The organism is Isoptericola sp. NPDC056134, from assembly GCF_042264825.1.
Taxonomy (GTDB): domain Bacteria; phylum Actinomycetota; class Actinomycetes; order Actinomycetales; family Cellulomonadaceae; genus Isoptericola; species Isoptericola nanjingensis.
In genome coordinates this window covers 1-44,839 of the sequence record NZ_JBHJVM010000027.1, presented here as the reverse complement: position 1 = coordinate 44,839, position 44,839 = coordinate 1, and the positions used below count along the sequence as shown (strand labels likewise).

Sequence of the window (44,839 nt, the reverse complement as noted above, 5' to 3'; positions counted from 1 at the left end):
TTTTTGTTGTTGTGTTGTGTTGGGTGTGGGGGGTGGGGGGGTGGGGTATTTGTTCTTCCTCCCCCCCCCCCCCCCCCTGGCCTGGCCCGGCCCTCGATGGGCCGGGCCAGGCCATCACGCGACCGCGACCCGAGAGGTGGGCCGGTGCCTGTTCGGCCCCGGCCCACCTCTACCGGTCAGAGACCGGCGCGGTGCTTGCGGACCCAGCCCGGCGGGATGCCCTGGGCCAGGGCCTGCCGCAGCAGTTCCGCGAGCCGGTAGCCCTGGCCCGCGTGGTCCAGGGCGTCCTGGGCCGCGAGACCGTTGCCGGTCCACCAGGCCAGCAGCGCCCACAGGGTCCACGCGGGCGCGTTGTCGGGGACGTGCGCGACGATCTGGGCCAGGGCGTCGGCCCCGTCGTGGGCCGCGTGGCCCGGCTCGTGGGCCCGGTCCGGGTCCACGATTGCGGCGATGGCCCGGGCCACGGCGGCGCCGTCCTCGCGGCCCTCGGCGGTCGCGTTCACGACCTCGGGCGTGACCTCCGGGACCATCGACAGCAGCACCGCGTCACGCACGCGGGTGTTGGTGAGGCGGGCGGCCATCTCGCCGTAGATCTCCGGCCCGTCGAGCATCCCGGCCAGGATGAGCCGCCAGGTGGCGACGGCGTGGGCCGTCTGGTCCGCCTCGGTGGCCTGGTCCGCGTAGGCGTTGCTGGCCTCGGCCCGCGCGGCCCGCGCGGCGGGCCGGGGCAGCAGGTCGGCCCGGGTCGCGTTGAGGTTGCGGCCCATCGCGACGGCGTGGGCCGCGACCGCGCTCGTCTCGATGTCGGCCAGGGGCCGGGCCGGTGCGTCGTCGACCAGCAGGTCCCGGTAGGTGGTCTGGTCGACGTGCGCGGCCTGCGCGACATCGACGGCCTGTCCGTGCAGCGCGCACGTCATTGCGCCGACGACGTCGGCGGCGAGGGCCTGGTCCTCGCCGTAGACGATGACCAGGGCGCGGTCGGCCCGGTCGTTCGCGGCGTGCACCGCGATCAGGTCGGCAGACTCCGGCGTGACGCTGTCGAGGTCGAGGCTCGCGACCATGCCGAGCGAGCCCGACGGTCGCAGCGCCCCGACGACAACGCTGTTCACGGGCCGGAAGCCGACCGTGAGCGCGATAGCGGCCAGCACGTCCGCGAGGCTCTTTGCCCGCAGTTCAGAGGTGGGGAACATCGGTGACCCTTCCGCCAGTGCCGAGGGTGGTCCGCCTGCCGCCGACCGTTTTTTCGCCCTCTCCTGGCGCCGTAATGACCGCCCGCATAAGCGGCCTGGAGTGCAAGCCCCGGGACCGGCAGGAGGAGGAAGTTCTCGGGCGAATCAAGCGAGCTTGCGAGCGCGTCCGAGAAGTTCCGGGGGAATGCCGGCGGCGTAGCCGCGGGGCTTGCGCGGAGGGTCGCGCGGGCGATCATGGAGAGCCAGGAGAGGGCAACAACGCTCTTCCGCGCGTCAGCGCGGAACGACAGGGCCGCGTAGCGGCCGCCGTTCGGCGCCGGCCGAAGGTCGGCATCGGTTCGCGCCGCTCCCCCGCCGGCCGGCAACGCACCCCGGCCATCGCTCGAGCTGGACCGCCCGGGCATGACGAGGCCCCGAAGCGATCGGCTCCGGGGCCTCGTCGGGCTTGGGTGTCAGTCGGTCTCGCTGCTCCAGCACAGCTCGACCGGGTTGGTCCACGCGATGTCGAGGACGTGGTCGCCGAGGACCTGCTCAATGCTGCTCATCTGCCGTTCTCCCTTCTGCCGTTCACACCTCGGGCGTGCGAGGCGTCCATCCCGTGAAGGCTTGCATTAGTTGCCTTCGCGCAGTCTCACGTTCCGATCGGCCGCCCAGTCCGGAACTGGCCGCTGGCGTTCTGCGGGAACTCCTCGCCGCTGTTGAACTCCTCTGCGAGTCGCTCGAGCTCGCGCCGGAGCGCTTCGTTCACGAGCGCCGTCATCGAGACATGCCCGCCGTCATAGCCGGCGGTCCGCAGCACGGCCGTCTCCGCTTGCCGTACGAGCTCTTCCCGGATCTGGAACGTGCGAGCGATCTTCAGCCCGCGCACGGCCGGCGGCACCGGACGTTCAGGTTTGCCCGCCGGCTTCCTCTCGGCTCGCTGCCTGGGCGCGGCGGGCTGAGCCGACTCTCGGTTGACGTCTGCGGTCGGCTGTGAGGTCAACGGTCCGGAGTCCACTGCGTCCCGTTCGGACGCCGGCGCCGTCTCGGGTGTGCCTGGGGTCCGGATCGCCTCAACGCGCGGCGTAAGGGAAATCTGGCTCGCCCCACCAGGACGCCGCCTCTGGGGGGCAGTCATGCCGTCACCGCCTCAGCCTGCGGCAGGAAGGTCCTGATGATGTGCGCGGCGACTTGGTCGTACAGACCGGCGGTCGTCCTGCCGCGCTCGTCGCCCCATGCGCTCAGGGACACCGCGGCAGAGTCAGCTTCGCTGAACCGGATCCATTCAGGGATGTGGGCGGGGGTGAGCTCGACCTCAACGTTCCCGGGGATCGTCTTGGTAGTCCGCAGGTCCCAGACCAGTTCTCCGAACCGTTCGACGAGCCCTTCGAGCTGGAAAGCATGCTCGGCCGTGTTCCGCTTTCGCGTCACGACCACTCCCCCGACGTGCAGGCCCGGGTTCCCCAGGTCCTCGGCGTGCGCGGCGACGAAATCTGCGACACGAATCGCCCCCTCGGGCCCGTCGTAGCCCAGGTCGGTCGCGATGATGACGGCGTCCGACGCTGCGAAGGCCATCTGAACGAGGTGCCCCAGGTCGGGCCGGGAATCGATCAGAACGACGTCGTAGTCGTCGCTCCACCCCGCCAGTGCCTTCTTCAGTCGGCGCACCGCCCCGACCGTTCCCGCCTCAGCTTCGCGGTTGATCAGGTCGAATCGCGCCGGCACCACGTCGATCTGCTCAGCCTCGCGCGTGGGGTTTCCGCTCTCGTCGACCCAACCGCACCCGATGAGCGCTCCGGCTGCGGCGCCCTCGACCCCTGCCGAAATCGCCTCTGACAGACTCGGGATGGGGTTCGCCGGATCCCACTCGATCCCGAGGCGCCGCGTCGCGTTGCCCTGGGGGTCGGAATCCACGACTGCGACTCTCATCCCCGCGCGCGCCAGTGCCGCTGCGGTCTGCACGGTCGTCGTGCTCTTCGCGACGCCACCCTTGTTGTTTGCGACGGTCAGGATCACTGTCATCCGGTACACACCTCCCACTGTTAATGCTTGCATTGCAAGACTTAGCTTCCAGGCGCCACGCCGAAAGGCGAGACGGACTCGGTAGGGAACCAAAGTAACACAAGCATTGCGTTCAATGCTTGTGTTGTGTTCCTTGTGTTGCTTGGAAGCGAACTGTTGTTTTGGTGTGGCGCGCCGAGCCCGGCCCTGGCAGGGCGCGCCATACTTGCAATGCAAGTGTTACAAGTCTTCCAATCCGTCCGTCTGGAAAGCCGGAGGGCGCGAGTGGCGCACCGCAGCGGCCCGTGCTGCCAGGAGCTGTAGGGACGTCGCGGCACACGCTGGGGGGTGGCGACTCAAGCGCCCTTGGCCAGCGCGTCGGCGACTGTCCAGTCCGAACCTCTTGCGTCGTCCGGTGGTAGCCACCAGCCGGCGGTGTCGAGCCAGGCGAGGTCGGCGGGGTCGGGGGAGTGGTCGACGTCGCCGGGCTGGGCCTCGGGGTCGTGGCGGTGGAGGTAGGCGCGCCAGGCGATGCGGTGGCGGGCGTAGGTGCGGATCTGTGCGGCAACGACGTCGACGGCGCCGAGCAGCTCGGCGGCCGCGAGAAGCCTGTCTGGGTGCGCAACGAGATGGCCAGCGTCGTCACGGGAGACGAGTCCCCATGCGGCCAGCGCGTCGACGGCCTCGTGCACGGCCGAGCGGCTGATCCCGGTGGTTCGTGCGGCCTCGAGGACCGAGCGGGCGCGGCCGGCCTCCAGTGCCTCGAAGGTGAGGGCTGCGACGTGCCCGAGCGCGCGGAACGCCGGCCTGAGGGCGTGGAGCTTGCCGGCGTCCCAGCGCAGCTCGTCGGCCCGGTCCGCGAGGTCTGCGGGGATGGTGAGGGCGTACAGGTCGGCGTGTTCGCCGTGGGCGACTTCGATGCGGTCGCACCACCCGGCGGCCGCGGCAGCCTTCAGTGCGAGGGAGACGGTGGAGTGCTCCATGCCGGCCGCGATCGCCAGGGAGCGGGTGCCGACCGCGACGTACCGCGAGCCAGTGGAGTGCGCGAAGCCTCCGAGGGCCCGCAGCACGAACCTCACCGCGTATCCGGACCTGCCAGGGAACCGGTGCTGCTCGGTGGTCCGCAAGGCGGAGCGCCAGGTCCGGATGAAGCCGTGCTCGTCGACCGTCGTGGGATCCGCTGCAGGCCGGGGGGTGTCCCCCCCGTGTGACTCTGGGGGGCTTGTGTTCGATCTGCGGACAGTGTCGTTCTCGGGTGCTCGGTGGGTTCTGGCCTGCGGGTTCGTCTTCTGGGTGCGGGCGACGAGCGCGGCCGCGGCGGACCAGTCGCGGGTGATGCGGTGGCGCTGGGAGCCGGGGGAGTGGTGTGCGTAGAGCGCGGCCAGGCCGGCCCAGCGGCCGTCCTCGATGCGGGCGACGACGTCGACCAGGCGCCAGCCGGCGCGGGCGGCGGCCGCCATCACCGCGGCGCGGGCCTCGGACGGGGTGGGGTAGCGCGCGACGTCGTAGATCCCCTCGCGGGCGATGCGCAGCACGGCACCGCGAACCTCGCCGGCCCGGCCTGCGGGCTCGGCGGGGGCCTGGTCGTCGACGTCGACGCCGCCGGCGAGCTCCAGGCGGCCGTCCGGGGGAGTGGCGCGGGCGCGCCATGCGGCGATCTGCGGGCGCAGCCGCACCCGGATGGCCTCGACGACGTCGGCGCCGTTCGGGCGCTGCAGGACGTCGTACGCGGCGCTGAGGGACATCGTGAGCTGCTGGTGCCCCCAGGTCTTGTGCAGGGCGCCCGGGGTTCGGATGCAGCCGGAGCGCACCGATCGGTGCGGGGAAGGGTCCAGGCACGGGAAGAGCAGCGCCAGGGCCTCGACGAGCTCGCGCGCGACGTCGAACGCGAGGCGGTCGGCCAGCGGCACGTACACATGGCGCCCGCCCGTGGGGCCGACGTCGGTCACGACGCGGGCACCACACTCGACAAGCCAGTGTTCGAGGTCGGCGGCCTCGGCCGCCGTGGCGTCGACGTCGTTGCCGGCGACATCGAGGTCCAGACACAGGGCGCGGCAGGTGCCGTCCAGCCCATACACGAGCACCGCGGCAGGCCCGGAGCGAGGAAGAAGCTTGGTCAGTGGCCGCTCGCCACGAGTGGGGTACTCGACCGTGAACTGACCGCCACGGCGGCCGCGAACACCGACCCGGACGCGCTCACGGCCCGCCAGGAGCCGCGCCGTCGCGGCCCACTGCTCGGCCGGCGACCCCGCCTCGGGGTGCGCCTCGCTCGGCGTGTCGCCAAGTTCTTGTGGGTGCCTGTCGGCTGATGCAGGTATGGTGGTCTCCAGACGAAAGACGCACGAGAGTGCGTCGAACCGGACCCATCACCTCCGCGCCGGCAAGCTTGAGGGTGAAGGGCTTCGGACTCCGGCCCGGCCCCCTCGGGGGCCGGGCCGCTCTGCGTTATGGGGTTAGGCGCTTCTGCGAGCGAACCCCTCCTGTCCCTGGGTGTGCGGAATCTCGAAGACACCCTGCGCGGCGTCGCCCTGGTCGGCGCTGGGCCACCACACCGGGCGTCCCTGCTCGTCGAGCTCGAGGTGCTTGCTGATCTCCGTCAGGACCACGGCGAGCGAGACGCCCGTCGCGTCGGCGATCGAGTCGTAGACCGCCTTCGCGTCATCCGGGACGCGCGCGTACAAGACGGACGTCGTCTCGGGATCGACCGACCCCCACGCCCTCCTAGCCCGCTTGCTCTTGGTCGTGGCCATGCCGCCGACCGTAGCGCTAGCACAAGCAGAAGCGCCCGACATCGGGCGGCGTGTCGCGGTAGTTGACCAGCGACGACGCGGCATGTCGGGCGGGAATGATGACCGAGGCACCCCGCTACTTTAGACGGCGGTCGCACACTTTGGCACGCGCTCTGACTGTGTCACGCGATGGCAGCGAGGATCGCGGCGTAACTGCCACCGAGTAGCAGCGCGCCGACAGGGGCGCCGGCGACCACCTGCGCGACGGTGTGCTCGCGCAGCTGCACGCGCGACCATGCGATGACTAGCACCAGGGGCGCGAGGCAGAGCGCGATACCCCACCCGAACTCGAGACCGGTGATCACCAGCATTCCCGCGGCGACGCCGCTGTGGAACGAGATCTTCCATACGAGGGTCACAAGGAAGAGCACTGCCTGGGTCGCGATCGCTGCGCCGAGGAAGGCAGGGAGCTCTCTGGGAGCAGGGGAGAGGGCGAGCACTACGAGACCGGCTACGGCGAAGCTCACATTGGAGATGAGCGGGATGATGCGCTCTCGGCGCGTGGTGAGCATGCGATCGCGCCAGACGCCGCGGCGGACGCCGATGATGACCACGAGGTAGGGCAGCAGCGAGACGAACAGCGATCCCAGGAGAGCCCACCCCAGAGCTCCCTCACGTAGCCCGAGGGCGACGAGAATCAGGACGCCGAGGTTCGGCGGCGCCAGAACTTCGGTGATGGCCCGGGCGAGCCGGGTGCGCTGGTAGCCAGTCTCCGCACGCCGAGCGGCGCTCAGCTGTCGAAGCAGCGTGGTGGCTTCCGTGGCCGGGACGTCGTCGGGCAGATAGTGGGGCATCGTGTTGCCGTCCTCGTGGTGCCTGGTGATTGCTTCCCCGATCTCCACAACCCGCCGGTCAAGCCGCTCGGGAACATTGAGTGACGAGTGCGCGACGCGGGGGGTCCTCTGGTCACGGGTGAGGGCCCGATGAGCGGGACGAAGCCGTGCGAGCAGATACCGGTCGCGGAGGTGTAGGTCAGTCCAGGTCGCCGCGCCAGCGGCAATGAACCCGACCGCAAGGAGCGACGGAACCCCTTGGATCACAGCCTCGTACCGAAGGATCAGGGAGGCTGGGTCCGCGTTGGTGAGTACCAGGATCTTGGTGACGACGTAGATATCTCCCGCGGCCGCGCCGATGCCAAAGAAGACGAGCCCGCGGCGGCCGCGGGTCCAGGGTCCGGCGCGCCGGGCGTCACGAAATGCGAACACGACCACGGCCATGAGGAAAGCTCCATACGGGAGCAGGTAGGAGAGCCAGAAGCCCAGTGCGGGGAGTTCCCCACTGGCCGGACCGACCTCGAGGACACCCTGGCGATCAGGGCCCGTCTCGAGGAAGAACCCCATCATGCTGACGTAGGCAGCGAGGATGACCGCGACGGTCCCGACGGTGCTCCACCGTGGCGAGGGTTGTTCGCGTGCGAGTCTCGCCACGGTGTGAGCCGAGAGCGCAGCCACGGCGATTCCGATGCAGTCGCGCACGTAGACCTGAAGGCCGGAGATTCCCGATGCCTCGTCGATGAGCGGACCGACGAACGAGAGCTTGATGGTGAACATCGACACCAGGAGCAGGAGGATAAGCGCCAGGAGGCGAGAGCCGCCGCGTGCGACCCCGACTATCCGCACCGCCACAATGCCCCATAGCAGGACAACGGCCGGGAGCGTGAGGTTCTGCAGGAGGGTCACCGGTCAGCCCGGACGGTGAAGAAGTCGTCGATCCGGTCGCGGCGGTACCGCGCCGGCCGACGTCGGCGGGACTCAAGCAGCGTGCCCAGCAACTCAGCGCGCCGCTCCTGGGGGCCGTCGTCGTGTCGCCAGATGGACTCCACCGCTCCACTCGCCGCTGAGACAAGGAAGTCCTGCGGTTCGCGTCCGAGCAGGTTGGTCACATGTGTACGCGTCGCAGGGTGTGCGTCGTCCCAGTGAGGCACGTCGCCGAACACGATGTGCGCGGCCTCGTGCCCGAAGATCGTGTCCTCAGCTACGTCGACCTCGGGAATGATGGTGAGCCAGCCCTGGGGGAAGGGGAGGGTAAGCCCGGTCGCATTGGCGATCCCAGCACGGGACCAAAGCTCATGGCTGGGGCGCAGCACGCTGACCTCCCCGCCAGCGGCGGCGGCCGCGGCGGCCAGGAAGTCGTTGGGGGTCGCGTCCTCGGAGTAGAGCTCGGCGATGAGCTCCCGGCACGTCCGGGCGTCGCGTCCTCTTGCGCGCATTGCTGTTCACTCCCCGTGACCGATTCAGAACCGGTCAGTCCTGGTCCTGCTGGTCTTTCCTCAACTCGTGAACGAGATCCGCAAGGAGCTGGGAGGCGCGGTCGGAGATCTCTCCCGACCGCGCACGGATCTCGCCCGCGGCCTCAACCTGCGCCGAAGGGTCCGCCGCGGGGCGGTCCTCGAAGAAGTAGGTGATCGGCACCTCGAAGGCAGCGGCAAGGCCTCGTAGGACCCGAACGGTCGGGTTGGAGCGCCGCCCACTACGGATCTGCTGGATGGCGGCCGCGGAAATTTCGTATCCGTGCTCGCCGGCCCTAGCAGCGATGTCGTAGTTGCTATAGGGGCCTCGGTCTGCGGGGTGGCGCGTCTCGAACAGGCGATTCACTCGCTGAACGATGTCGTCCCCCATGGGGTCCCGACGGGGCACATGTACTCCAATCGTCAACCACCAACCTTAATACGCGCCGGTCGGCGCTGAAGAGTGGCGACACGTCCGCGTGCGTGCTATAAACATCATGTGATGTTTTGAGTACGTGCAGACGTTGCTGACACAGGCAACCACGCACGCGAGGCAGCTGCCTACTCGAGACGGCAGAGCGAGCGGTTGGGGAACCGATGGAGCACAAGAACTCTGGTGAGACGGCGGCGCCGTCCGTGTCGATCGTGCTTGACGAGCACGGTTGCGGGCAGGTGACGATCGGCGGCGCGACGGTGCCCGTCGAGGCCGAATCCCTCGGGGAGGGGCGTGCGGCCGCCATCCGTGCGGTGTCCCGCAGGGCGGACGAGCTCGGCTACTCCTTGTTGGTTTCAGCAACCACCCCGGAAGGCACCGTGACGTTGCGCGTGGGGGCGGACGGTTCCGTGACGGCCGACGGGCCGACTAATGCTCCTCGCCAGCCGGCGGGGAACCGAGACGGTGCGCCTCGCGTGACTCCCCCAACCGCGCCCGAGGCGCACCGTCTCAACTCTTCGACGATCGCCGACGGGGCAGCGGAGCCCGCCACGTCAACGATGCAGCTCGACAGCGCCGAGGTGACAGCGCAGACCACGCAGGATGCCGCTGCGACGATGGAGGGCGCCGGAGTGGATGGGCAGGCGCCGTGGGTCATCGCGCCGGCCACCCCGAGGCCGCGTCCCGCCAACGGAGACGAGACGTTGGTCGTGCCGGCAACCCTGGTTCCGACTCGAGGCGCGGCAGTCGCCGCGCGGGGCGACGTTGGCGCGCCGCCTGCGGTCACGACGGCACCGGCGAGCGGGCGGGTGCGCGCGTTCGCTGCCGTGGGGGTGGTCGCCGGCCTTGCCGCCGTGGTCGGCGGGCTGTTGGCCGCAGGCGCGGTGGTGATGGTCATCGGGGATGACCGCGCTCCGGCCGCTGCTGTTGAGCCGTCGCCGTCGGCATCAAGCCCTGTTGCGCCGACACCATCCGCATCACCCTCGCCCAGCCCCACGTCGTCAGCGACGGCGAAGCCCAAGGCTCCGGCCCCGCAGGTTGCGGGCCTCGCCGCGACCGCGGCGAAGGGCAAGAAGAAGGGAGTGGTGGTCGTGAACCTCACGGTGCGTGGCACCGGGAAGGTCCCGGTGGCCGTCCGGGTCGGCAACAAGAAGGACGAGTTCCAGGTCGACCTCGGCAAGGGCGACCGCCGACAGGTGACCCGCCAGGTGAAGGGGATCAAGGACAAGCGGGTGACCTGGACGGTCGCCGCGAAGGGCTCGCAGGTGTCGGGCCGCGTCACGGCGCGCTGACGGGGGAGGGGCTGAACGTGATCAGCATCAACGAAACTTCGGAGTCCTCCCGGGCCCTGCGCACCGGTGTACGTCTCGCGCTCCTGGCCGGCGTTCTGACCACCGCGACCAGCTGCGCAGCAGACCAGCCCGCCGCTCAGCTCCCGACCGAGTCGAGCACGACCACGCAGTCGGCGCCGACGCCCCTGCCGACCCCTGAGCAGGCGAGCCCGTCGACCCCGGCCGACAGCGTTGACGAGGGGGACCAGCGGGCGGCCGTCGCGGCTGCCGAGGACGTCGTGTCGGCGCTGGTCTCGCACACGTCGTACGACGCCTGGTGGGCCGCCCTGTCCGAGCAGCTGACGCCGGCGGGGGAGATGGCCTTCGAGTACACCGACCCGGCGGTGATCCCGGCCCGCCGGGTCGTCGACGGAGCCACGCTGATCAGCGCGCCCGACGGGACGTCGGCGCGGGTGCAGGTTCCGACCGATGCGGCCCCGTACGTGGTGACGCTCATCCGTCAGGACGTGCACTCGCCGTGGCTCGCTGATCGGATCGAGCCGGTCGAGCGGGCGGTGCGCTGATGAAGGCCGCCGTCGGAGTGATCGCCGGTCTGCTGGTGATTCCGATCGTCATCGTGCTGCTTCTCGGCGACGACGGTGCGTGCGACCCCTCGGGCGCCACCGCCACGGGCGGTGTGGTGCCTGTGGCTGGCCTCAACGAGGGCGTGGTCGCGACCCTGCCGGGGCTGTCGTCGGCGCCCAAGGAACGGAGCGAGCAGGTCGCGAACGCCGCGACGATCGTCGCGGTCGGGGCGAAGAAGGGCATGCCGATCAAGGGACAGACGATCGGAGTCGCCGTCGCGATGGGCGAGTCCAGCCTGATCAACGTCGGATTCGGTGACGACCGCTTCGGGGTGACGAACCCCGACGGCTCGCCCACCTGTTCGCTGGGTCTGTTCCAGCAGCAGTGGTGCCTCGGATCAACGTGGGGCACCAAGGAACAGGTCATGGATCCCCGGCATGCCGCCGGAGCGTTCTTCGACGCCCTCGCGCAGGTCGAGGGATGGCAGGACCTTCCGCCGACGATCGCTGCGCACCGCACGCAGCGCAACGCCGACCCCTACCACTACGAGAAGTATTGGGACGCAGCGGTGGTGCTCACCTCGGCGCTGACCGGGGTCGAGCTCGCGGATCTCGAGTCGGCCGCGCCGGCCGCGGGGGCGTGCGTCGTCGATGCGGCGGCCGGGACGGGCAAGGCCGGCGGCGCCATCGCGAAGAACGGCCCCGCTCCGTGGGGCGGGTACTCGAATGGTCGGATCCCGGAGCCTGCCCTGGCGCCCATTCCTTGGGCTCCAGGGGAGGCGGCGCGCAGCGACGCTGTCCAGGCACTGACCGGGCTCAACGCTCTGTTCCGTCAGCAGTTCGGCCGTGACCTGTCGATCACGGACTCGTACCGCTCGTACGAGCAACAGGTCGCCACCAAGGCTGCGAAGGGCTACCTGGCGGCCACGCCGGGCTACTCCAACCACGGGTGGGCGTTGGCGCTCGACCTGGGGGGCGGGATCAACGACTTCGGCACCGCCGAGTACGAGTGGATGAAGGCGCACGCGCCGGCCTTCGGGTGGGTTCATCCGCAGTGGGCCGAGCCGGGCGGGCGCAAGCCCGAGCCGTGGCACTGGGAGTTCGTGGGAGGTGGAGCAGATGCGCAAGGGGCGTAGCGCGGCAAGGAACCTTGAGCAGGACGGGTTCGACCCGGCCAAGGTTCCGCCGTTCCCGGTGCTTGGGCTGGAGCTGACGACGGAGGGCGCGGTCCTCCTCGAGGGAGCGCCGGTCGACGTCGACGGCGATGGGCCTGCCGTTGTGGCGGGCGTCGGTGCCGTCGTGGCGTGGTTGGTGCTGCACGGGGTCTCGGCTGTGCGCGTGCGTTGCACGGCGCCCGGTGAGGACGGCCCGCACGTCGAGCTGATGGTCGTCGACGCCCAGGGCGGCACTCATGAGCTCGGGGACGCGACCGCGGCACGCAGGGGACCATCGCGGCGTGTGTTGCTGGGCGCGTCGGTGGTGCTGGCCGCAGTCGCGGTCGGCGTGCCGGCCGGGCTGGTTCTGGCGGCCCACGGCGGGGATGCAGGAGTGGACGCGCCCGTCGAGCAGGTCGTCAGCCCGGTGGGGGCCGGCGCGAACCTGCCAGTTCCGCCGCCCCCTGGCTTCTCGACGGTGGCGACGTGGTCTGTGCCGGTCGCCGACGGCCTGCAGTCGTTCGTGCTCGATGCGGACACGATCGTGGTTCCGGCCGCGGACGGGACGTGGACCGCCCGGCGGGCCGAGGACGGCGCCGTGGAGTGGATCGCGAAGGGTGCGTACGAGCAGGCTGCCCCTTCGCGTGTGCAGGGCCGTCCGGTTCTTGCCGCGACGAGCGGCGGCGACCTCCAGGCGTGGGCTCTGGACCTTCCGGGGCAGTCGGAGATCGATCCCGTTGACGTGCCCCTGCCTGCGCAGTCGTCGGTGAAGGTCGATCCGATGGGCGTCCTGGTCGACCTTGGTGACCAGACCGTCATGGTTGATGGTCCGGACGGGTTCGTGCGCCGTGACGTGCCCGTGGGGGCGACCCCGGTCGCGGCCACGTCGCGCGGGGTGATCGCCGTCTCGGCCTCGGGCGTGGTGGTGGTGCCGGCTGAGGGCGACCCGCGCACGGTGTCGTTCGCGCCGCCGGCCGGAGCGGTTGGGCCCGCGGTCTCGTGGACGGGGATCGACGACGACCACGTGCTCGGCGTTTGGGACACCGCTGATCCGGGCCGCGCGGTCGCGGCCCTCGTCCGCGTCAGCGACGGGACCAGCAGGGCTACCGCGGTCGTTCCGAGCGACGCTCTCGGCAATGAGCCGAGGGCGATCCACGATCCGGTGGCAGGCGCGGTCGTGGTGGGCGACCTCTACGTCTCGCCAGGACGCGACGCGATCGCGGACCTCGGCGCCGGCGCCACGAGCGAGCTTGGCGGCACGGCGGGTGCGCTTGAGCCCACGGCAGTCCTGGGGTCGGCGGTGTTCGGGATGACCACTGCTGTTGCGGTGCGCGTCGATGTTCCGACCGTCGGCGACGAGTCGCCGGCGTGGGTCGCGTTCTCGAGCGACCCCGACCTCGAGCAGGCGTCTCCCGACGCAGTCATTCAAGGTGCGGCGTTCGTCGCCGCGGACAAGGTCGACGAGCGAGTGCTGTACGCCCTCGCTCGCACGGAGGAGCAGCGATGAGCAACAACCCGTTCCTCGTCTCGCCGGCGCGCACGCGGCGTGAGGCACAGGCACTGATGGAGGCCGACCCGCTCTGGGACGACCAAGCGTCCGGCGTGGGTGGCGATGTCGCGGTTGTCGGGCCGGCCACGCCCGAGCTCGTGGGGCCGGTCGACACCGAGAACCTCGAGGACTGGCCGACGACCGTGCTGAACGACGTGCCGGACCTGTGCGTCATGGGCCTGCACGGTGGCGCCGGCGCCAGCACGCTGCTGCAGCTCCTTTCTCCGGCCGACGAGGGTGCCGGAGCGGGCCCGACCCCCACCGTCGGTGAGGCCGGGCGTGAGTGGCCGGTGGCGAACGCGTGGCTGACGCCGGCACCGATGGTGCGGGTGGTCGCCGTCGCGCGCACCCACCACCACGGCCTCGACCGGGCGGATCGTCTGGCGCGCCTGTGGGCTGCTGGCCGGTTGCCCGGCGCAGAGCTTGTCGGCCTGGTCCTCGTCGACGACGGACCGCGCCTCACCAAGGCCCAGGCGCAGGCGGTACGACGTCTGGCTCGGATGACGCCCCGCGGCTGGCACCTGCCGTGGGCCGAACGGTGGCGGTGGGAGTCGCCATCACCCAGCACGTGCGGGTTGCGGGTCCGCCGCATCGCCGCCTCGATCCTCGCCGCCGCGGCGGGAGACACGAAGGGAACGAACCGATGACTAACACGACGACGCTGGGGTACCAGGTGGTGGGCCGCCTGGCTGAGCGGGGCGTGCTGCCCAACCCGACCCCGGAGCAGCCCCCGGGCACCGAGGGGATCAACACGATCCTGAACTGGCTGTCGTGGGGCGTGATGATCCTCGGCCTGGCGGGGTTCCTCGCCTCGGCCGGCTACCTCGCGTTCGCGGCCTTCACCGGCCGCGAGATCCAGGGGTTCAAGGGCCTCGCCATCGCGATCATCGTGTGCATCCTGGCGACTGCGGCCGGCGGAATCATCCAGATCTTCGTCTGACCGATGACGGGGTGGGCCAGAAGTGCTGGCCCACCCGCACCCTCTACGGAAGGAGCGCCGCACGATGAGCGGTGAGACGAACGAGCAGGCCACCACACCGTTCAACAAGTGGTGGTGGATCTCGGGCGGATTCCTGCTCGCGATCGTGGTCGCGGGCATCGTGGTCGTGGTCGCGGCACCGAGCGACGAGCCCGCCCCCGCGGCACCGGGAGCGGCGGCGAGCACGGGCGCTCCGCAGACGAGCAACCCGACTGCCGGATGCGACCTCGCGGCCGACGACGTCGTACCGACCGAGGCCCCGGAGACGGAGTGGGTGTCCCACGAGACACTCCTCGTCCCGGCGTCGAGTCAGTTCGGCCCCGTCGGCGGCCCGGAGGCGATGCAGGACGCGGGCTGGGGCTGCTTCGCCCACTCACCGACCGGAGCGCTGTTCGCATCCGCGAACTTCGTTGACGGCGTGACGAGCACCCGGTTCGCCGAGTTCGTCGAGGTGGCGGCCGTGCAGAACGAGGCCGCCGACGCCTGGGTTGCCGATCACACCGCGGCCGACTTCGGCCGCACGCCCGGCCGGGTCGCGCAGCTGGCCGGCTTCCAGTTCGGCTCGGTTGAGCCGGACCGGGTCACGGTTCGCCTGCTGTTCTCGGACGGCACCAACAACGCCGTGTCGTCCGCGTCGATGGTCTGGGACGCAGACGCCGGGACGTGGCTTGGTGACCTCTCGACGCCGGTGGAGCCGCAGCTTGTCGACGCACCGTCCGGCTTCACGACCTGGGGAGGCGTGTGATGGCTGATTGCGGGACCTGGGACCTCGGGTGCAAGGCGGGAGCGGTCGTCGAAGGAGCCGCTACGTCCGCGGTGAACGCGGTCGTCGAATCCCTCGCCAAGGCGACTTCTGAGCTGCTGAAGTGGCTCAACACGTTCTGGATGAACGTGCCGACGCCGGACGTCCAGAGCGGCCCATCTGCCGACATTGAGTCGTACCTGTCGTGGTACACGATCGTGTTCGCGGTCGCGGGCATCCTGGTCGGGCTGGGACGTATGGCGATTAGCCGCGAGTTTCGCGACGGCGTCGGCGGCATCACGATGCTGGCGCGGCTCATCTTCGTCACCGGTGCGCTCGGCACCGGCGTCACGTTCGCCCTGGTAGCGGGCGACGCTTTCGCGGTGTGGATCGTGGAGAAGGCCACCGGCGAGCAGTTCACGATGAACGCGGTCATCACCTCGGGCATCCTCACCGGTGTGGGCCCGGGGCCAGGGCTCGTCCTGGCGCTCTTCGCCTTCCTCGGCGCGTGCGCAAACGTCGGCTTCATGGTGTTGCGCGGCGCGCTGCTCTACCTGCTGTTCTCGTTCATGCCCACCCTCGCCGCCTCCTCGAACACCGAGTCGGGCAAGCAGGCGTGGCGGAAAGCCTTCGCCTGGCTGATTGCACTGGTGCTGTTCAAGCCGGTTGCAGGCGTCATCTATGCGATCGGCATCCTGGTGGTGAAGAACCCGCCGAAGTCGATCGACGTGAGCGGGCTGGGCGGCGAGCTCTACGGCGCGATCCTCGGCGTCGTCATCCTGATTTGCGCCGCTCTCGCGCTGCCCGCGCTCATCAAGTTCATCGCACCGATCGCCGCCACCGGCACGTCGGGCGTGTTCTCCGGCGCGGGCGCGCTGGCGGCCGTCGTCGCGTCGGGCGCAGCGGTGGTCTCGCTGGGGGGCACGGCGGCGGCCGCCGGCGCCGGCGCGACTGCCGGCGGCATGGGCGGTACGAGCGGAGCCGCGATGAGCGGTGGCGCCGCAGGCGGGGCCGGCGGCAGCGTCGCTGGCGGCGGTTCGCCGGCTGGGGGCGGCGCCGGAGGGTCTGGTGCCGGTTCTGGCGGCTCGGGGAGTGGCGCCGGTACGGCGGGTGGGCACGGCTCCCAAGAAGGCGGACCCGGGTCGGGTAGCGGGCCCGCCGGCGGCACTGCCCCCGAGAAGGGTGGGGGCGGCGAAGCGGCGCCCGCCGGGGGAGGCCGGAGCGACGGCACATCCCCCGCGAACGGTGGCGGCTCAGGCCCGGGCAGCACACCCGATTCAGGCGGCGGCGCGTCAGGAGCCCCGGCATCAAGCGGGCCCCAAGGAACCGGGACGACGGCCTCGAGCGGCGCGGGGGCCTCGAACGGTTCGGCACCGGGCATCACTCGGAACGTGGCAGACGTGGCAGGTGGCGCAGCGCGCGGCTTCGCGCAGGCGACTGACGAAGTAGGAGGGCAGGACTGATGGCGAGCGAGAGCGTGGGCATGGTGACCTACGGCAACGCGATGGACACCCGTAGAGGTGGCCTGTGGGGCATCCCCATGGGCGTGACTCTCGCGGGGATCCCCGTCGTGGTCTTGGCCGTTGTGCTGATGGTCGTTCAGCTGTGGTGGTGGGTGCTGGCCGTCATCGGCGTGTCGGTCGTCCTGCTGGCCCTGCTGATGTTCACCCGGCAGGGCAGGACGGTCTACCAGCGCCGGGCCATCCGTTCGGCGCACCGGCGTGCGACCCGCCGCGGTCACACCGTGGCGGTCGGTGGGCCGGCCGGGAAGCAGCCCGGTGGCACCTACCAGCTCCCGGGGCTCATGGCACCGTCGGAGCTGAGCGAACACGTCGACCCCTACGGTCGTCCGTTCGCGCTTCTGGCATTGCACTCGGCCCGGCACTACACGGTCGTGATCGACACTCACCCGGACGGCGACGCTCTCGTGGACCAGGCCCGGATCGACTCCCAGGTCGCGCACTGGGGTGCGTGGCTGGCCCAGCTGGGCGTCGAGGACGGCATCGTGGGCGCCTCGGTGACGGTGGAGACGGCGCCGGACTCCGGCGTCCGCTTGCGGAACATGGCGGACGCGAAGCGAGACAAGGAGTCCCCCTCGTTCTCTCGCGAGGTCGCCGCTGCTGTCGTCGACGAGCTCGCGACAGGGTCGCCGGTCGTGTCCACGAAGATCGCGGTCACCTTCAACGGGGCCGACGGACGTGGGGGAGACCGCGGCACCGCCGCGATGGCCGAGGAGATCGGCAACCGACTGCCCGAGCTGTTGGCCGGGCTGCGCGACACCGGAGCGTCGACGGCGGTCCGGGCCTGCCGGGCAGCGGACATCGTCGACTCCACGCGCACGGCGTACGACCCCACGGTGGCTGTGCAGATCGAGCGGGCCCGCTCGCAGAACGGCACCGGGCTCACCTGGGCAGAGGCTGGCCCCGCGTTCGCGGAGGACCAGATCGACCAGTACTTCCATGACCGGGCGGTGTCGCGGTCGTGGCAGATGTGGCGGCCGCCGACGGGCGTCTTCTACTCCTCGGTGCTGCGCCGGCTCCAGGCCCCGACCAAGGACGTGCTCCGCAAGCGGGTCACGATGCTCTACCGACCCATCCCGGCGGGTGACGCGGGGGCCGTGATCGAGTCGGAGATCAACAACGCAACCTGGACCGGCTCGCAGAAGCAGCGTCCGTCGGCGCGTGCGAAGGCACGCCTCGCATACGCGCAGAAGGCTGCCCAGGAGGAGGCTCAGGGCGCTGGGCTGCTGCGGTTCGGGATGATCGTCACGGTCACCTGCGCGAGCACTGACATGCTCCCAAAGCTCGACAAGGTCATCCCGTCGCTGGGGAACCAGGCGAAGCTGAAGCTGCGCCCCGCGCTCGGAAACCAGGCGGTCACCTTCCAGGCGGGCCTCCCGCTCGGGGTGGTGCTGCCCGAGCACTCCCTGGTGCCTACGGCGATGCGGGACTACCTGTGATCCGCCAGGGGGCGCCCTACGCTGCCGGACCGGGCGCGGCCGGCGAAGAGCAGGAGTCGATGCGCCTGGCGCTCGGGCTCACGCGCCGCGAGGAGCGTGCGCTGCGCCGCGCGGCCGCGGCCGCTCAGGCACGCACCGTGGCGCCGCAGGAGACGGGGATGCGTGCTTGGTGGAAGCAGAACGCGGAGGCGCGGGCTCGGCGCCGGGAGCGCGCGGGCCGTCGCGGATTCGTGCTGCCCGGCACCGGGCGGGCGACCTACGTAGAGCCTGCCCCGGAGACGCAGTTCACCTCCGTGCAGGTGTGCGGCCTGTGGCCGTTCATCACCGGCGCAGGCACGCCCGTGCAGGGTGTGCCGCTGGGTCCGAGCCTGATCAATGGGGCGACGGTGTGTGCCGACCCGATCAGCTGGTTCCTGGCCCAGCTGGTGCTCAACCCGTCCTGCTTCGTGCTCGGGCGGCCGGGCCTCGGCAAGAGTTCGCTGATCCGCCGCATGGTGATGGTGATGGCGAGCTGGGGCATCATCCCGATGGTGCTGGGCGACCTCAAGCCCGACTACGTCGACGCGATCCGGTCGATCGACGGGCAGGTCATCGAGGTCGGGCCCGGCCACGGCTCGATCAACCCGCTCGACGTCGGCCAGCTCGTCGCGCTGCTCGAGGGCATCGAGGACGAGCGCGCCCGCCGGCGGGCGCTCGAGGAGCTGAGGGCACGCCGGCGGCGGCTGGTGTTGAGCCTGCTCGCTGTGGCGCGCGGAGCCGAGCTCGAAGACTACGAGGAGTCCGTCATCTCCGAGGGGCTGCGGATCCTCGACGACGAGCACGACACCGAGGAGCTGGGGGCGCCTCTCATCGGAGACCTGGCCGAGGTGGTGCGCAGCGCGCACCCGCGGCTGATGCCGATCGCGTCGTACAGCAACGACCGCGGGTTCTACGACCAGCGTGTGCAGCGGCTGCTGGACGCCCTCGGCGCGCTCGACGTCTCGGGCCCGTTCGGGGAGACCTTCGCGACCCCCACGACCGAGCACATCGAGGTCGGCCGGCCGATGGTGTTCGACCTGTCGGGCCTCGACGAGGCGGACACCAAGCTCCAGGCCGCGGTGCAGTCCGCGTGCTGGGCGCTCGGATCGGCAGTCGTGTCCGTGGATAAGCACCTCGCGGAGGCGGGGCTGGCGCCGCGGAGGCACTACTTCCTCGTCATGGACGAGTTGTGGCGGATGCTGCGGGCCTCGGACGCGCTGGTCTACTTCGTCGACGCGCTGACGCGGCTGAACCGGCAGCGAGGCATCGGTCAGGCGCTCATCACGCACACGATGAACGACCTCCGGCTCGCGCAGCAGCACCTCACGGAGATCGCCTGGGGCTTCGTCGAGCGGTCCGCGATGGTGTTCTGCGGGGGCCTCGCAGATGGAGAGATGGGGAACCTGACCGAGGTGTTCGCGATGACGAGCGCGGAGCGCGAGATGATCGCGGACTGGTCGACCGAAGGCTCATTCGACCCGCACACCGGCACCGCGGCCGCCCCGCCCGGGCGCGGACGGTTCCTGATGAAGGTCGGCAAGAAGCCGGGGACGCCGTTCGAGATGCGCCTGACGGCGGTCGAGGCGCAGATCAACGACACCAACAAGGCCTGGGCGCACAACCGCGCCCCGAGGTCGGCCGCGCTGTCGCAGGAGGAGGTGTACGACGATGCCGCGTGAGCGTCACCGCCGCGCGCAGCCCGCGGCCGCCGAGACTGGCTGGCTGCTGCTGGCCGCGCTGCTCATGCTCGCAGTCCTGGTCGTCGGTGCGGTGTGGGGCTGGGGCCAGGTCGGCCCTCTGGGGCGGGCCGGGATCGTAGTCGGGGCCCTGTTGCTGGCCGTGACGGCCGCGGCCGCGACCGTGGCCGTCCTGCGTCGGCGCAAGTCGAGCACGGACATCGACTACAAGGCTCGGTACCTGACCTCCGGCCCGCAGATGAAGTCGCTGATGAGCGACGCCGCCGCGAAGTCGGCCGCGAAGCTCCGAGCATCCGCGGCCGGGCCGGGGGTCCCCCTGGGCACGCACCTCCCGAGCAACCGCCGGGTGTACTCCACCTGGGAGTGGGTGCAGGTGTGGCTCATGGGTCCCCGGTCCGGCAAGACCACCTGCGTGTGCGTGCCCCAGCTGCTCGAGACGAGCGGCCCGGCGCTGTTCACGACGAACAAGCTCGACGGGATCCCCGAGACGCGGGGCCCTCGATCGAGGATTGGCCAAGTGTGGGTGCACGACGTGCAGAACGTCGTGGGGGAGGAGCCCAGCTGGTGGTGGAACCCGCTCTCGGGGGTGACGTCGATCTCGACGGCCCGGGCCCTGGCGGACGTGTTCATCACCGCCGAGACCTCGGCAGGGGCGAAGCAGGACGCGTACTTCACCTCCGCAGCGAAGGCGACGCTCGCGCGGCTGCTGCTGGCGGCCGCGGTCGACGGCCGCCCGGTGACCGACGTCTTCGACTGGGCGCAGGACCCGGACGACAAGCAGAACGTCGACGGCTCGGGCAAGAAGCGCGGGCCCGCACGAATCCTGCAGGAGAACGGGTTCCCTGCCGAGGGCCGCGCGCTGGCGGCCACCCAGGCCCTGACGGAGAAGCAGCGTGACGGCGTGTACGGGACGCTCCAGGAGTGGATCGGCATCCTGGGCGATCCCGAGATCCTGCCCTGGATCACCGACCCGACCGGGCGCCGCCCCCACTTCGACCACCACGCGTTCGTCCGGTCGACGGACACGCTGTACCTGGTGTCGAAGGAGGGAGAGGGGTCCGCACGCGCGATCACGGCGGCGCTGACCGCAGCGGTCCTCTCGGCCGCGGAGAAGACCGCCGCCGAGCAGGGAGGACGACTGAGCCCGCCGCTGACCGCCGTGCTCGACGAGGTCGCGAACGTGTGCCGCTGGCGGCAACTGCCGGACGTGTATTCGCACTATGGGTCGCGCGGCATCGTCCTGTCCTCGTTCTTCCAGTCGTGGGCCCAGGGCGTGGAGGCGTTCGGGGAGCACGCGATGGCGAAGCTGTTCTCGGCCGCGAACGTCTCGGTCGTCGGCGCCGGCCTCAAGGAGGCCGGCTTCCTGCGGCAGGCTTCGGAGCTGATCGACGACGCTGACCAGGTTCGCCGTTCCCGATCGACCGGGTCCAAGGGTGGGCCGTCGACGTCGACGTCGATCTCGCGCGAGCGGCTGTTCAGCGTGGGCGACCTCGCCGCCCTGCCGACCGGGAGAGCCGTCGCGCTGGTCTCGGGCAAGCGCCCGTCGCTGCTGCGCCTGGACCACTACACCGCACGGCCGTACGCCGAAGACGTCCTGGCGTCGAAGACGTACTACGAGAACGAGATCCGCAAGCAGGCCGACACCGGGCACCCGCCCGCCGCGGCCGCGGATCTTGCCGCGACCCCACTGATGGAGGCCTCATGAGCGAGCAGTACGCCACGGACGACTTCATGGCGGACCTGGATCCGGGCGACGGGGAGGCGGTGCAGACGTACTACCCGAACGTCGCGGAATGGGTGGAGAACTGGCTCCTGCCCCACTACAAGCGCGACCTGTCCAAGCGCGCCTGGGACCCCCGGTGGTGGGAGTACACGGAGGCGATCTCCGTGCTCGAGGCGATGTGGCAGGCGTGGGAGTTCCACCGCACCGACTCAGTGACGTCGATGGCGGTCTACTTCCGGGACTTCCACTGGCCGATGATGCGCGAGCTGACGAGCAAGGACGGCCCGTTCTGGCGTCTGGACAACAACCTCGAGGCCCGAAACCTACCCCCGCAGTGGGAGGCGGCTACACCACCAGTGGGGCTGTTCCGGGACGTCGACCACCCCGCCGAGGCGGGCGTGCCTTTCAACCAGCCGGCCGCGCTGACTGTCGTCGCCGGCGACGACAGCGAAGACCAGGATGACGCAGAGGAGGCGGCACGATGAGCGACGAGGAGCAGATCGGCGGCGAGATGGACCGTGCGATCCGTGCGGTCCTCATGGGGATGGGGCAGGTCGGTGAGCAGGTCGCGCGACGACAGGCGCAGCGCGCCGACGCCCAGCGGCTCGAGCTCGAGCGCGACCAGCGGGCGCGCGCCGAGCAGACGCGCGCGGTGGCGGAGCAGGTGCATCGGACGGACTTCTGGCGCCATGCCACACCCGAACAGGTGGGCGACGTCGCCGCGTTCACCGCGGCAGCTGCCCAGGAGAGCGCAGCCGGCGCAACGGCGCACGAGCAGGTCCGGGTGCAGGTCGCGTCCAGGTACGGGCTGCACGCCGACGTGCTCGCCGGCCTCGACCGTGAGGTGCGCGACCAGGCGCTCCGCGAGGCGTTCGCGAAAACGGCAGAAGCCCGGTTCGCCGTCGACAACCGGGACACCACGAGGGCGGTGTACGACCGTGTGAAGCGCGAAGAGTTCTGGCGGCAGGCAGGCCCGGAGCAGGTCGCTGACACCGTCGAGTACACCCGGCGTCTGCAGGGCCATGACCGGATGGCCGCCGAGGCGCACTCAATCGCCGGCGAGCAGCTGCGTGCCCGGCACGGCATCGACCTTGCAGCGCTCGAGCGGGAACTACCGCCCGGAGAGCGTCAGCGGCACGCACTGATGCACGCGCTCGACGACCAGGCGGCTGCACGTCGTGAGCGCGACGAGGCCGACCAGGACGCCACCGCCGCCGAGAACCTCGAGCGCAAGGCGGACGTCGACGAAGAGCTCGGCCGACCCGTCGGCGAGGTCGAGAGCACGCGCGAGGAGGCGGACGAGCTGCGCGCTGAGTCGCGCGAGCACGATGCGCAAGGGGACGTCTACCAGGCATCGGCTGATCTGGAGCAGGGCGATGAACGATTCGCGCGCGGACACCAGCCGGATGACCTCGCAGCGCCCTACCAGCGCACCACGGACGGTGAGCTGCAGGCCGCGCCGGCGGCCGCGGCTACTGCGCGCAAGCAGGCTGCGACGAACTTCCCGGAGCCGGCCAGTACAGCCCTTGGCCGAGCTCACAGGAAGGGCACGATGCGTGGCAGGAAGCAGACCGGGCGAGGGGCCGCCGCAGGGAAGGTTCACGAGCTGAGTCGCTGATCGCACACCATCCACGAGAAGGTCCCACAGGCAGAGCCTGTGGGACCTTCTCGTGCATCCGGCGCGGAGACGCCCCCGCACCAACAGTCAGGGACGCCGGCCGCGTCAGTCTCCGATCCCGTGCCCCTCCGAAGCGTCGCGACCGTGCGCGGCTGCGGCGCCCGCGGCCGTGGCTGAGGTCGGGCGGCGCGCCGAGACGGCGGCGAGAGCCGGTAGCGAGGCTGCGGCTGCTTGCATCGCCGCTGCAGTCGATCTCGCGCCGGCTAGGCGCCCCTGAGCTTGTTGCGCCCGCTGAACGTACGAAGCGGTTCGACCGACCTGCCGAAGAACCGCAGCCCAGCCGATCGACGAGTCACCCGAGACGCCACGAGCGATCAGACGCGCGCGGTACGCCGCGTTGATCGCATGCCTCTCGTCGCGGCTCCTGTGGGGCGAGGCCCCGTCGAACTTCCCCGGCTGAGCGGCGCGCGCGAGCGCGTCAGACGCACGGGCCAGCGGACCATGTTCACCGTGCTCCCGGCTGAGCGACGCCCGTGCGAGCACGCCGGCCGCATCGGCCGCCGCGACCTTGTCGAAGCCTGGCCGTCCGCCGCGTGCAAGGTGCTCGTTGAGAGCCTTGAGGCCGGCTGCCGCCGGCTCCGGGGCGCCCGCCATGGTGACCTTGGCCGCGACGGTTCGGTCGCGGTGCCGGGTGCGCCACACGCCCACGAGGGAGGGGTCACCGGCGCGATCGACACCCCATCGGTCGCGCAGGCGGCCGAGCCCGAGCGTGGCGTCGAGCTTCGACGGAGCGAACCACACGGGGTCGCCACGTCGCCCGTTCACGACCTCAGGGACCAGGGCCACGGAGTAGCCGACGACACGGTCACGCGAACCGCGATCAAACCTCGGGCGCACCAGCACGCGGGCGTCCCGCAGTCCGTCGACGAACGTCTTCTCATCGGCCGACGCGGCCGCAACGGCGCGCACTCGGCGCGCGAGCTCGGTGCGCGACACCGCGGGCATCTGACCGCGTGCACGGCGCTCGAGCTCGCTGCGGTGCATGCCCGGGGCGGCTCCCTGCTCCCGCCCTTCGACAACGCGCAAGCCGTGCTTGCGCTCGAGGTCCGCGGCGATCTTCGAGGCCCGCTTGAAGTCGTTGTGCACGCTCGCCTGGGTGCCGTCCTCGCGCACCAGGTTGACCACGATGTGCACGTGGTCGTTTCCGTTGGACGACTGCCCGTGGTGCACGGCGACCCAGCGGCACGGGGCCGTCGTGTCGTCGCCCGCGAAGCCCATGCGCGCGACGAACTCCGTCGCGATCTGGTGCCACTTCGCGTCCCCAAGCACACCGTCGTCCGGCCCGAGCGCGAGGGAGGTGTGCCACACGTGGGCAGGCTTCGTCCCCACCTTCACCTGCTGCTGAGCCTGTTCGTCCCAGACCTTGACTGGCGCGGTCACCTCGACGTCGAACGCTCGCATGGGCCGGTCGAGCAGGTTCGCACCGTCGAGCGCCGCATCGGTGTCGAGCGTGCCGTTGCCCAGTTCCGCGGTCACCGCATCGTGGCCGGCGACCACGTGCGGGTTGGTGTGCTCGTTGTGCTTGCCAGGCCCGGCGAGATAGGCCATGAGGCCGGCAGTGCGGCCCCCGCGACTGGTCTTCACGATCATCGCGCGACCGCCAGCTCGTCCACGACCTTCTCCACGCGCGACGCGACCTTCCGCACAGCCGCGAGCGTAGCCGCCGTGTCCTCCTGGAGCTCGCCTGTCGCGTTGGTCGCGCGCGCGATCTGGTTGACGTTGTTCGACACAGCACCGAGCAGGCGTGAGACCTGAAGGAGAGTGGCGACGAGGTCGCGACGGTCTGAGACGGTCTCGCCGTAGTCGGCGAGAGCGGCCTCCACGAGAAGCCTCGGGACCGTGTAGCCCAGCGAGTCCGCCCGAACGCGCAGCTGCAGTTCCTCGGCGGGTGAAACGGTCACCCTGTGCGACGAACGTCGACCGCCCTCGAAGTTCTCCCGCCGTCGACGTGCGGCATCTCGCGCCCGCGGGCGGCGCGCGGAAGCAGGCGCACCGGCAGCGTCAGCCGCCTGCGCCTCGTCCGCCTCGCCGGTGCCCACCACGGCGCCCTCCTGCCCAGTGCAACGACCCCGCCCAGCGCGGGGACCACACGTCCAGTGTGCCCGCAGACGCGACGCAAGTCGAGCGCTGCGACCACTTACGGCATGTAAGTGTATATCTTGCTCCGCCGGAGGCACCGTGGTTGATCGTGAAGTCTCGCCTGCGGTCCGGGTCGCGCGCTCCGCGCGCAGCAGGGACGGCGCGGGCGCTGGGCGCCCGCACTGACAGCCGTCATCGGGGCTCGGTATCGTGGGATCCATCGCGCGCGGTTGGGGAACCTGCTAGCGATTGGAACCGACGATGTCCACTGACCAGTTCGAGGACGAGTACACCCGCCAGCTGCACGACCTGATCGACGGCCGGATGAGCAGCGGGCGCAACCTGGCGACAGCGGCCGCGCGCGTGCGCGACGCTCGCGAAGCACTTCGCGAGCAGGAGAAGTCGTACACGGTGGCGTACGACGATGCCCTGCGTGCCGGCTGGACCGACGCCGAACTGAAGCGCGTGTTCAAGGACGTCGGCGTCGAGGCGGCGGCACGTGGTGGGCGCCGGAAGGGCACCTCGCGTCGACGTTCGTCTGCGGCGACGACCGCGGAGCCCGTCGAGCCCGTGGAGGAGCAGCCCGGGCCCGAGATCACGCCGGGTGACACCGCCGCCTAACGAACTGCCGCTCCGGCTCGCACCTACCGTGCGAGCCGGAGCGGATGCCGAGCACGTTGCTCGGCAACCCGAACCCTGCACCGCGAATGGAGACACCCATGCCCATCAGCGATGAGGAGCGCGCGCAGCGCGCCGCCAATGCCACCCGCGTGCGACACTGCACAGAACTCGAGGGAGGGCGTAGTTCGGGCGCCGCACGCGCGATCCAAGAGGCATACGTTCGCGGCGAGATCGACGCCGACGAGCTCGTGCGTCGCACCAAGGCGCTTCACGCAATCGCGGACCGCTCGACGAAGCCCCAGGGGAGGCCGGCGACGAGCATGCACGCTGGAATGGCTACCTGCTACCCGACGGACGCACACTGCGAAACCTCGTCGGAGCACGCACGCCCAACGCGCTGCGGCAGATTGAAGACGACCTCGTCGAAGCGCGCGCGCTGACGCTGCGAGCGTCGGGCCTACCGAGCGGATACGACTTCGAGGGGCTGCGCTCGGTGCATCGACACCTGTTCCAAGACGTGTACGCGTGGGCCGGCGACGTGAGGACCGTCAGCATCCGCAAAGGGCCAGAGGGTTGGTTCGCACGACGGGACCAGATCCGCCCCGCGATGGAACAGGTGGCCAAGCACCCGCGCCTCACTGACAACCTCCGAGCCGTGATGCCACGCAAGTTCCGCGGGACCTGGCGCAGGTCTACAACATCGTGAATCAGGTGCACCCGTTTCCGAGAGGGGAACGGACGCACGCAGCGAGAGTTCGTTACGGCACTCGCACGCGAGTCGGGCCACCACGGGGGTTGCTCAGGGTCGCGTGCCCGCCATCTTTGTCGAGCGGGCCGCCGGCCTTGGAAAACTCACGCACCGTCTCCCGGTGCGCGGCGTGCTGGTCTTCTGGACTCACGGTTGACGAGTCTGGGCGGCCTCTCGCCTAGCGTCCAGGACTGCGGTGTACGTGTCCTCGTCGATCAGGCCCTCGTCGAGCGCTCGACCGACCTCCTCGAAACTGCCGGCGGGCTCATCGGCGAGCCAATCGACGCCGTCGGTGGCCGGGGTCTTCGGGTACTCCCAGCGGCCGAGCTCGTCGACGAGGCGCGCACGGTCGATCATGCCCGCGGCGTACCGCTGCACAATCTCGTACGGGGTCCCCCCGGAGAACCCTTCACGCACTTCGGGGACGCGCGCGGCGGCCTTGAGGGCCTTGTTCACCGCGGGCTGGCTGATCGCCAAGACCTTCGCGATCTCGACCTGCGACTTGGTCGCGGACAGCCCGCGCAGGAGGCGCAGCTCGTCCAGCCGATCGACTGCCTGGCGGCGGCGCAACCGGACCACGTCCGACAGCGTCGGATCCTTCGTCACGGCCATACCGACCACCTCCTATAACCAAGGATATAGCGCCTGGGGCCCCGGCTCAACCGAGCCCATCCTGGGAGCCCATCGCCGGGACCGCTCGGGGGCGGCGGGGGAGGGTTCGATAGACGTCCTCTTGGTGCAGCCAGCACAGCAGCTCGGTGACGTTGCTCGGCGCGTTCGGCGGCTTCACGGTCACCAGGACTCGGCCCTCGGCCCACCGGATGGCGGTGCCCGGGATCATCTCCTCCCACGTCTCCCACAGCAGGCGGACGATCACCGCGTAGGAGCCCTGTGGCCTCACCGGCACAGCCCTCGGCACGGGGGCGGCGTTCAAGGGCCGCTCCGCCGGCCAGTACTTCATGCCGTCGGGTCGCTGCCACACCTGGCGATCGTCTCGCCGCCCTTCGCCTGTCACCCCCTCATGGTAGAGCCGACTCTCGAACGCATGTTCGATACTGGACGGGTGACCATGACCATGACCATGCCGGACCGGCTCGACGCCGCGCGGGCTGCCCTCGCGGCGGCCGAGCTGCGTACTGGGGTGCGCGACGGTGACCAGCGCGCCCCGCGCTGGGAGGCATGGGGTGCGACGGGCGGGGGAACGGGGAGCAAAGAGGGACCCCGCGAGGTTCCGGCCGAGCCGTTCACGGCGATCCTCGACGGCGGCCGACTCCCGGTCGGCGCGGCGTCCGTCGTGGCCGGCTCGAAGAGTCTGCTGCTCGCGGTGCTCGCTGCCTCGCAGCACGCGGGGGACTGGCTCGCGGTCGTCGGCCTGCCGGATCTGGGGTTGCTCGCCGCGGCCGACGCGGGGATCGCCCTCGACCGCCTGATCGTCGTGCCCGATGTCGCTGGCCGCGGCGCAGAGACGGTCGCCGCGCTGCTGGACGGCATGGCGTATGTCGTGGCCGGCCCGGCCACCGGGCTCACCGCGGCCGACCGGCGCCGCCTGACTGCCCGTGCTCGAGACCGGGGGAGCGGGATTGTGGCCACGGCCGAGTGGGAGCACGCCGCGCTACGGCTGCACGCGGCGCCCCGGTGGTCCGGCGTCGACGTCGGCGCGGGGTACCTCAAGCGCTGCGAGCTCGACGTCTACCGGCAGGCCCGCGGCCGTCCGGAGCGCTGGACGTTGACGCTGCCTATGCCCAGGCTCGATCCCTTCAACCCCGCGCACCCGGGGACCGCTCGACGAGCGATCCCCGGGCGTCGCGGCGCCCCGCTGCGGGCCGTGGGGTGACGGGCTAGCCCCAAACCCGGCTCACGGAACTCCCGGGTGCGGCCGGCGAGGACGGGGGTCGCTTCCCGGGGTGGATGGCGAGAGCCACGGCGATCCCGAGGTCGACGAGGGTGGTGCCCTCGGGCAGCCAGTGGGACAGGACGGCGAACGTGATGGCCAAGACGACGGCCGTGGTCGTGATCTCGTGGGGTTTGGGCATGTCTGCTCCCGGGGTCGGTCGTGGCCTGCGGTGAGGCCCTGTCTTCTGAGGAAGGTGCCGTGGGCACCCCCTGTGTGACTGCCGGGGCCGAATTGGCCGCGACCCCGCCTATGTGGGGATGCCCGTGAGGCTGCTCCGCCAGAGGAAGGTGCCGAGCGAGGTCGCCGGGTGACCGGTGCGCTCAAGGTGCGTGCGCGCGGTGCGATTCCTACGGCGGCGGGCGACCTCGTCGGCGAAGGGAGACGGGCCAGTGAGCCTGCCGCAGGGGCTGAACCTTCCCGTCGACGTCGCCCTCGCCCGCGCGGTCGAGCAAGTCCCCTCACCGGGGGCGCTGCCCGGTGGGTGCTTGTACGAGCCGAATTGGGACGGCTTCCTTCACTGACCGTGCTCTGCAGGCACAGCGCCCGAGGCGGGGCGGACGATCGACATCCGCACCGGGGGGCTGACGCCCTCAGCCTCTCAGCGGCGTTAGTACTGGGTCGACTTCATCAGGAGGCCGACTTACTGTTGAGGCACGATTTGATTGCCTGAGAGTCTCATTCGCGCGCCGCAGAATCGGGGGTGTGCGCACACGGGTAGTCCGAACTCTTGTAGGTATTCACATGTAGTGGGTGAAAAGCGAAGCCCGAAGTCGCGCTAGCGATTGTTGCTCTCGACGATGCTCGCAGCCTGCCTACCGGCAGGCGGAACCTGACATTGTGGGAGAGAGCATGAGCAGCAAGAAACGCCAGCTCACTGGCCTGGTCTCCGTAGCAACCGCCCTCGCACTGTGCTTCACCATCGCGCCTGGCGCAGCGGCGGCCGCACCCGATCCCGCGAACGAGGCAGCCGACCTCATCGCAGAAGTAGCGCCTGACCAGGGCACTGTGGTCGGCACCACTCCGAAGGGCGACACCCTGGTGAGCTCTACCGAGTCGGGCGAGACAGTCGTGTCGACCGACGTCGATGAGCCGATCACGTTCATCCAGAACGATTCGGACACCGGCGGGGTCCTGGAAGTACCGCTGCCCGACGAAGTCCAGCTTGAGGCACCGGTCGTCGCAGATGACGGCACGGTCTTCTACGAGGGGGTCAACGGCACCACTGACGTCGCCGTTCAGACCCTCGCTGACAGCAGTATTCGCCTCCAGACGATCATCCCGGAGGGCAGCGGTGCCTCGGTGAAGTTCACCTACGACTTCGGGGCCGACGCGCGGGTCCTCGAAGACGCCGAGACCGGCCAGGTGTACGTCGAGCAGGGAGACACCATCGTCGCCGAGATCGACGACGCCTGGGCGTATGACGCTGAGGGCCAGCCTGTGCCCACCTCGTACGAGATCCGCGAGGACTCGATCGTTCAGAAGATTACGCCGACCCGCGGGACCGTGTACCCGATCGTGGCGGACCCCAAGTTCATCACGGGAACCAACAACTGGTTCGGAGGAAGGTTCGTGGCCGCTCGCTTCACCATCGCTGAGACCACGCGCATCGCGGCGGGCGGCGCCGCGACGGCCGCGATCGGAACCCTGATTGGAATGGTCCCTGGGCCCCACACCGCCATTGCTAGGTCCGTGCTCCAAGGGATCGGCGCAACGCTCGTCCTATGGGCGGGCGGCGCCCGTGCCCTCAACAAGTGTGTCGAGTTGCGCTACTACTACATCGCCCATAAGGCGTACGGTCTGTACTACTCAGGCACGACGAAGGGATGCAGGTAGGCACCATGGTGGTTGCGGTCGCGGTCGTCGCCGGTCTTAGCTCTGCTGTCCTCATGCTGCTGGCACTCAGGGCCGGACGGGTTTGGCAGGTCATTGCCGCGATCGGGCTGCTTGCGCTTGCATGCCTGTCGGCGCTGCCGGACTCGCCTCTCTGGCTTCGCACCGCGCTCGTGGGCGCTGCCCTCGGCATCTTGTCCGACGTTGGCTCCCGCCTGCTGAATCGGAGACAGCCAGCAGACCACTGACCCCAGCAAGATCGAGGACCGCGCCCCTGCACGCCATAGCGCATGCAGGGGCGCGCTCACGTTGGCAGTCAAGGGGAGTTCAGTCAACGCGCCGGTGCGTGATCGCGCGCGACGGTGCCCGGGTGAGCCTGTGGTCGCGCCGCGGCACCGACCTCACAGCCACGTTCCCGGAGGTCACCGCGGCGGCCGCCGACCAACTCGCGTCCGGGACGGTGCTCGACGCCGAGCTGGTCGTCTGGACGGCAGGACGGCTCGACTTCGGCGCGCTGCAGGAGCGCATGGGCCGCGGCCCGCGCGCGGCCGCCCAGCACGCGCGCACGCACCCGGCGTCCGCCGCGGTGTTCGACGTGCTGGCGACCGGTAGTGACGACGTACGCGGCATGCCGCTGTCGCTGCGCCGGGCGCTGCTCGAGGACCTGGCCGCCCTGTGGCGGCCGCCGCTGAACCTCTCGCCCGTCACGGCCGACGTCGACGAGGCGCGTGAGTGGTTCGAGACCTACGTCGTGGCCGGCGTCGAGGGTCTGGTCGTCAAGGGCGCCGGGCAGACATACCGCGGCGGGCAGCGCGATTGGCTCAAGGTCAAGTACCGCTCGGCCCTCGACGTCGTCTGCGCTGCGGTGATCGGCCCGCGTAGCGCGCCGCAGCAGGTCGTCGCCGGCCTGCCCATCGACGCCGAGCTGCGCATTGTGGGACGCTCCACGCCGCTGAGCTCGGTCATCCGGCGGGCCCTCGCTGAGCACGTGCGCCCTCCGGCCGGGCCGCACCCTTGGCCCGAGCAGGTCAGCCCCGGAGCGTTCGGGCGCTTCGGGAACGACCGCGGGCCGGTCGACCTGACGCTCGTCGAGCCGCTCGTCGTCGAGGTCAGCGCCGACGCTGCGTGGTCCGGTCGCTCCTTCCGCCACCCGCTCCGGGGTGACGCGCGTTCGCCCGGACGCCGAGGTCGCCGGCGTCACAGTGCCTACCGCCCTGGAACGCCCGTAGGCGTCGCCGTCGCGGTCTACGCTCCGGTCGTGATCCTGCGCGCGCACGTCGAGACCATCCCGCCCGACAACTCGGGCACGCACGAGACCCAGGTGCGCGAGGTCGAGGTCGAGGCCGCGACGTACGAGGCCGGGCGCGCGCTGCTCGACGATGAGCTCAAGGACGGGGAGCGACTCATCACGATCCGGGTCACCGGCGCCTGACGCCTACGCTCGACGCGTGCAGAGGGCTTGGACATCACCGCCGCTGCCGGCTCGACCAGGCCTCGGCCGCGAAGCGCGCCCGCGCAGCGCGCGGCTGACCTACTCCTCGCCGTCCTCGGGCGAGACCTGCCCCTTCGCGATCGCGTCACGCGCGGCCGCGTACTGCCGCTCGATGTAGTCCTCGAGCTTCGCTCGCTCGATCCGCCACACCCGCTTCGGCCCGACCTGAATCGCCGGCACCTCGCCCGTCTTGAGCAGCGTGTACACCGCGGTCTCGGTGATCGCGAGCTCGTCGGCGACGTCCTTCACGGATAAGAAGCGGGGCGAGGTCGTCATGCCGCCATCTTCCCAGCGCCGGAGAGGCGAGCGACCCGCCTGTCCACAGGCCACCATCTGACTTGGGTGCGGTGCCTACCTTGAACACCGGAAAGCGGACAAACAGCCTCTATCGGACATAATCCGGGTTATCGGTCGACCATCTTGGCCTCTCAGGAGGGGTTTCTGACTCATGTCCTACCCGTGGGTGCTGGGCCAGCCCAAACATCGCGGGCACTGCTCCCCGAACCGCGCATACACGACATTCCTAGCCGCTGACTCCTGTGGCGGAAGCGTTCCCACTGCTCTAGCGTCCCTGCTTGCAGGGGGCAACCATCTGAGCGTCTGCGAGGGACGCTCGTCACTGAGGAGAGCTATGCAAAGACGCACTTTCCGATCCATCGCCGCTGCAGGCGTGCTTTCCGTCGGTCTTTCTGGGACCTGGGTGACCAGCGCTCAGGCCGACGACGAGACGCCGCCCCCCGCCGATGGCAGCGTTTCCTTTGGGTACTTCGAGAGTCAGAACTTCGAAGACGTGTTCGAGGACATGCGGAGGGACAACGCCGTCGACGACGTTGCTGCACTACTGACTGAAGCAGCCAAGGACCCGGATGCTTCCGGGCTTCCGGGCCTCGAGTCCCTCTCGGACATGCGGGCTCAGGACTTGCTCTTGGCTGCCGCCAAAGCCGCGGAGAACAGGACACCCATTCCCTCTAGCGTGCTGACAAGCGAGACTGCCCGCTCGATGCCCACTAACGGTTGGGTGTCGACTGGACCTGCACCACTCCAATCGTTGCTTGGACCTACCGCGCCGGTGGCTGGTGCGGCGGCGAACAACAATAAGTCATGGGTCTACTCGGACCGGTACGTCTACGAGACGTGTGACCTCGGTCCGATTGGGTGCGAGATTGACTCGACGATGAACTTTCGGCTCACGACAGACCCTGGCGCTGAAGGGACGCGCACCAGTGTAAACATCACCAGAGTAGGGACGAACCTCAACGGCCTGGACCTGGACTCCGTGGTCTACAGCTCGGGCTCTCAGATCCACTCAAGCCGCCGCATCCACTGGAACCCGGGCACGGGAATACACTGGAACTCGCCCCACCTTTCGCTCACTGGAAAGAGGTTCCAGGCTCAGTACACGATCACAATCGTTGACCCTGCCGGCGTAGCTCAGGCGATGTATAGCACGGGTCAGACTGCGACTTGCGGTGACCCGAATGGGGGCGGATGGGGTTGCCGCTTCCCGTGACCGCTATAGTGGTCACATGAGTGAATCGCACCACTCGCACTCGCGGGGAGGTTGGCGGGCCCCGGCCCATCGACCTCCCCGCGAGCACGCGGAGATTGCCCGGAACGGGACCCAAGAGGAGCGGTGGCAGCTCGCAGGCCAGCAGGACATCGGCGGCGAGACAGTGCGACTGCTCATCGAAGCAGGACCCCGTGACGTGCGCGAATCCCTTGCCCTCAACTATGCTCTTACGTCGGATCAGCTCGAACGCTTGATCGAGGTCGACCCAAGCATTGAATCACTGGTAGCCGCAAACAGAAATGCGCGGCCTGAAGTTAAGGCGCGGGCGAATCTCACGGTCCATACCCACGACTCAATTGATCAGTATCTCAATGACGTAGGTGCGACTGAGCGTGAACGTTCTGCCATGTTGGCGATGTATTCGGGTGCACTGAAGGGGGATGCGGCGACCGCGGAAATGACGCTCGGAACCGCTTGGAACAGCGTACAAAACCGGTAGCCGAGCACGGGCAGGGCCGTACGACCCTGCCCGGGTACCGGTACGTCGCCGCCCCGGCCGCCTGTCTCATAACCGACCGATTCTGAGCCGCGCCAGAATCGGGTTCTGGATGCTTCAAAACCCGACGGGGGCGGCCATGGCGGCAGGGCGGACGGCAGCTCGGTGAGGCGCAGCTCGTGGTGAGATTGCGGTCATGTTCGTCCGCTTCCAGTCGCCACTCCCGGGCAAGCGCGGTGTACACACCGGCGTCTTCGGGCTTACCAACCTCCTCGGACGTGCCGGGCACCTGACGCCCGAGGAACACGCGACGTGGCGGGCCGGGAACGACTGGTACAACGCGGCCTATCCGGATCCGATGGACACCGACCCCTCCGTCTACGACGAGACCGCGCACCCGCGCGCCACGGCGTGGTTCAAGGAGTCGGCTACCCACCTCCTCGATCGTGTGCCGCCATACCTCGCGATCCTCAGCGCGCACGGCGTGGAATGTGTCCGGATCGAGTCGGACGACCCGGGCCGCGTGATCTACGAGGACGATGTTCAGATCGTCGTCGTGCCCCACGACCCGACCGCGTCGACCTCGTTTCATCCCACAACCTGACGACAGCGGCCGGGCCGCCCGTGCGAGTATTCGGATCCACCGCGAGAGATGGGGACGAGCATGGACGCGAAGCACGAGCGGTGGGCCGCCGTGGGGACAGGTGCCGTGATCGTCGCTGTCATGGCCGGAACGTGGTTGATGTGCGAGAACGTCCTCGCATGGCGCGACACCTTCCGGCTTGAGGATCTCGCCTACGCGCGCAACCAGGTTGATGACTTCGAGGCGTACCGGTCCGGTGGTGTCTTCGAGTCCGGGACGGCGTGGGCCGCACTAGTCATCGCGCTGATCGCCATCGTGCTCGCCACCGTGGCCGGGGTACGCGCCGGCAGATGGCGTCTCATGTTCGCAGCTGTCATTGCTGCCTGCCTCATGGCCATGGTGGTCGCTGGCGCGGTGTTTCCGTTCGGCCCGTTGGTCCTCCTGGTCGCCGTGCTTCCCGCCACGGCCGCCGTGCGTTCCTTGTCCCGGCCAGCGAACGAGCACGGCCTCGCCGATACCGAGATTCGCGGCCTGTAGCTGCTGCCCCCGAGCCGGATCCGACGAGCCGGGTGAAACGTCGCCCGCGCCCGCGTCAGTTCAGAACCGACCGATTGTGGTTCGCACCAGAAGCGAGTTCTGGACGTTTCGAAACCCCTGGGTGACGACTGCCGCGACCGCGGCGAGGCTGACGTCTGCGGAGTGCCCGATCACCGCGACTCGTGCGTCTTCAGGCCTCAGCGACCACCGGAGCCGGCTCCCAGAGCCCGTCACCGTTGATGCGATGTGTCATCACGAAAGAGATCGGAACGTTGGGCCAGCCGACGATCTGCTGCTCGATCAACGGCACGATGAACGGACTCACGGTGTCCAGCGCGAAGGGGTCGACCCATGCCGCCTCCAGGACACCCGGCTCATTCGCTGGGGCCCGGGGCTCGTCGCTGCCGGCGGTCACCGCGTCGAAGAAACAGACCAGCTTGCGCCGTCGCCGTTCGTGCCACTCGTGAACGCAGGTGGCGACCAACCGACCAACCTCAACAGCAATCCCGGTCTCTTCAACCGTCTCGCGCGCCGCAGCCTCTTCGAGCGTCTCGCCACGTTCAACGTGACCGCCCGGCAGCTCCCAACTCGTGACGCCCAGCCGTTCGTGCCGAATCATCAGCCACTTCCGATCCATGCGCGTCATCGCGAACGCTGTCACGGTCGTCTCCCAAGGTTCAGCCACCGTCCGACCTTATGGGCTCTTCGGAGCAGGTCGCCGACCGCGTCAGCAGCTGCTCCGCGCCAATCTTGCGGAACCCCACAACAGGGCGGCCCGCTCCAAGACTGACCGATTCTGAAGCGCGCCAGAATCGGGTTCTGGATGTTTCGAAACCCGACCCCGCAGACCGCGACCGGCGAGGTCGACGGGGCTTCGCACAATCGACCAGTGGTGCCTAGGCGCCGGTACGGTGTGCTCGTGCTCCCTACTCCGTCGGCGGTGCTGCTCGACCTAGATGAGACCCTGCTCGACACTCAGGTGGGCCTCGACGCGGGAATCTCCGCAGCGTGGCTCCTCGCTCGTGAGTCTTTCAATGGCGACGAGGAACGATGGCGGAGCGCAAACCAGACTGCTGCAAACCGGATCTGGTCGACGAGGGGTCAGGACTGGGTCCTGGGAAGGGTGCAAGATGCCGACCTGACAGCGATGATCTACGCCGACACCCTCTCGCTTGTGGGCGCCCCAACGACCCTTGCACCGGCACTCGCGTCCGTTCACGGTGCGGCCGTACTCGCGGCCGCACGCTGCTATGGAGATGCCCCCGCGCTTCTCGCCGCACTGAGTGACCGCCAAGTCCCCGTCGGGATCGTCACCAACGGAGCGGTGTCACAGAGAGACCTCGTCACGGCGGCGGCCATCGATGTCCCTCCCCACCAGGTGGTCGTCTCCGCTGAACACGGACGAGCCAAGCCGGACCCCGCGCTCTTCGATATCGCCTGCGCCGCGCTGCGCGTGGACCGAACACGCCTCTGGCACGTCGGCGACAGCCTGAGCACCGACGTCGCCGGTGCCCGTGCAGCTGGTGTGTCCGCCGTGTGGATCGACCGCCGGGGCCGGTCCGCGGCGCCCGACGGCCCTACCCCCGATCTCACGATCTCAACCCTCGACGAGCTCGTCGAGAGGATCGGCAACTAGTGCGAACACGGCGCACGCACCGTCGACACACCATCGAGTCGGGTGCAAGGGTCGCCCTTCAAAACCGACCGTTTCTGACACGCCCGGCCCGGGCCCTCGACGCGCCGTCGACACGCCGCTCAAAAACCCATATCAAAACCCCCGCCGGTTCAGAACCTCCGGCGGGGTTTTCGCTACGGTCGCGCCATGGCGATCACCTTCGGCTACGCGCGCGTCTCGACGTCGACGCAGAACCTCGACGCACAGCGCGACGCGCTCCTCGCCGCTGGCGTCGATGGGCGGCATCTTCGGGTCGAGACCGCGTCCGGCCGGCGCGATGACCGGCCGGTCCTTGCCGCGCTGCTGGCAGAGGTCGACGCCGGCGACTCCGTCGTCGTGATGAAGCTCGACCGCCTTGGGCGAAGTGTGTCCCACCTGGTGCGCGTGGTCGACGAGCTGGAGCGCCGCGACGTCGCCCTCCGGTCACTGTCCGAGCAGATCGACACCAGCACGTCGGCGGGCCGGTTCATGGTGCACACGCTGGCCGCCCTCGCCCAGATGGAGGCCGACCTGATCCGCGAACGCACTCTCGATGGGCTGGCGGCCGCGCGCTCGCGCGGACGTGTCGGCGGGCGTCCGACCGTCATGTCGCCGGAACGACTCGCCACGGCGCGAGCATCCGTCGCCGGCGGCCAGTCAGTTGCCGCCGTCGCGCGGGCGCTCGGAGTATCGGTATCTACGGTCCGTCGGCACCTCGCCGGCCACGTGTGAACCTTGAGCATCCGTCGCTGAGCTGCTGCGCGAGGCGTAGCCTGCCCAGGACTCGTACCTAGCGAGCACGCACCTCCACCAGGTACCTGGGTCGGCGGACGCGACGTCGAGCCCCTAGGCGACGGTGTGTCGGTGCTGTCTTTCTTTCAATCAGGAGTGCAAGACTGTTGGGTGCGACGCGGTAGTGGTCCAGCCTGGGGGGTACATATGGCCGTAGATGTCTTCCTGAGCGTTGGGCGAGCCTTTACCCCCGATCAGGAGCGATTCATCGGGTTGCTTGAGAGCACGCTTCGTTCGCAAGATCTCGCACCACGAACCGTTGGTAGGAACGACTTCTCGGCAAGTACACCACTGCGGCGGATTGCCGAGGTTCTCGACCGATGCGACGGCACCGTCGTCCTCGCATATGGGCGCACACTATCGACGACCTTCGTTGACCGCCCTGGTTCCGAGGCCGAACTCCGCGAGGAGAACGTGCAGCTGCCCACGGTCTGGAATCAGATCGAAGCGGCGATGAGCTATAGCCGCGGCCTGCCGCTGCTCGTGGTCGTCGAAGACGGGCTTCGCGACGAAGGGCTGCTCGAGAGCCGCTACGACTGGTATGTCCAGCGGGTGAGCCTGACTACCGACGCGCTCGCGACGACCGAATTCCGCGGAGTCCTCGCAGATTGGGCGACTCAGGTAAAGGCACATGCCGAAGGTCGCTCGTCGAACCCGGATAAGCCATCCGTTCCTGTCGACCCAGCCGACGTCACGGTAAAGCAATTGCTGGGCGCGCTAACTGTTCCGCAGCTCTGGGGGGCGCTAGGCGCGGTGGGCGCGGTCCTCGTCGCGGTCGCGACCCTCGCCTACAAGCTCGGCAGTTCATAGCCATTACGGTCGAAAAGGTCTGGGGACTGCCACCCTCGATGCACACCTACCAGCCCAACCGCTGGTCAGCTCCCGGCATCGTGGGTGGCGGCCTCATGTCGTTCCGTACATCGGGCATCCGTCGCGACGCGCCAGAACTCTGGCCTTTCGTCGGTTCCCTTTGGTTCGAACCCGATCCTGTGTAGCTGCTTCATCTCCAAGGCGTACCCGTCTCGGAGGACCGCGGTGTAGTCCTCGGCCGAGATGCCTGTCCGGACGTCAGGGATGCGCTGGTAGACCTTCCGACGTTCCTGCCACAGAGGGCCGACATAGTCACGCCAGTGCCGTGCCCCAGCGGGCGTGAGGGTCGCGGGGTCCGCTGCATCGTCGTGGCCGGCGTAGGGAGCCATGTAGGCAAGGATCTTGGTGAAGACGTCTTGTGCTGTCATCACCCGGCGGCTCATGGTCGCTGGACTCGTGTCGTCGGGATCGATCAGGGACCAGATCACCTCTGCGTTGAGGTGGACGAGACTGTCCTCGAGGTGCTCGTTTCCCTGGACGGTTCCGCCTGGGTCGTAGCCGATGGCCTGGAGTGCGCCTTCGATCCGGTACTCCTCGATGGCCAGGCCACCGAGACAGAGCATGATCCACTGCCATTCGTAGTCGACAAGGCTCCGGTGCTGGGAGGCGACATGGTCGCCGCGCTCGTGGAGCAGCGCATGCCCTCCTTCATGAGCGAGCAGACGTTCAAGTTCGGGGACGTCCAGGCGTCGCGTCTCCGAGCTGTTCACGATTATCAGTGAGCCCTGCTCGGGGCGCTTGATGGTTTTCGCGGCGACCACGCCGGCGCCGCGGTCGCCTCCGTAGCCAGGGTTGCCGGTCTGTCGGCGGACTTCGGCAACGAAATTGTCGGAGAACATCACGGTGATTCCCTGGGGGGCTCCTATCCGGTTCAGCCCGCGCTGCGCGGCCTCCTCGGCCTCGGCCCCGGGAGGCGTGCCGTGCACCGTGAGTTCGTACATCCGACCATCCTTCGACCTTGACGAGCTCTCGTTCTACCACTCCCCCTCGTCGCCGTCGGCACACGGTCCCGGGTGAACTTGCGACGGTGCCGCGCCGAGAACTACCGTCGACGGGGATGGAGCGCCCCTCGCTGGCACGAGGGGCACCCCGGTTGCGGCCTCCAGGAGAGGTCGCGTGGTGCCTCAGCTGAGGTCACGAATCAGCAGCAGGATCAGTTCTCGAATGAGCGGCATCAGCCAGGTGACGGTTGCCTTCCAACCTGCCGGGCTGGTGCCGCTCTTCTTCGTCCTCTTGGTCTGCTTGTGCGCGCGCTTACCGCTACCCAAGCGATCACCTCTTCTCATGTTGGTGTTGCTGCTCCGCCGCTTGGCGGAGCTCCCCGACAGTGGTGCCGGGAAGTCCTTGCTGGGCGCGGGGTCGCGGCCCCCCGCCCTGCTGAGGGGGTGCGACCCAACACGACGTGGTCACGTTGCGTCGCCCCCTGCCGCCTTCGCCGCCGCGGCGGCCGCCACGCGTAGCGCCTCGCGGTTGTCGGTGCTGTACGGATTGACCAGTGCGCGGTGCCACTCCTCGCGTTGCCCGAGGGGATGCTTGGGCGCGCGCACGAGCCGACGGTGCTCGACCATGAGGTTCTGTCGGCGCAGCTCGTAGTAGCCGCGCTCCGCGGTCCGCTCGCTGAAGCCGTAGAACTCCTGCGCCCGCTCGTGAGCCATCACGAAGGAGCGGGCGCCGTTGGGGTCCTGGGTGTCTCGCAGGATCACCAGGAGCATTGCCTTGCCCGGGAGCGAGAGCTTGTCGATCGTCCCGTCCGTCCAGTACTCGAACGGCAGCGCGAAGAATCCTCGGCCACGAGCTGCCGGATCGCTCGGCGGCGCGTTCGTCCACGGTTCGCCGTCGCCGTTCTCGCGCTTGAGCGTGATCATCGGCATTCCGCGTTTCCCCGAGATCTCGAGGAGGTTCATCTCCTGGAGAGTCTTGAGCGCCGCGTTGGCCACGCGCGGCTTGACGCCATCGCCGAGGAGCAGCGCCCAGGTCTGGATGGGCAGCGCCTCCCCGTCGAGGATCGGCTGCAGGGCATGGATCGTGAGCAGGAGGTCGAGCGCACGCTCCTTGCGCCCGGTCACCAGATCGGCCAGGACCGACGCGCGGGGCCTCTCCTCGCGCTGCACGAAGTCCCTGCGGATCCGCACGTAGCCGCGCTTGGCGGCTCGAAGGAGCGTCTCCCGCGTGTACGCGGCATCCGGAGCGGCTTCGTCCTCGAGGCCCTCGAAGGGGTCTCGTTCGCCTGTGGCTGGGGTCTGATCGTTCATCGTCATGCGCCCAGACTACCTGGCGAGGTGCGCACAACCGCGTTGCCGTGCGTACCGAACTGACGCTCTCAGGTGCCAGTGTGCGAGTTCATGGCGATGCTACGTGCGAGACCATGCGAGGCCATGCGAGCCATGTTGAGGGGGGGTGCGGGGGGTGCGTGCTGACCCCGAGCGTCGTCGCCGCGTCCCATGGGCGCGCGTAGATGGACGCAAGTTCCTGCGAAATACCGGGTTGACGCGAGCCCTGCCCTCAGGCCCGGCGGCGAGCGGCGGCACCAACGATCTCCGAGACCACGACGTCGTGATCGGTGGTGGCCGCGAGGCGTTTGGTGAGGTGTCCCGTTGCCTGGGCGAGGACCGCAGGGGAGGTACCTCGGATCGCTTCGGCGATGTGCCGCAGGCCGGCGAGGGCGCCTTCGACGTGCTCGAGGTCGTACCGGGTGAGGGTGGCGTCGATCGCGGCCTGGATGATCGGACGGGCGTCGTCGACGAGGACTCCGCGGAGCTGGGTGCGATGGCCGGCCCGCACGAGGTCTGCGGGGTCGGTTCCGGGCTCGAGGATGGCGGCCCGCACGGTCGTGGCCTCGTCGGGTGTCAGGAGGTTCCAGAGTCGGCAGATGGCGCCTTGTCCGGCGGTGTCGGCGTCGGTGGCGTTGATGAGCCGGCCGACGGCGGCGGGGTCGATGTTGCGCAGGTGCTGCAGGTGGCCGGCGGTGACTGCGGTTCCGCACAACGCGAGCGGGATGAGGTCGTTGCCGGCGCGGCGTACGGCTTCGGCGTCGAGGGCGCCCTCGACGAGTACGGGGATGCCGCCTCGGGCGATCCGGGCCGCGGCGTCGGCGTCGAGCCCGTACAGGGCACGGGACTTGTTGTAGACCGGGGTGCTGGTGGTGTTGAGGTACTTCGGCGGCGCGTCGGGGTCGTCGTCGGTGGCGGGGTTGCGCCGGGCGGTGAACCCGATGATGCGGTCGCTGGTGTCACGGATGGGCAGGACCAGTCGGTCGCGGAAGGCGTCGCCCACTCCCCCGTTCTTGGCCTCGAGGGCGAGGCCGGCGTCCAGGAGCTCGGTGTCGGTGAAGCCTCGCCGGCGCAGCGTGGGCACGAGCCGTGCCCAGCCGGCGGGCGCCTGGCCGGCGACCGTGCCGCGCAGGCCGCGGGAGGCGAGGTATCCGGTGACCCACTCTCCCGGCTGGGTGGCGTGCCAGCGCCAGTAGGCCCAGGCGGCGGCGTTCGCGGCGATGATGCGCTCTGCGGTGGTGGTCATGGTCTCCTCCTCCCCTGCTGCTCGGTCACGCGGCCGCGGCCGCGACGCGGTTGATCTGTTCGGGTCGAAAGCCGCTCCAGTGATCCTGCCCGGTGCCGTCCTCGACAACGACCACGGGGGCCTCGGAGTACCCGAGCTCCTCGGTGACGTACTCGCGTGCGGCGGGGTTCTCAGCCAGCTCGACGACGTCGACGTGTACGCCCTTGGCCTCGAGCTTGTCCTTGGTCATCTTGCAGCGGATGCACGCTGGCCCGGTGCTGTAGACGGTGACGCTGAGCATGACGCCCTCCTCGCTCACTCGGTGGGATCGTTCCTGATAGCGGAGCCAGGGCCGCCGGAGCGGCCGGTGTGTCAACCCGGAGGGCGGTGGGGGAAGAAGTTCTCGGTCGAGGTAAGGAGCGCAGCGACGCGGCCGCGGGAGTTCTGGCGGAGCCGGTGGGCCACGCGGTGTTGGTGGCCCGCTTGCACGCCGGGCGCGGCGGCCATGATGGAGCGGCAGGAACGAGCCCCACTGGTGCGGGCGCAGCCCGCGCGGTCCTCGCCGCCCCGCAGGGGCGCCAGCCCAGGGTTCATGCCTGTACGGCCTCGAGCAAGCTCGGCGGCTGCGCGTCGGACCGGGCACCGTGCTTCTTCAGGACGCGGTTGACGGTCGATCGCGACCATGGGACACGATCGGCGATGGCCCGCTCGGACAGCCCCTCACGGTGCAGCTCGAGAATGACGACGGCCTGCTCGTCGCGAGCGAACTGCTGGGCGGCGACCTCGGGTGCCGGAACGGCGGTCTCGACGACCGCCACCGGCCACGGGTCCGGCGACGCGGCCACGGGCTGCGGCTCTTCCACGCCTGCCGCCGCGGGCTCATCCGTCTCGACGAGCGCCGGGGTCGACGTCGGCGCGTCATCGACGTCGTGCCCGCCGCGGCGCACGCCGCGGCGTGCGGACGCCGATGCGCCGAGGGCGTCGAGCCGTTCTCCGTGTCGGGCGGCTGCCTCGAAGCGGTCGACCCAGGCTCGCGTGCGCGCGTCGAACTCCTCGACAGTGAGCAGCTTCAGCGCGCGATCGCGCGCGGCCTGCTGGCGGCGGTGCGCGGCGCGCACCCGCCGGGCGTCCGCGCGGCCGCCGGCGTCGTCACGGCGGGCGTCGCGCCACCGCTCGGCGCTGACGATGAAGCGGTGCACGCGGCGCTCACGGCGCCGCTCGTCGAGGGTGTTCCCGGTGACCAGGTGCCGCTCCCCCACCAGCGCGAGGTGCCACATCAGCGCGGCGACCAGGGGCGGCACGAACCGGAACACCACCATGTAAGGGGTGGAGCCGTTCATGACGGCGACCTCGTGCAGCGCGGCGAACACGCCGGACGTGCCCGACAGGATCCAGGTGAGCGTCAGCAGGACGCCGTAGGGGCGGCCGTCGAGAGCCGCACTACGTGCCATCAGCGCGACGGCGATCAGGGAGACCTCAAGGAATCCGGCCAGCAGGTAGGCCTCCGCGGGCACCATGCCGGCGACCTCGAGGCCGAACAGAACCATGCCGCGGTAGGCCAGCGCGGTCGCGATCGCGGCGGCTGCGACGACGGCGACGATCGGGAGTCGGCGGTGCCCGGCCGGGGGGTCGGTCTGGCTCACAAGAACCTCCATAATTAGGGCGTCTGCGCCTAGTTTAACAGAATGGGGGCGCATGCGCACTGATATTGTGGGTGGATGACCAGGTCAGATGACGTCGCGTCGCCGGCTGTTGCGGGCGTCGACCCGGGCCCGGGCCCTGGCGACCTCTACGACGTGGCCCGCCTAGCTCAGCGCCTCGGGCTGGCCCGTACGTCGTTGCGCAACGCGCGCCTTCGCGGCGCGGACTGGCTCCCGGCACCCGTCGGGGAGCTCAACGGTGGGCCGGTGTGGTCCGCGTCTAGCCTGGAAGGGATCGAGGCGCGGCGCCGTGGCCCTGGCCGGCCGCGCGGCTCGCGCTGAAGCTCAGCGCGTGCCGGCGTAGGTCGGGGCGGTCCAGGCGTCGAGGGTGCGGCGGGTGATACCGGCTGCCGCGGCGAGGTCGGTCTTGCTCATGATGCGCGCGGCGTGAACGCCGCGAACGGCGGTCCGTAGGACGTCGCGGCGTCGGGCCTCGTCGGCGTCGGCGGCACCTCGGGTCGGCCCACCCTGACTCGTGAGCTCGGCGAGAAGCCGGGGGCCGTGGGTGGCGTACCAGCTCGCGGCCAGGACCTCCGCCGGCGGGCGGTCGTCGAGGACGAGCGCGGCCACGCGCGCGGTGGGCGCGATGAGGCCGGCGCCGCCGGCGTGGGTGAGCCACGCGGCGATGGCCCGCACGGGGCGCACGGTGGCGGGCAGCGGCTCGGGCAGGTCCTTGAACGTGCGGCGCAGGTCGAGCGCGCCCTGCATGCGCTCGTCCCAGTCCCATGAGCCGATCGGTCCGGCGGCCCGGGCCAGGGCCGCGGTCCACGGCTCGGACGCTCCCTCGCGGTCCGGGCCAGCCTGGGCCAGACCGTGGGCCGCGGTGAGCCGCAGCGCGTGTGCGGCGCACTGCCCGGCGGACAGGGTGCGGCGGGCGGCCTTGTGCCCGGTGCGGATGCGGGCCTGGCCGGCCTCCGCGGCGGCCCAGGCGTCTTCGGCCCCTTCGGGCGCGGCCGCGGCCGCGCGTACCTGATCGAGCAGCTCGAGGATGGGTGCGGCGTGCTCGGCGGGGAGCTCGTCGAGCCGGCGGGTCGTCATGGGCTGTGAACCTCGAGGGTGCAGGCGGCGGCACGCCCCGCCAGAGGCGGGGGGTGTGGGGGGCGGCAAGTCCCCCACGGCGGCGCGGCGGGTACGGGTGAGCCTACGGGTTCGGGGTGCGGTGGCGGTCGTCATGGCGGTTCTCCTCGTGTCGGTGCGGGCTGGGCCAGGGCGGGCCGGTCGTGGCCCGCCCTGGCTCCTGGTCACGCGGTCTGGGCTGCGCGGTGGTCGGTGACCTCGTGCCACGGGGCGCGGTCGGTCCAGGAGTAGTCGGTCTCGACGCTCACGGACTTGGCGTTGGCTCGGGCGACGCGGCGCCACCAGTGGCCGATCTTGACCTCGTCGCCCTTGGCGACGTTGTGCGGCCCGTAGTCGGTGACGGCGCCGTCGGCGATCTGCTGGGCGCGCACGCCCTCCCAGTGCGCGAGGTTGTCGCGGGCCTCGGCGATCGCCGGCTCGAGGCGACGTCGGCGCCGTGCCTGCTCGTGCTCGGTCGCGGGCCGGTATCCCGCGTCGGGGTCGTAGAC

General features: G+C 70.0%; 47 protein-coding genes and 1 pseudogene. 25 read left to right on the top strand and 23 right to left on the bottom strand.

Annotated features, from left to right (window positions below; all coding sequences use genetic code 11):
- Positions 1 to 176 precede the first annotated feature (176 nt).
- From ACFCZN_RS18930 to ACFCZN_RS18895, 8 genes are all read right to left on the bottom strand, one after another.
- Positions 177 to 1,190 (bottom strand): DUF4192 family protein, encoded by a 1,014-nt coding sequence (locus tag ACFCZN_RS18930; RefSeq protein ID WP_430557776.1) that lies wholly within the window; start codon positions 1,188 to 1,190, stop codon positions 177 to 179.
- A 631-nt stretch (positions 1,191 to 1,821) separates the two neighbouring features.
- Positions 1,822 to 2,058 (bottom strand): hypothetical protein, encoded by a 237-nt coding sequence (locus ACFCZN_RS18925; RefSeq protein WP_430557775.1) that lies wholly within the window; start codon positions 2,056 to 2,058, stop codon positions 1,822 to 1,824.
- Between the two features lie 245 nt (positions 2,059 to 2,303).
- Positions 2,304 to 3,191 (bottom strand): ParA family protein, encoded by an 888-nt coding sequence (locus ACFCZN_RS18920; RefSeq protein ID WP_430557774.1) that lies wholly within the window; start codon positions 3,189 to 3,191, stop codon positions 2,304 to 2,306.
- 335 nt (positions 3,192 to 3,526) lie between these two features.
- On the bottom strand, positions 3,527 to 5,254 hold the full coding sequence (locus ACFCZN_RS18915) for a helix-turn-helix domain-containing protein (protein ID WP_430557773.1): 1,728 nt from the start codon (positions 5,252 to 5,254) through the stop codon (positions 3,527 to 3,529).
- Positions 5,255 to 5,623: 369 nt separating this feature from the next.
- Positions 5,624 to 5,920 (bottom strand): hypothetical protein, encoded by a 297-nt coding sequence (locus ACFCZN_RS18910; RefSeq protein ID WP_430557772.1) that lies wholly within the window; start codon positions 5,918 to 5,920, stop codon positions 5,624 to 5,626.
- A 161-nt stretch (positions 5,921 to 6,081) separates the two neighbouring features.
- The gene (locus ACFCZN_RS18905) at positions 6,082 to 7,638 is read right to left on the bottom strand and encodes a hypothetical protein (protein ID WP_430557771.1); all 1,557 of its coding nucleotides are present in this window, start codon (positions 7,636 to 7,638) and stop codon (positions 6,082 to 6,084) included.
- Positions 7,635 to 8,168, bottom strand: coding sequence for a hypothetical protein (locus ACFCZN_RS18900; RefSeq protein WP_430557770.1), 534 nt, complete (start codon positions 8,166 to 8,168; stop codon positions 7,635 to 7,637). The genes ACFCZN_RS18905 and ACFCZN_RS18900 overlap by 4 nt, the downstream gene beginning before the upstream one ends.
- Positions 8,169 to 8,202: 34 nt before the next feature.
- Positions 8,203 to 8,553 carry a helix-turn-helix domain-containing protein gene (locus ACFCZN_RS18895; RefSeq protein WP_430557769.1) on the bottom strand — a complete coding sequence of 117 codons (351 nt, stop codon included), beginning with the start codon at positions 8,551 to 8,553 and terminating at the stop codon, positions 8,203 to 8,205.
- A gap of 230 nt (positions 8,554 to 8,783) precedes the next feature.
- Between ACFCZN_RS18895 and ACFCZN_RS18890 the strand changes: the two genes are divergently transcribed.
- The 13 genes from ACFCZN_RS18890 (at position 8,784) to ACFCZN_RS18830 (ending at position 22,913) form a co-directional block, all read left to right on the top strand.
- Entirely contained in the window at positions 8,784 to 9,911 is a 1,128-nt protein-coding gene (locus tag ACFCZN_RS18890; protein ID WP_430557768.1) for a hypothetical protein, read from the top strand.
- Positions 9,912 to 9,928: 17 nt separating this feature from the next.
- Positions 9,929 to 10,474, top strand: a complete 546-nt coding sequence (locus ACFCZN_RS18885) for a hypothetical protein (protein ID WP_430557767.1) — start codon at positions 9,929 to 9,931, stop codon at positions 10,472 to 10,474.
- On the top strand, positions 10,474 to 11,610 hold the full coding sequence (locus tag ACFCZN_RS18880; RefSeq protein WP_430557766.1) for a M15 family metallopeptidase: 1,137 nt from the start codon (positions 10,474 to 10,476) through the stop codon (positions 11,608 to 11,610). Before ACFCZN_RS18885 ends, ACFCZN_RS18880 begins: the two co-directional genes overlap by 1 nt.
- Positions 11,585 to 13,135 (top strand): hypothetical protein, encoded by a 1,551-nt coding sequence (locus ACFCZN_RS18875; protein WP_430557765.1) that lies wholly within the window; start codon positions 11,585 to 11,587, stop codon positions 13,133 to 13,135. Before ACFCZN_RS18880 ends, ACFCZN_RS18875 begins: the two co-directional genes overlap by 26 nt.
- Positions 13,132 to 13,824, top strand: coding sequence for a DUF6668 family protein (locus ACFCZN_RS18870; protein ID WP_430557764.1), 693 nt, complete (start codon positions 13,132 to 13,134; stop codon positions 13,822 to 13,824). The genes ACFCZN_RS18875 and ACFCZN_RS18870 overlap by 4 nt, the downstream gene beginning before the upstream one ends.
- On the top strand, positions 13,821 to 14,117 hold the full coding sequence (locus ACFCZN_RS18865) for a hypothetical protein (RefSeq protein WP_430557763.1): 297 nt from the start codon (positions 13,821 to 13,823) through the stop codon (positions 14,115 to 14,117). Before ACFCZN_RS18870 ends, ACFCZN_RS18865 begins: the two co-directional genes overlap by 4 nt.
- A 64-nt stretch (positions 14,118 to 14,181) precedes the next feature.
- Positions 14,182 to 14,901, top strand: coding sequence for a hypothetical protein (locus ACFCZN_RS18860; protein ID WP_430557762.1), 720 nt, complete (start codon positions 14,182 to 14,184; stop codon positions 14,899 to 14,901).
- A gap of 71 nt (positions 14,902 to 14,972) precedes the next feature.
- Positions 14,973 to 16,361 carry a hypothetical protein gene (locus ACFCZN_RS18855; RefSeq protein WP_430557761.1) on the top strand — a complete coding sequence of 463 codons (1,389 nt, stop codon included), beginning with the start codon at positions 14,973 to 14,975 and terminating at the stop codon, positions 16,359 to 16,361.
- Positions 16,361 to 17,857, top strand: a complete 1,497-nt coding sequence (locus ACFCZN_RS18850) for an SCO6880 family protein (protein WP_430557760.1) — start codon at positions 16,361 to 16,363, stop codon at positions 17,855 to 17,857. The genes ACFCZN_RS18855 and ACFCZN_RS18850 overlap by 1 nt, the downstream gene beginning before the upstream one ends.
- 59 nt (positions 17,858 to 17,916) lie before the next feature.
- Complete coding sequence (locus tag ACFCZN_RS18845; protein ID WP_430557759.1) at positions 17,917 to 19,554, top strand: hypothetical protein; 1,638 nt, start codon at positions 17,917 to 17,919, stop codon at positions 19,552 to 19,554.
- Positions 19,544 to 21,277: a type IV secretory system conjugative DNA transfer family protein gene (locus tag ACFCZN_RS18840; RefSeq protein ID WP_430557758.1), complete on the top strand. Its 1,734-nt coding sequence runs from the start codon at positions 19,544 to 19,546 to the stop codon at positions 21,275 to 21,277. The genes ACFCZN_RS18845 and ACFCZN_RS18840 overlap by 11 nt, the downstream gene beginning before the upstream one ends.
- On the top strand, positions 21,274 to 21,780 hold the full coding sequence (locus tag ACFCZN_RS18835) for a DUF4913 domain-containing protein (RefSeq protein ID WP_430557757.1): 507 nt from the start codon (positions 21,274 to 21,276) through the stop codon (positions 21,778 to 21,780). Before ACFCZN_RS18840 ends, ACFCZN_RS18835 begins: the two co-directional genes overlap by 4 nt.
- The gene (locus ACFCZN_RS18830) at positions 21,777 to 22,913 is read left to right on the top strand and encodes a hypothetical protein (protein WP_430557756.1); all 1,137 of its coding nucleotides are present in this window, start codon (positions 21,777 to 21,779) and stop codon (positions 22,911 to 22,913) included. Before ACFCZN_RS18835 ends, ACFCZN_RS18830 begins: the two co-directional genes overlap by 4 nt.
- Before the next feature lie 105 nt (positions 22,914 to 23,018).
- On the opposite strand, the gene ACFCZN_RS18825 is transcribed toward ACFCZN_RS18830, so the two are convergent.
- Entirely contained in the window at positions 23,019 to 24,563 is a 1,545-nt protein-coding gene (locus ACFCZN_RS18825; RefSeq protein ID WP_430557755.1) for a relaxase/mobilization nuclease domain-containing protein, read from the bottom strand.
- Complete coding sequence (locus tag ACFCZN_RS18820) at positions 24,560 to 25,015, bottom strand: MobC family plasmid mobilization relaxosome protein (RefSeq protein WP_430557754.1); 456 nt, start codon at positions 25,013 to 25,015, stop codon at positions 24,560 to 24,562. The genes ACFCZN_RS18825 and ACFCZN_RS18820 overlap by 4 nt, the downstream gene beginning before the upstream one ends.
- A gap of 298 nt (positions 25,016 to 25,313) precedes the next feature.
- Here ACFCZN_RS18820 and ACFCZN_RS18815 point away from each other — a divergent pair, with 298 nt between their 5' ends.
- Together ACFCZN_RS18815 and ACFCZN_RS18810 are read left to right on the top strand one after the other, a co-directional pair.
- Positions 25,314 to 25,673, top strand: coding sequence for a hypothetical protein (locus ACFCZN_RS18815; RefSeq protein ID WP_430557753.1), 360 nt, complete (start codon positions 25,314 to 25,316; stop codon positions 25,671 to 25,673).
- Between the two features lie 44 nt (positions 25,674 to 25,717).
- Complete coding sequence (locus ACFCZN_RS18810) at positions 25,718 to 26,113, top strand: hypothetical protein (protein ID WP_430557752.1); 396 nt, start codon at positions 25,718 to 25,720, stop codon at positions 26,111 to 26,113.
- 455 nt (positions 26,114 to 26,568) lie between these two features.
- Here the strand turns inward: ACFCZN_RS18810 and ACFCZN_RS18805 are convergent, their stop codons facing one another.
- On the bottom strand, positions 26,569 to 27,033 hold the full coding sequence (locus ACFCZN_RS18805) for a hypothetical protein (protein ID WP_430557751.1): 465 nt from the start codon (positions 27,031 to 27,033) through the stop codon (positions 26,569 to 26,571).
- Positions 27,034 to 27,079: 46 nt separating this feature from the next.
- Positions 27,080 to 27,403: a hypothetical protein gene (locus ACFCZN_RS18800; protein ID WP_430557750.1), complete on the bottom strand. Its 324-nt coding sequence runs from the start codon at positions 27,401 to 27,403 to the stop codon at positions 27,080 to 27,082.
- A gap of 87 nt (positions 27,404 to 27,490) precedes the next feature.
- On the opposite strand from ACFCZN_RS18800, the gene ACFCZN_RS18795 reads away from it, so the two are divergent.
- A complete protein-coding gene (locus ACFCZN_RS18795; RefSeq protein WP_430557777.1) occupies positions 27,491 to 28,255 on the top strand; it encodes a hypothetical protein in 765 nt (254 codons plus the stop codon).
- 4 nt (positions 28,256 to 28,259) lie between these two features.
- Here ACFCZN_RS18795 and ACFCZN_RS18790 read toward each other — a convergent pair whose 3' ends face one another.
- Positions 28,260 to 28,454 (bottom strand): hypothetical protein, encoded by a 195-nt coding sequence (locus ACFCZN_RS18790; RefSeq protein ID WP_430557749.1) that lies wholly within the window; start codon positions 28,452 to 28,454, stop codon positions 28,260 to 28,262.
- A 710-nt stretch (positions 28,455 to 29,164) separates the two neighbouring features.
- Between ACFCZN_RS18790 and ACFCZN_RS18785 the strand changes: the two genes are divergently transcribed.
- Together ACFCZN_RS18785 and ACFCZN_RS18780 are read left to right on the top strand one after the other, a co-directional pair.
- On the top strand, positions 29,165 to 30,148 hold the full coding sequence (locus tag ACFCZN_RS18785; RefSeq protein WP_430557748.1) for a hypothetical protein: 984 nt from the start codon (positions 29,165 to 29,167) through the stop codon (positions 30,146 to 30,148).
- Between the two features lie 121 nt (positions 30,149 to 30,269).
- On the top strand, positions 30,270 to 31,577 hold the full coding sequence (locus ACFCZN_RS18780) for an ATP-dependent DNA ligase (RefSeq protein ID WP_430557747.1): 1,308 nt from the start codon (positions 30,270 to 30,272) through the stop codon (positions 31,575 to 31,577).
- A gap of 99 nt (positions 31,578 to 31,676) precedes the next feature.
- Here ACFCZN_RS18780 and ACFCZN_RS18775 read toward each other — a convergent pair whose 3' ends face one another.
- Positions 31,677 to 31,913: a helix-turn-helix domain-containing protein gene (locus ACFCZN_RS18775; RefSeq protein ID WP_430557746.1), complete on the bottom strand. Its 237-nt coding sequence runs from the start codon at positions 31,911 to 31,913 to the stop codon at positions 31,677 to 31,679.
- 424 nt (positions 31,914 to 32,337) lie between these two features.
- Between ACFCZN_RS18775 and ACFCZN_RS18770 the strand changes: the two genes are divergently transcribed.
- From ACFCZN_RS18770 to ACFCZN_RS18755, 4 genes are all read left to right on the top strand, one after another.
- Positions 32,338 to 33,147 carry a hypothetical protein gene (locus tag ACFCZN_RS18770; RefSeq protein WP_430557745.1) on the top strand — a complete coding sequence of 270 codons (810 nt, stop codon included), beginning with the start codon at positions 32,338 to 32,340 and terminating at the stop codon, positions 33,145 to 33,147.
- A gap of 16 nt (positions 33,148 to 33,163) precedes the next feature.
- Positions 33,164 to 33,646, top strand: a complete 483-nt coding sequence (locus tag ACFCZN_RS18765; RefSeq protein ID WP_430557744.1) for a hypothetical protein — start codon at positions 33,164 to 33,166, stop codon at positions 33,644 to 33,646.
- Positions 33,647 to 33,839: 193 nt separating this feature from the next.
- Positions 33,840 to 34,247 (top strand): hypothetical protein, encoded by a 408-nt coding sequence (locus ACFCZN_RS18760; protein WP_430557743.1) that lies wholly within the window; start codon positions 33,840 to 33,842, stop codon positions 34,245 to 34,247.
- A 60-nt stretch (positions 34,248 to 34,307) separates the two neighbouring features.
- Positions 34,308 to 34,763, top strand: a complete 456-nt coding sequence (locus ACFCZN_RS18755; RefSeq protein ID WP_430557742.1) for a hypothetical protein — start codon at positions 34,308 to 34,310, stop codon at positions 34,761 to 34,763.
- Between the two features lie 190 nt (positions 34,764 to 34,953).
- Here ACFCZN_RS18755 and ACFCZN_RS18750 read toward each other — a convergent pair whose 3' ends face one another.
- Positions 34,954 to 35,424, bottom strand: coding sequence for an NUDIX hydrolase (locus ACFCZN_RS18750; RefSeq protein ID WP_430557741.1), 471 nt, complete (start codon positions 35,422 to 35,424; stop codon positions 34,954 to 34,956).
- A 258-nt stretch (positions 35,425 to 35,682) separates the two neighbouring features.
- Here ACFCZN_RS18750 and ACFCZN_RS18745 point away from each other — a divergent pair, with 258 nt between their 5' ends.
- From ACFCZN_RS18745 to ACFCZN_RS18735, 3 genes are all read left to right on the top strand, one after another.
- On the top strand, positions 35,683 to 36,399 hold the full coding sequence (locus ACFCZN_RS18745) for an HAD family hydrolase (RefSeq protein WP_430557740.1): 717 nt from the start codon (positions 35,683 to 35,685) through the stop codon (positions 36,397 to 36,399).
- A gap of 186 nt (positions 36,400 to 36,585) precedes the next feature.
- The gene (locus ACFCZN_RS18740; RefSeq protein ID WP_430557739.1) at positions 36,586 to 37,149 is read left to right on the top strand and encodes a recombinase family protein; all 564 of its coding nucleotides are present in this window, start codon (positions 36,586 to 36,588) and stop codon (positions 37,147 to 37,149) included.
- A gap of 207 nt (positions 37,150 to 37,356) precedes the next feature.
- Positions 37,357 to 38,019 (top strand): hypothetical protein, encoded by a 663-nt coding sequence (locus tag ACFCZN_RS18735; RefSeq protein ID WP_430557738.1) that lies wholly within the window; start codon positions 37,357 to 37,359, stop codon positions 38,017 to 38,019.
- Positions 38,020 to 38,084: 65 nt separating this feature from the next.
- Here the strand turns inward: ACFCZN_RS18735 and ACFCZN_RS18730 are convergent, their stop codons facing one another.
- The 8 genes and pseudogenes from ACFCZN_RS18730 to ACFCZN_RS18695 form a co-directional block, all read right to left on the bottom strand.
- A complete protein-coding gene (locus tag ACFCZN_RS18730; protein WP_430557737.1) occupies positions 38,085 to 39,020 on the bottom strand; it encodes a hypothetical protein in 936 nt (311 codons plus the stop codon).
- A 183-nt stretch (positions 39,021 to 39,203) separates the two neighbouring features.
- The gene (locus ACFCZN_RS18725) at positions 39,204 to 39,347 is read right to left on the bottom strand and encodes a hypothetical protein (RefSeq protein ID WP_430557736.1); all 144 of its coding nucleotides are present in this window, start codon (positions 39,345 to 39,347) and stop codon (positions 39,204 to 39,206) included.
- 138 nt (positions 39,348 to 39,485) lie between these two features.
- Complete coding sequence (locus ACFCZN_RS18720; RefSeq protein ID WP_430557735.1) at positions 39,486 to 40,337, bottom strand: hypothetical protein; 852 nt, start codon at positions 40,335 to 40,337, stop codon at positions 39,486 to 39,488.
- A 244-nt stretch (positions 40,338 to 40,581) separates the two neighbouring features.
- The gene (locus ACFCZN_RS18715) at positions 40,582 to 41,595 is read right to left on the bottom strand and encodes a toprim domain-containing protein (protein WP_430557734.1); all 1,014 of its coding nucleotides are present in this window, start codon (positions 41,593 to 41,595) and stop codon (positions 40,582 to 40,584) included.
- Positions 41,596 to 41,620: 25 nt separating this feature from the next.
- Positions 41,621 to 41,875, bottom strand: a complete 255-nt coding sequence (locus tag ACFCZN_RS18710; RefSeq protein ID WP_430557733.1) for a glutaredoxin domain-containing protein — start codon at positions 41,873 to 41,875, stop codon at positions 41,621 to 41,623.
- Positions 41,876 to 42,164: 289 nt separating this feature from the next.
- Positions 42,165 to 43,217 (bottom strand): helix-turn-helix domain-containing protein, encoded by a 1,053-nt coding sequence (locus tag ACFCZN_RS18705; RefSeq protein ID WP_430557732.1) that lies wholly within the window; start codon positions 43,215 to 43,217, stop codon positions 42,165 to 42,167.
- 342 nt (positions 43,218 to 43,559) lie between these two features.
- On the bottom strand, positions 43,560 to 44,312 hold the full coding sequence (locus tag ACFCZN_RS18700) for a hypothetical protein (protein WP_430557731.1): 753 nt from the start codon (positions 44,310 to 44,312) through the stop codon (positions 43,560 to 43,562).
- 203 nt (positions 44,313 to 44,515) lie between these two features.
- Positions 44,516 to 44,839, bottom strand: a pseudogene (locus ACFCZN_RS18695) (hypothetical protein); the annotation flags it as partial.

What these genes read in the sequence shown, in the direction of transcription:
- ACFCZN_RS18700 (WP_430557731.1), bottom strand. Translation starts at nt 44,312, where the DNA reads ATGACGACCCGCCGGCTCGACGAGCTCCCCGCCGAGCACGCCGCACCC.
- ACFCZN_RS18890 (WP_430557768.1), top strand. Translation starts at nt 8,784, where the DNA reads ATGGAGCACAAGAACTCTGGTGAGACGGCGGCGCCGTCCGTGTCGATC.
- ACFCZN_RS18760 (WP_430557743.1), top strand. Translation starts at nt 33,840, where the DNA reads ATGTTCGTCCGCTTCCAGTCGCCACTCCCGGGCAAGCGCGGTGTACAC.
- ACFCZN_RS18710 (WP_430557733.1), bottom strand. Translation starts at nt 41,875, where the DNA reads ATGCTCAGCGTCACCGTCTACAGCACCGGGCCAGCGTGCATCCGCTGC.
- ACFCZN_RS18910 (WP_430557772.1), bottom strand. Translation starts at nt 5,920, where the DNA reads ATGGCCACGACCAAGAGCAAGCGGGCTAGGAGGGCGTGGGGGTCGGTC.
- ACFCZN_RS18805 (WP_430557751.1), bottom strand. Translation starts at nt 27,033, where the DNA reads ATGGCCGTGACGAAGGATCCGACGCTGTCGGACGTGGTCCGGTTGCGC.
- ACFCZN_RS18715 (WP_430557734.1), bottom strand. Translation starts at nt 41,595, where the DNA reads ATGACCACCACCGCAGAGCGCATCATCGCCGCGAACGCCGCCGCCTGG.
- ACFCZN_RS18775 (WP_430557746.1), bottom strand. Translation starts at nt 31,913, where the DNA reads ATGACGACCTCGCCCCGCTTCTTATCCGTGAAGGACGTCGCCGACGAG.
- ACFCZN_RS18900 (WP_430557770.1), bottom strand. Translation starts at nt 8,168, where the DNA reads ATGCGCGCAAGAGGACGCGACGCCCGGACGTGCCGGGAGCTCATCGCC.
- ACFCZN_RS18785 (WP_430557748.1), top strand. Translation starts at nt 29,165, where the DNA reads ATGAGCAGCAAGAAACGCCAGCTCACTGGCCTGGTCTCCGTAGCAACC.
- ACFCZN_RS18880 (WP_430557766.1), top strand. Translation starts at nt 10,474, where the DNA reads ATGAAGGCCGCCGTCGGAGTGATCGCCGGTCTGCTGGTGATTCCGATC.
- ACFCZN_RS18740 (WP_430557739.1), top strand. Translation starts at nt 36,586, where the DNA reads ATGGCGATCACCTTCGGCTACGCGCGCGTCTCGACGTCGACGCAGAAC.
- ACFCZN_RS18755 (WP_430557742.1), top strand. Translation starts at nt 34,308, where the DNA reads ATGGACGCGAAGCACGAGCGGTGGGCCGCCGTGGGGACAGGTGCCGTG.
- ACFCZN_RS18795 (WP_430557777.1), top strand. Translation starts at nt 27,491, where the DNA reads ATGACCATGACCATGCCGGACCGGCTCGACGCCGCGCGGGCTGCCCTC.
- ACFCZN_RS18815 (WP_430557753.1), top strand. Translation starts at nt 25,314, where the DNA reads ATGTCCACTGACCAGTTCGAGGACGAGTACACCCGCCAGCTGCACGAC.
- ACFCZN_RS18845 (WP_430557759.1), top strand. Translation starts at nt 17,917, where the DNA reads ATGCGCCTGGCGCTCGGGCTCACGCGCCGCGAGGAGCGTGCGCTGCGC.
- ACFCZN_RS18930 (WP_430557776.1), bottom strand. Translation starts at nt 1,190, where the DNA reads ATGTTCCCCACCTCTGAACTGCGGGCAAAGAGCCTCGCGGACGTGCTG.
- ACFCZN_RS18835 (WP_430557757.1), top strand. Translation starts at nt 21,274, where the DNA reads ATGAGCGAGCAGTACGCCACGGACGACTTCATGGCGGACCTGGATCCG.
- ACFCZN_RS18840 (WP_430557758.1), top strand. Translation starts at nt 19,544, where the DNA reads ATGCCGCGTGAGCGTCACCGCCGCGCGCAGCCCGCGGCCGCCGAGACT.
- ACFCZN_RS18830 (WP_430557756.1), top strand. Translation starts at nt 21,777, where the DNA reads ATGAGCGACGAGGAGCAGATCGGCGGCGAGATGGACCGTGCGATCCGT.
- ACFCZN_RS18825 (WP_430557755.1), bottom strand. Translation starts at nt 24,563, where the DNA reads ATGATCGTGAAGACCAGTCGCGGGGGCCGCACTGCCGGCCTCATGGCC.
- ACFCZN_RS18850 (WP_430557760.1), top strand. Translation starts at nt 16,361, where the DNA reads ATGGCGAGCGAGAGCGTGGGCATGGTGACCTACGGCAACGCGATGGAC.
- ACFCZN_RS18730 (WP_430557737.1), bottom strand. Translation starts at nt 39,020, where the DNA reads ATGTACGAACTCACGGTGCACGGCACGCCTCCCGGGGCCGAGGCCGAG.
- ACFCZN_RS18780 (WP_430557747.1), top strand. Translation starts at nt 30,270, where the DNA reads ATGCCTGTCGGCGCTGCCGGACTCGCCTCTCTGGCTTCGCACCGCGCT.
- ACFCZN_RS18765 (WP_430557744.1), top strand. Translation starts at nt 33,164, where the DNA reads ATGAGTGAATCGCACCACTCGCACTCGCGGGGAGGTTGGCGGGCCCCG.
- ACFCZN_RS18865 (WP_430557763.1), top strand. Translation starts at nt 13,821, where the DNA reads ATGACTAACACGACGACGCTGGGGTACCAGGTGGTGGGCCGCCTGGCT.
- ACFCZN_RS18920 (WP_430557774.1), bottom strand. Translation starts at nt 3,191, where the DNA reads ATGACAGTGATCCTGACCGTCGCAAACAACAAGGGTGGCGTCGCGAAG.
- ACFCZN_RS18720 (WP_430557735.1), bottom strand. Translation starts at nt 40,337, where the DNA reads ATGACGATGAACGATCAGACCCCAGCCACAGGCGAACGAGACCCCTTC.
- ACFCZN_RS18735 (WP_430557738.1), top strand. Translation starts at nt 37,357, where the DNA reads ATGGCCGTAGATGTCTTCCTGAGCGTTGGGCGAGCCTTTACCCCCGAT.
- ACFCZN_RS18870 (WP_430557764.1), top strand. Translation starts at nt 13,132, where the DNA reads ATGAGCAACAACCCGTTCCTCGTCTCGCCGGCGCGCACGCGGCGTGAG.
- ACFCZN_RS18860 (WP_430557762.1), top strand. Translation starts at nt 14,182, where the DNA reads ATGAGCGGTGAGACGAACGAGCAGGCCACCACACCGTTCAACAAGTGG.
- ACFCZN_RS18790 (WP_430557749.1), bottom strand. Translation starts at nt 28,454, where the DNA reads ATGCCCAAACCCCACGAGATCACGACCACGGCCGTCGTCTTGGCCATC.
- ACFCZN_RS18810 (WP_430557752.1), top strand. Translation starts at nt 25,718, where the DNA reads ATGCCGAGCACGTTGCTCGGCAACCCGAACCCTGCACCGCGAATGGAG.